Origin of the sequence: Mesorhizobium sp. M0437, from assembly GCF_040321335.1 — a bacterium.
In the GTDB taxonomy this organism is placed as follows: Bacteria; Pseudomonadota; Alphaproteobacteria; order Rhizobiales; family Rhizobiaceae; genus Mesorhizobium.
This window is the reverse complement of sequence record NZ_JAMYRK010000040.1, coordinates 1-56,673: the sequence shown is the minus strand read 5'-3', so window position 1 is coordinate 56,673 and position 56,673 is coordinate 1. Positions and strand designations below refer to the sequence as shown.

Genomic DNA, 56,673 nt, shown 5'->3' with positions numbered 1-56,673 from the left:
ATACCGGTGGTTCGGTGCGCATTCCGGCATCGCTGAATGGCGTCGTCGGTTTCAAGCCGACTGCGCGGCGCGTGCCGCTTGCGGGTGCGTTTCCGCTGTCAGCCACGCTGGACTCGATCGGTCCGCTGGCCCGCACCGTCGCCGAATGTGCGGCGGCCGATGCAGTGATGTCGGGCGAAAACCTGGCGGCACTGTTGCCGCTGCCGCTGGACGGCCTGCGCATCGGTATTGCGCGCGGCGTGCTGTTCGATGATACGCACGAAGAGGTCGCGACGACGTTCGACCGGTGTCTGCGCAAGATGGAGCTTAGCGGCGCACGGCTTGTGGAGCTGTCGATCGACGACCTGCTTGCCGATCTGCGCGTGGCAACCCAACGCGCGTCTATCGCGGCGATGGAAGGGGCGGAGATCCATGCCGACTGGCTGGCGGCGGGAGCGACGAGGCCGGTCGATCCGCGGGTAAGCGGGCCATTGTCGCGCGCCGCCGCCATTCCGGCCACGGTCTATATCAGGGCAATGCGCCGCCGCACGGCGCTGGCCGCCGCGATGGATGACCGGCTGGCGTCGGTCGACGTGCTGGCCCTGCCGACCACACCGGTGACGGCGCCGACGATCGTGTCGATGACCAGCGACGAGGCGCTGTGCAACAGGATGGAAGGCCTTCTGCTGCGCAACACGCAGGTCGCCAACCAGTTCGATCTATCAGCCATCTCGCTGCCGATGCCGGGAATGACGCGTCCGGCCGGGCTGATGCTGGTGGCGCGCAATGGCCATGACCACCACCTGCTGCGCATCGCAGCCGGCGTGGAGGGGCTGCTTGCAAATTGATCGCACAGCGCGTGTCAGCGCGACGAGCAGTGGCCGCGTTCGCTGTCCTTGGCGGCGCGTTCGATGCTGGTGGCGACCAGCCAAGGCAGGGTGTACCGCTTGCCGTTGAAGGTCCGGGTACGGTTCTCGATCGAGCCGACAACAACGACCTTGCCGGCATAGAGCTTGTCTGAAAGATCGAGCGCCTTGTCTTGTTGCGGCAGGCGATCGATGTCGATTGAAACGCCTTTGATGAGCTTCCCAGCAGCAAGGTCGAGTGCGCTGTTCGATGGACAGGGCGCCGCCAGGCAGCGTATGCCGTTGTCGCAGAACACGTAGCTACCCTGTTCGTTGGCGAAGGCTTGCGCCGTCGCCACGCAGAAGCCGGCGGTCAGCAGGAATTTTGTGACGCTTGCCATGCCGGCACCATCGCCGGCGAATTCGGGAAAATTGGGGCGCTTTCAGAAATCGGCAGGGAACCGCCGCCGGTAGTGCTCGACCACTTCGGGGTTGCGCAGATTGACCGGCAATCTGTTGGCCAGCACCAGCAAGGCTTCGCCAGCCGCGCCGACGCCCATGCGCATCATCGACTGCTCGGTAATCCCAGCCATGTGCGGGGTGACGATGACGTTGTCGAAGCCAAAATAAGGATGGTTGGGCGGTAGCGGTTGTGTAGCAAAAACATCGAGCGCAGCGCCGCCGATGCGCCCCTTCTGCAAGGCCTCGATCAGCGCGTCGTCATCGATCACCGGCCCGCGCGAAACATTGATCAGCAGCGCATCCGGCTTCATCCGCTCAATGCGCTCGCGGCTGATCAGCCCCCGTGTTTCGGGCGTCAGCGGGCAGCACAGAACGATGATGTCGCTCTGCTCGATGAGTGCATCGATCGACAGGAAGCCGACCCTGTCCGGCGCCGGCCGCATGCTGCGCGTCGTCGCCACCACATTCAGATCGAACCCATGGGCGGCGATGTGGCCAACCGCCTGACCGATCGCGCCGAGGCCGACAATGCCGATCATCTTGCCCGCGAGCTCGCTGGCTACCACCGTGTGTTCGCGGCCCGCCAGCCAGCCCTTCGCACGCAAGTCGCGGTCCAACACACGGAAGCGCCTAAGCAGCGCCAGCGCCGCGAACATCACATATTCGGCGACAGATCGCGCGTTCACCCCCGGCACATTCGCCACCAGCACGCCGGCCGCATTGGCCGCTTCCATCGGTACCATGTCCAGCCCGGCGCCGTGGCGGATCGCGGCCCTGAGCTTCTTCGCGCCTTCGAAAAGCGCCGCAGGCAAGGGAGCGCGAACGATGATGACATCGGCGTTCCTTGCCTCGGCGGCCAGCGTGGCCGCATCGAGGGCGGAAGCAACGACGAGTTCGCCGGCCCCGGTCAGCATGGAAGCGGCACGAGGGTGCAGTCTGTGTGTTGACAGGATCTTGGGCATTTCAGGCCTTTTCGAGCGCAGGGCTTTCCGGTTCCGCCCCACGCCCCTCGATCAGCCCCTTCCAGTAGCTTTCCGCGCCTTGCAGGTGGGCGCTCATCAGCGCCTGGGCGAGATTGCCGTCGCGGCGCAGCAGCGCCTCGTAGATCTGGATATGCTCGGCATGGGAGCGCACGCTGCGTTCGGGATCGTTGAAATAGATCGGCAGGCGCAGTTCACCCATCATGTAGTAGACGCTGCAGATATTGTGGAAGACGCTGTTCTTGGTCGCCCGCACGATCTCGAGGTGGAACTCGCGGTCTTCCCGGGCAAGCCCTTCACCGGCGGCGATGCGATCCTCGGAGGCCTTCAGGATCTCGCGCAGCCGCTCGAAATTCTCCTCGGTGGCGCGTGAACAGGCAAGTTCGGCGGCCTTGATCTCGTGGATCTTGCGCAACTCGACCGTCTCGTAGATCTGGACGGGATCGAGCGGCAGGCCGGCGCGGGCGAACAGCGCCATCGCCTCGACGCTCGCCTGCTTCGTATCGATGTAGATGCCGGATTTCGCCCGTCGCTCGACGATGCGCATGGCCTCGAGAATGGCCAGCGCCTCGCGGATCTGGCCGCGGCTGACGCTGAAATGCTCTGCCAGTTCGCGCTCCGACGGCGTGCGGCCCGTCTCCTTGTCCGAATGGGAGAACAGATAGGCGGCGAGTTCCGCGAGAAGGTTCTTTTCTTTCATGTCAGCCGTGTTGCGCGTGCGCCTCCAGGAACCGCTCCGAAATGGTGAATCCCAGCCCGGGTCTATCAGGGATCGCTACCATACCGTCCTTTGCTTCGACAGTCTCTTCGATCAGATCGTGGATCATCGGGTTGGCGCCGAGCGAATATTCGACGGTGAAGCTCGCCGGCGAAGCGGCGCAGACATGCAGCCCGGCAAAGAAGCAGGGCGCGCCGGCCCAAAGATGCGGCGCAAAGCGCAGATTGAAGGCGCTGGCGATGGTGCCGATCTTCATCGCCTCGCTGATGCCACCGCAAAAGGCCGGATCCGGCTGGAAGATATCGGCGGATTTGAGCACGGCGAGGTCGCGGAAGGCATAGCGCGTCGCCTCGCTTTCGCCGGTGGCGATCGGGATCGAACCGCAGGCGCGCACCTCGGCCATGCCGGGCTTGTCGTCGGCGATCACCGGCTCCTCGAACCAGGCGAGATCGAGGTCGCCGGCGAGATGGATAAAGCGCTTGGCTTCGGCCACCGTGTAGGTGCCGTGCGCGTCGACCATCAGGTCGATATCGGGACCGAGCGCCCGTCTGGCGGCACGGACGCGAGCGGCCGAGATATGTGGGGCGCCGTCCATGGCGCCGACGCGCATCTTCAGCGCCTTGAAACCGCCCTTGGCGATGTAGGACTGCAGCTGGTCGCCGATGGCTTCCGCAGTGGCCCAGCCGCCGGAAGCATAGGCCGGCATGCGGTCCAGCTTGCGGCCGCCGAGCAGCCGCCAGACCGGAACGCCGAGCGATTTGCCAAGAATGTCCCACAATGCGATGTCGACGGCGCTGATAGCCGCGATGCTCATGCCGCGTCGCGCCAATTGCGGCATGGCGTGGCCGGCGCGAGCGGCGCTGTCGTGGCGCGTGCCATTATAGAGCATCTCCCAGATGACGCCGATGTCAGCCGGGTCGCGGCCGACCAGCTGCGGGCCGACCTCGTAGTTCAGCAAATGGACAAGGGCGCCGTAGCTGCCGGCGCTGCCGGCGGCATTCTTGCCCTCGCCCCAGCCGACCAGCCCGTCGTCGGTCTCGATGCGCAGGATGGCGGCGTCGAACGTCGCCACCTGACCGAAGTCGCTGCGGTGCTGCTTCGCGGCTTCGATCGGTATGCGGACCCACCAGGCTTGGACCGTCTTGATGCGCATGTTCATCCTCGGCCCGGCCGCGGTGAGGCGGAAGGGCTCTTTCCAAACGGCTCGGCTACTTGATCAGCGGCAGCAGCGTTTCCGCGTTGATGCGCATCTGGTCGGTGTAGAATTTCTCCGTGAGCACGCTGGAGCCGTGGTCCTGAATGAATTTCAGCTGCTCCGGCGAGATGTCGACGGGGTTGCGTTCGACCATGTCGGGATAGGGGGCAGCCGGCGTGCGGTCGACGGGGGCGACGAATTCATTGGTCAGCGCGCCGTCATAGCCGATCTCCTTCAGCGTGCCGACGATCTTCGGCCAGTCGATCTGCCCGAGGCCGGCGGCGAAGCGGTTGTTGTCGGCGACATGGAAGTCGTACAGGCGCTTGCCTACCTGCCGGATGGCGTCGTAGACGTTAAATTCTTCCATGTGGATGTGGTAGGCGTCGAGGCAGACGCCGCATTCGGGGCTGACCGCATCGGCCAGCGCCAGTGCCTGGGCGCCGCGGTTGAACAGATAGGTCTCGAAGCGGTTGAGTGGCTCGACCGCGATCTTGACGCCGACCTTCTTGGCGTGGGTGAAGCATTCCCGGGTGGCGTCGACCACCCATTTCCACTCCTCTTCCTCGGTGCCGTCCGGCACCACCTTGCCGACGGTGGCCGGAACCAGCGTGATGATCTCGCCATCAAGTTCGCTGACCATGGTCAGCACGTCCTTGACATACTGCACCGAGCGCTCGCGTTGGCCCTGGTCCTTGGCGGCGAGATTTCGCTCGCCCAGCATCAGCGTCACCGCTCCCCAGCAGCGAATGCCGTACTCGTTCAACAGTGCGCGCGTCTCCTTGGGCTTGTACTGATCGGGTTCGCCGGAGATCTCGATCGACTCGTAGCCGAATTTCTTGATGCGCTTGAGCGTCGTTTCCAGCGGCTCCGCCCGCATCCAATTGTGCGTCGAAAGATGCATGGTCTATCCTTCCCAGAATCGCCTGTACCAGTTCGCCTGCGGCGCACTCTGCCGAAGCGTGCCGCATGATTCTTCCCCAAGGCGTCCCAGCATTTTTTGCAAACTGGTTCGACCAATTGGGCCTGATGGGAGGTCTACAGTAATTTCATCTGGACGGCAAGAAGTGCTGCCATCAAGCGTTGGCTCCTGTCTATGCTATTGATTATACTTAAACATGTGGCCTAACTCGGCATGGTTGCAGGACCGCGGCAGCGCGTCAAATGGCTTGACCGGATTTCGGCATTTGGTAATACCAGAATAGCGGCGCTGAGCGCGCTGTGCAAAGAGACCAAAGACGCTGGCCCTGTTTTCAATCGGCGCTATGCTTGGTCGTGAAACATAGGGAGATGCCGATGCCGACGACGATGAAGGGGCCTGGTCTGTTCCTGGCGCAGTTTGCGGGCGACGCCGCGCCGTTCAATTCGCTGGCCTCGATCACCAAATGGGCGGCTGGTCTGGGCTACAAGGGCGTGCAGATCCCGACATGGGACGCCCGATTGTTCGATCTCGAGAAGGCAGCCTCCTCCAAGGCCTATTGCGACGAGGTGAAGGGCATCTGCGCCGATGCCGGCGTCGAGATCACCGAACTGTCGACGCATCTGCAGGGGCAACTGGTGGCGGTGCATCCCGCCTATGACGCGCAGTTCGACGGCTTCGCGCCGGCTGCGGTGCACAACAATCCAAAAGCAAGGCAGCAATGGGCGGTCGAACAGATGAAGTTCGCCGCCAAGGCGTCGAAGAATCTCGGGCTCAAGGCGTCGGTGTCGTTTTGCGGCGCGTTGGCCTTCCCATACCTCTACCCCTGGCCGCAGCGGCCGGCGGGATTGATCGAGGAAGCGTTTGCCGAACTCGGCAAGCGCTGGAAGCCGATTCTCGACGTTTATGACGAGAACGGCGTCGATGTCGGCTACGAAATTCATCCGGGCGAGGACGTGTTCGACGGCGCGACATTCGAGATGTTCCTCGATGCGGTCGGCGGCCATAAGCGCTGCAACATCAACTACGACCCGTCGCACTTCCTGCTGCAGCAGCTCGATTATCTCGAATTCATCGACATCTACCACGAGCGGATCAAGGCGTTCCACGTCAAGGATGCCGAGTTCAATCCGACCGGGCGGCAAGGTGTCTATTCCGGTTACCAGAGCTGGACCAACCGTGCCGGGCGTTTCCGCTCGCTCGGCGACGGGCAGGTGGATTTCGGCGGCATCTTCTCCAAGCTCACTCAATACAATTACGATTCATGGGCGGTGCTGGAATGGGAATGCTGCCTCAAGCACCCGGAGGATGGTGCGGCCGAAGGCGCTCCCTTCATCCAGCACCACATCATCAGGGTGACGGAAAAAGCATTCGACGACTTCGCCGGCGGCACGACCGATAAAAAGATGCTGCGCGGCATGATGGGGATCTAGCACAGATATCCCTCCCCCTCGAAGGGAGGGTCGATCCACGCAGCGGATCGGGGTGGGGTCGCCGGGCGTAGAGCTCGGCATGAACCAACCCCACCCGGCCGTGCGGGCCACCTTCCCCTCAGCGGAGGGGTATTTCAGTGACGAGGGAGAAAATCATGGTTGGCGCATCGAAGACGGAAACGGGAGGCGGTCCGATCCGCTACGGCATGGTTGGCGGCGGACAAGGCGCCTTTATCGGCGCGGTGCACCGCATCGCGGCGCGCATTGATAACGAGTTCGTGCTGGTTGCCGGGGCCCTCTCGTCGAATCCGGAGCGCGCCAAGGCCTCGGCGGCCGAGCTTGGGCTCGATCCGGCACGCAGCTACGGCTCCTATGCCGAGATGGCCAAGGCGGAGGCCAAGCGGCCGGATGGCATCGAGGCGGTGGCCATCGTCACGCCGAACAATGTGCACGTGCCGGCAGCCAAGGCTTTTCTCGAGGCCGGCATCCATGTCATCTGCGACAAGCCGCTGGCGACGTCGCTGGCCGAGGCGAAGAGGTTGGCCGCGCTGGTCGAGAAGACCGGCAAGGTGTTCGTGCTGACGCATAACTACACCGCCTATCCGATGGTGCGGCAGGCACGCGAGATGGTGGCCAAGGGACAGCTCGGCGATATCCGTATCGTGCAGTCGGAATATCCGCAGGACTGGCTGACCGAAGACCTGGCCGCCACCGGCCAGAAGCAGGCTGCGTGGCGCTCTGACCCGAAGCAGGCGGGTGCCGGCGGTGCGCTGGGCGATATCGGCACGCATGCCTACAACCTTGCCCGTTTCGTCTCCGGGCTGGAGCTCGATTCGTTGTCGGCCGATCTCGATGCCTTCGTGCCGGGGAGGCTGCTCGACGACAACATCAATGTGCTGCTGCGCTTCAAGCCGGTCGGCGGGTCGCACCCGGCGAAGGGAATGATCTGGGCAAGCCAGGTGGCGCCCGGCCACGAGAACGGGTTGAAATTGCGCATCTACGGCTCGAAGGGCGGCCTCGAATGGGTGCAGGCCGACCCGAACTATCTCTGGTACACGCCGTTCGGCCAGCCGAAGCAGTTGATTACCCGTAATGGCGCCGGCGCGCTCCCCGTCGCCGGGCGCGTCAGCCGCGTTCCGCCAGGGCATCCGGAAGGCTATCTCGAAGGTTTCGCCAACATCTATCAGGAAGCCGCGCGGGCTATTCGTGCAGCGCGCCGGAAGGGCGGGAAGCCGGCCAAGGATGTCGTCTTCCCGACCGTGCAGGACGGCGTCGAGGGCATGGCCTTCATCGAGGCCTGCGTGAAGTCGTCGAAGAAGAACGGAGCGTGGACGAAGCTTTAATCGCTGCGCCCGGTTAATGGGAAGTCCCCGTCACCCGGATTGCCAGCCGAATTGCAAGGCAATTCGGGGCAATCCGACCTTTCCTCGTGGGGAGAGGAGATCGTTGGCGCTGGCGTTCACCTCTTTTCCCCGGCGGGGAGAAGGTGGCCACGAAGCGGCCGGATGAGGGGGCTTGTGGCGAAGTCGCCGGAGGAGCAAGCCCGGCCGTAAAAAGGGGAGGGGCGTCGATGAAAATCGGCATGTGCATGTTGTTGTGGACGACCAGTGTCTCAAAAAAACACGAGCCGTTGTTGAGGGACATCAAGGCGACCGGCTTCGACGGCGTCGAGATACCGGTCTTCTCCGGCACGCCGGACAACTACAGGAAACTCGGCGAGCTGCTCGACCGTATCGGGCTGCAACGCACCGCCGTCTCGGCGATGGGCGATCCGGCGATGAATTTGATCTCGCCGGATGCCTCGACGCGCAAGGCCGGTATCGACTACATGAAATCGACGATCGACTGCGCTCAGGCGCTTGGCGCGAACACGTTGAGCGGCCCGCTCCATTCGACACTCGGGGTCTTCTCCGGCAGCGGGCCGACGGCGGCCGAGAAAAAACGTTCGGTCGCTTCGCAGCGCGTCATCGGTGACCATGCCGGCAACAAGGGTGTCACCATCGGGCTGGAGGCGCTCAACCGCTTCGAATGCTATCTGCTCAACACGATGGACGATTTGTCGGCGCATATCGACGCGATCGACCGGCCGCACATCAAGGCGATGTACGACACGTTCCATGCCAACATCGAAGAGGCTGACCCGATCGGGGCCTATACGCGCAACCGCAAGAACATCGTCCATATCCACATTTCGGAGAACGATCGCGGCGTGCCGGGCCGCGGCCACGTCCCTTGGAAAGAGACGTTCTCTGCCATCCGCAAGAGCGGTTATGACGATTGGCTGACGATCGAGGCGTTCGGCCGCTCGCTGAAGGATCTGGCCGCGGCCACCAAGGTGTGGCGCGACTTTTCCGAAGGCCCGGAAGCCGTCTACCGCGACGGCTACAGGCATATCAGGAATGGATGGAGGAAGGCGCCCTAACCGCACGCCTGCGCAACGCCTCTGTCAGCCCTGGCCGGCCTGGATCCGGTTGTAGTCGTGGATCGTCCTGCTCAAGCGGCGGCGCAGGAAATTGGAAATGTTGTCGAAGATGAAAACGACGAGCAGGACCAAGAGCACCATGTAGAAGACATTGGCCCAGTTGGAATTGGTGCGCATCGCCTCCCAGAGCTTCAGGCCGATGCCACCGGCACCGACGGCGCCGATGATCGTCGCGCCCCTGGTGTTGGATTCCCACTGATAGAGTGTCTGGCTGATGAAGACCGGGATCACTTCCGGCAGCACGCCATAGCGCTGCACCAGCAAGCCGTTGGCGCCGGTCGACTGGATGCCCTCGCGTGGCTTGTCGTCGATGTTCTCGAGGCCCTCCGAATAGACTTTGCCGAGCGTGCCGATCTCGGTGAAGAAAATCGCGGCGCTGCCGGCAAGCGGGCCCGGGCCGAAGGCGCGGGTGAAGAACAGCGCCCAGATCAGCATGTCGACCGAACGCATGAAATCGAAGAACCGCTTTAGCACCTGGCTAAGCAGGCCGCTCGGGGTGATGTTGCGGGCGGCGAAGAAGGCGAGCGGGAAGGCAACGATGCCGCCGAGCAAGGTGCCGAGAAACGCCATGACGATGGTCTGGAACAGCTTCGTCCAGACGTCGCCATGCTGCCATTGGGCGTTGTTCCAGATATTGTCGGCGGCCAGCGCAATGTTTGATGTGCCCGGCTTGAGCTGGGGTCCGGACATCAGCAACGAGACCACCTCGCCGGGCGACTTGCCGAAGAAGGGCGAGCGTGTGTCGAAGACGAAATTCGCCCAGCCGAGGAAGCGTTTGCGGACCTTGACGCGATCGACGGTTATGCGGACCTCGCCGGCAAAGCCCATCCTGGCGACGATCTCATCGTCATGCGCGGTGATCCACTCCGGCACCGGGCCGGATATTACCGGTTTGCCGCTGGTCAACGACATCGGCACCGCCTGGCCATTGGCGACAAGCGTCGCTTCGGCCTTGTCGAAGGTGACCGATTTGGCCCGGCCGTCGATCAGGACGGTGTAGGAGCCGTTGGCGTTGGTGATGACCCAATCGGGATGCGGGTCTTCGCCGAGCGCCGAAAAACGCGGATATCTGGGTGTGATCTGAGGCTGGTCGAGACGGAATTCCGGCTGCAGATCGTAGCTGATCCATTGCGTCAGGAAGAGCGGCAGGCGCTCCCAGTGCGATTCCCTCAGCACTTGCGGCAGGCTGAAGAACCACAAGGCGTAGAGGAGATAGAGCAGGATGCCGGTGAACAGGACCAGCGGGCCGAAGCGTTTGTACAAGGGCCGCCGGAACACTTGGGGGAAGCGCTCCTCGATCGACCGCATCTCATCGGCGGTCATTGCGGCCATGGGCAGTCTTCTTGTTGATTTGCCATGATCTTTTCCAAAAACGGGAATCCACTTTTTGGGATCATGGTCAGGCACCCATCATGAATGCCTGCTCGCCGACGAGCTTGCGGCGTAGCCAGGCGGAAAACTGGTCGACGAGGAAGATCGTCGTGAACAGCAGCAGCACCAATGCCAGCGTCTTGGCGCCGAAGCCGCGCGAGATGGAGAGCTTCAGTTCCTCGCCGATGCCGCCACCGCCGACCGCGCCGATAATGGTCGAGATACGCACATTGATCTCGATCCTGAGCAGCGTGTAGGACATGAAATTGGGCAGCACTTGCGGCAGGCCGGCAAAGCGCACGCGCTCGAACCAGTTGGCGCCGACCGCGCGCAGGCCTTCTTCGGCGCGCATGTCGATGTTTTCGTTGATCTCGTAGAAGAGCTTGCCGAGAGCGCCGATGGAATGCAGGCCGATGGCGATGATGGCTGCGACCGGGCCGGTCGAGAGGATGGCTGCGAACAGGCCGGCAATGACGATCTCGGGGAAGGCGCGAAGCAGTTCCATGAAGCGCTTGACGACGAGCCTGAGCACCGGACTGGGCGTCAAGTTGCGCGCGGCGATGAAGGAAAAGGGCACCGCAAAGACAAAGCCGATGAAAGTGGAAACCAGCGCCACGTTAAGCGTGGTGAGCATCAGCTCGAAATATTCGGGTAGATAAAAACCGCCCCAGAGATAGACGCGGCCAAGCGGGAAGTTGAACTCTTGGCTGCCCTTGTCGTGCGGCGATGCGATGTCGAACAGCGCCCGCCAGACGTCGTTCCAGTCCTTGGGAACAAGCCAACTAAGGAAATCCAGTATGTGCGGCAGCCGATCGAAGAAATGTCCGGCATTGGCCTCGTCGGCGAACCACATGGCTGTGCACATGGCGACAAGCAGTGAGCCGATGCCGAGCGCCGTGTAGAACCGGCGCAAGGACGTCTGGCGTCGCCAGGCGTCTGCTGCCTGCCGGACCGCGTCTGAACGAATTGTAGCGGCGAAGGTCATACGGGGTCACGAGCGGACACGCAAAAAGGGCGGCGCTGAAGGACGCCGCCCTTTCCGCAATTGTCGTCAGCCGCCGATCGCGGCTTTGCGGGCTTCGACGATGACGCTGTAGAAGTCCGGCTTCACCGGAACGTAGCCGGTGAAATCGCCGCCTTCGATGGCCTCGAAGCAAGGCTTGTCCTTGGCCGGCAGGCTGGTGAAGAAGTTGGCGAGCTTGGCGCTCATGTCGCCGCCGAGTGCGGTGCGCACGACCAGCGGGCCGTTCGGGATCAAGCCGGAGCGCCAGACTTCAACGAAATCGTTGGGGTCCACGGCGCCCTTGGCGACTTCCTTGTGGAAGGTGCCGGAGGTGTAGCCGTTCTTGAAGTCGCCGATGCCCGAGGAGTCGTCAACCGCAACATCGACCTTGCCGTCGCGAACCGCGAGAAGGTTGTTCTCGTGGCCGCCATTGAACTGGGTCGAGGCGAAGAAGGTTTCGTTCGAAGCGCCGGTGTCCTTCGGGATCTGGGTCAGCGGGATCAGGTAGCCGGAGGTCGAATCCGGGTCGGCATAGCCGAGCTTCTTGCCCTTGGCCGACTTGATGTCGGTGATGCCGGACGACTTCAGCGCAAGGCCGATCGAATAATAGCCGGTCGCGCTGTCGGTCTGCTGGGTGGTGAGGATCGGGGTCACGGCGTTCGGATCCTTGAGGTAGACGCTGGCATAGCCCGACGCGCCAAGCTCTGCGAAATCGAGCGTGCCGCCGAGCAGGCCCTGGATAACGCCGTCATAGTCGGCGGCCGGGAACAGCGAGACCTTCTCGAAGCCGAATTCGGACTTCAGGTGATCGGCGAGGCACTGAAAGTTGCGCAGCCGGTCCGCTTCGTTTTCACCGCCAAGGATGCCGATGCGGAATTCCTTGATATCCTGGGCGTGAGCGGCGCTTGCCGCGATGGCGAGCAATGAAACGGCGCCAAAAACCATCTTCCTGAACATTATCTCTCTCCTGTTGGTCCCGGCCTCGCGCCGGTAGCGTTAGAATTTTTTGACAGGTGCCTTTGACGCGGGCGGGCGATCAGGCCGTTCTCAATATCCCGGGAATGCGGGCTCGAGCGGTCCGGCGGATGCAGCGATTTTCTGTTTGATGGCGACACTGGTGGAGGTGATGGCCTCGGAGATTTCGCCGCCATTGCTGTCGGTGCCGTAGACCATTGCACGGCCTCGCGGTTGAGGGCTTCGGGCGAGCCGTCGAAGACGACCTTGCCGGCGGCCATGCCGATGATGCGGTTGCAGTAGGTGCGGGCCGTATCCAGCGTATGCAGATTTGTGATGACGGTGATGCCCTCGCGCAAATTGATGTCCTGCAGCGAATCCATCACCACCTTGGCGTTGAGCGGATCGAGCGAGGCAATCGGCTCATCCGCCAGCAACACCTTCGGCTGCTGCATCATGGCGCGCGCAATCGCAACGCGCTGCTGCTGGCCGCCGGAAAGCGTGCCGGCCGGCTGCAGGGCGGTGCGGGCGATGTCGAGGCGCTCGAGGGCTGCAACCGCCTCGGCGCATTCACCGCGGGAGAACATGCCAAATAGGTTGGACAGCGTCGAGCGGTGGTTGAGCCGGCCGAGCAGCACATTGGTCAGCACATCGAGGCGCGGCACGAGATTGAACTGCTGGAAGATCATGGCGCAGTCGCGCTGCCATCGCCGGAGCGGCGAGCCGCGCAACCCGGAGACCTCGACGCCGTTGAACAGGATGGATCCCTGGCTGGGATCGATGAGGCGGTTGATCATGCGCAGAAGCGTTGATTTGCCGGCGCCTGAACGGCCGATGATGCCGACCATCTGGCCCTGCGGAATCGCGATGTGAACATTGCTGACGGCGGTGTTCTTGCCGAACCGGCGGGTGACGCCGCGGATTTCGAGCGTAGCTGACATGGTGCAGGCTCCAGTCCAATCGCAATTGAAGGTCTGTTAACCCTGGCTAGCGCAGCCGCATGAACCTGCGGTGTCGGAACGATGTCAGTTTTGTTACTGCCCACAGCCTGGAGCGGGGCGGGATCAACTCGGCGCGAGAAGCTCGAATGGTGAATGGTGATAAGAACGGCTTCCCTGAGTCTCGAAACCTGTCCGCTGCCCCCATTCACATTCACCGTTCACCATTCACGATCCCTTAGCCGCCATATTTCTCCAGAAACGCCTCCGCCGACAGCTCCCGAAAATCGTCGAGCGCGGCGCGCAGCCTTGCATGATCCCAGTCCCACCAGGCGAGCGCCTGGTAGCGTTCCGCGGTGCGGCGGTCGAAGCGTTCGCGGATCGGCTTGGCCGGTACGCCGGCGACGATGGTGTAGGGCGCGACGTCCTTCGACACCACCGCACCGGCACCGACCGCCGCGCCATCGCCGACGATGACGCCGGGCAGGATGGTCGAGCCGTGGCCGAGCCAGGTGTCGTGGCCGATGGTGACGCGTTTGGCGCGGCGCTTGGCGAAGAATTCGCTCTCGTGCTCGGCGTCGTCCCAATAATCCGAGGCGCGATAGGTGAAATGGTGCAGCGTCGGCCGCCAGGTCGGATGGTTGGTAGCGTTGATGCGCACGCTTGCGGCGATGTTGGCGAATTTGCCGATCGTTGCGCACCAGACGCCGCAGTCCTGCATCATGTAGGAATAGTCGCCGAGCGTGCTTTCGGAAACCCGGCAGCGCTCGGTGATCTCGGTCCAGCGGCCAAGCGTCGAGTTCTCGACTTGCGCCGTCTCGTGGATCACCGGCGCCTCCGACAGTTTCCTTGTCATGCGGCAATTTTTCCGGCGGCGAAGGCGGTCACGTCGATGATACGGTCGGCCACCGCCTCACGCACGTCGTGGTCGTGGAAGATGCCGAGCAAAGCGACGCCCGCCGCCTTCTTGGCGGCGATCAGGGAAATCACCACGTCGCGGTTCCTGGCGTCGAGCGAAGCGGTCGGCTCGTCGAGCAGCAGGATCGGGTGCTCGGTGATGAAGCCGCGCGCGATGTTGACGCGCTGCTGTTCACCGCCGGAGAACGTCGCCGGCGGCAGCGCCCAGAGCTTTTCCGGCAGGTTGAGCTGCGCCAGCAAGGCACGTGCCTTGCCGTGCGCGACCTCGCGCTCCTCGCCGCGCTCGACCAGCGGTTCGGCCACGACATCGAGCGCAGAGACACGCGGCACGGTGCGCAGGAACTGGCTGACATAGCCGATGGTAAGCCGGCGCACGGCAAGCACGGTGCGCGGGCTGGCCGAGGCGAGATCGATGAGCCCGCCCTCGTGCTGGACGATGATCTGGCCTTCATCGGCGGCATAATTTCCGTAGAGCATTTTCAGGATCGAGCTCTTGCCGGCGCCGGACGGGCCGCCGAGCACGGCGCATTCGCCGGCCCTGATCGCGAACGAGACACCGGCGACCACCGGCAGTTTGATGCCGTCGCGCAGATGCATGGTGAAGCTCTTCGCGACATCGGAGACAACGAGCGGGGTTGCCATCAGAGCGTTCTCCAATCGTCATTCGTCTGCGGGCCAACACCCCCCTCTGGCCTGCCGGCCATCTCCCCCTCAGGGGGGGAGATTGGCTGTCGCATTCGGTTTCGCCATTCTCCTGTGTCGCAGAACGGGCGGGACATAAAAGCTGCTGATCTCCCCCCTTGAGGGGGAGATGGCCGGCAGGCCAGAGGGGGGTACGCCGGAGCAATCATCGTCACACCTGCAGAATCGAGGAGACAAGCAACTGGGTATAAGGCGCGCGCGGATCGTCGAGGACGCGGTCGGTGAGGCCGCTTTCGACGACGCGGCCGTCCTTCATCACCATCATGCGCTGCGACAGCAGACGTGCCACTGCAAGGTCGTGGGTGACGACGATGGCCGCCAGGCCGAGATCGGTGACCAGGCCGCGCAACAGATCGAGCAGGCGCGCCTGCACCGAGACGTCGAGGCCGCCGGTTGGCTCGTCCATGAACACCAGCCGCGGCCCGGTGACGAGGTTGCGGGCGATCTGCAGGCGCTGGCGCATGCCTCCGGAAAAGGCGCGCGGCTCGTCGTCGATGCGGTCTTCGTCGATCTCGACACGCGACAACCAGTCGACCGCGGTGGCGCGGATTTTTCCATAGTGGCGGTCGCCGACCGCCATCAGCCGCTCGCCGACATTGGCGCCGGCCGACACCGTCATGCGCAGCCCGTCGGCCGGGTTCTGATGGACAAAACCCCAATCGGTGCGCATCAGGAAGCGGCGCTCGGCCTCGCTCATGCGGTAAAGTTCGCGAAACTGGCCGCCGCGCATCCGGTAGCTGGCGGTGCCGGAGCTGGGCAGCAGTCGAGTTGACAGGCAGTTGAGCAAAGTCGTCTTGCCGGAACCGGATTCGCCGACCACCGCCAGCACTTCGCCCGACCAGAGGTCGAATGTGACGTTCTCGCAGCCGACGCGCGAGCCGTAGAATTTGGACAGCGCCGAAACGCGCAGCAGCGGTTCGTCTGTCATTGCGCCGGCTCCGTTTTTCCTGGGGCAAGATGGGTCTCGGGCGCGAGATGGCCGCAGTGGCCTTCCGCGCGCCGCCTCTCGCAATGATCGGTATCGGAGCAGACGAACATGTGGCCGCCATGGTCGTCGAGGATGACCTCGTCGAGATAGACGTTCTCGGCCGCGCACAGCGCGCAGGGCTGGTCGAAGGTCTGCACCTCGAACGGATGGTCCTCGAAATCGAGGCTGACCACATCGGTGAAGGGCGGCAGCGCGTAGATGCGCTTTTCGCGGCCGGCGCCGAACAATTGCAAAGCCGGCGAACGGTGCATCTTCGGATTGTCGAATTTCGGCGTCGGCGAGGGATCCATCACATAGCGGCCCTCAACCTTGACCGGGTAGGCGTAGGTGGTGGCGATGCGGCCATGCCTGGCGATGTCTTCGTAGAGTTTTACATGCATCAGACCGTATTCCTCCAGCGCATGCATCTTGCGCGTCTCCGTCTCGCGTGGTTCGAGGAAGCGCAGCGGTTCGGGGATGGGCACCTGATAGACCAGCACCTGGCCGGCACTCAGCGGATATTCGGGAATGCGGTGGCGCGTCTGGATGATGGTCGCCTTGGCCGTCTCGGTGGTGACGGCGACATTGGCGACCTTCTTGAAGAAGGCGCGGATCGAAACCGCATTGGTGGTGTCGTCGGCGCCCTGGTCGATGACCTTGAGCACATCGTCCGGGCCAATGATCGAAGCGGTGACCTGCACGCCGCCGGTGCCCCAGCCATAGGGCATCGGCATTTCGCGCGAGGCAAACGGCACCTGGTAGCCGGGGATGGCAATGCCCTTGAGGATGGCGCGGCGGATCATCCGCTTGGTCTGCTCGTCAAGATAGGCGAAGTTGTAGGTGGCGATGTCCGCTGGTTGTGCACTCATTCCGCTGCCTCCCTCTTTTCTTCGGCCTTGCCGGCATTTTCGCGGGCATCATGCTCGGCGCGCATGCGGCGCACGAGGTCGAGCTCGGCCTGGAAGTCGACATAATGCGGCAGCTTCAGATGCTCGACGAAGCCGGTCGCCTGGACATTGTCGGAATGCGAGATGACGAACTCCTCGTCCTGCGCTGCGGCGATGACATCCTCACCCAACTCCGAGGCGCGCAGCGCGCGGTCGCATAGCGCCATGGCCATGGCCTTGCGCTCGCTCTGGCCGAAGACGAGGCCATAGCCGCGGGTGAATTGCGGCGGCGCCTTGGCCGAGCCCTTGAACTGGTTGACCATCTGGCATTCGGTGACGCGGATGCTGCCGAGCGGCACGGCAAAGGGCAGTTCCGGCACGTCCAGTTCCAGTTCGACCTCGCCGATGCGAACCTCGCCGACGAAGGGATGGTTGCGCGCGTAGCCGCGCTGGGTGGAATAGCCGAGCGCCAGCAGAAACCCCTCGTCGCCGCGCGACAGCGCCTGCAGGCGGATGTCGCGCGCCATCGGGAATTCGAGCGGCTCGCGGGTGATGTCGCCGAGGGTATGATCCCCAGGCATGTCGCCGTCGGGCTCGATCAGGCCTTCGCGGGCGAGGATGGCCGAGACGCGCGGCATGGCTTCCGCCTCGCCTGCGCGCTGCTCCGGTTCGGCGACATCGCCGCCGGCGGCGAGCTCGGGATCGAGCAGGCGGTGGGTGTAGTCGAAAGTCGGGCCGAGCAGCTGGCCGCCGGGCAGGTCCTTGTAGGTCGCCGACACCCGTCGCTCGACCAGCATCGTGCCGGTGTCGATCGCCCTTGTGTAGCCGAAACGCGGCAGCGTCGTGCGATAGGCGCGAACCAGGAAGATCGCCTCGATCATGTCGCCGCGCGCCTGGACGATGGCGAGTGCCGCCAATTCCCGGTCGTAGAGCGAACCTTCGCTCATCACCCGGTCGACGCCGAGCGCCAGCTGCTCGACGATCTGGTCGAGGCGAAGTGCGGGCACCGAGCGGTCGCCGCGCCGGCGGTCGGCGAGCAGTTTGTGGGCGTTGCGAATGGCCGCTTCGCCACCCTTTACCGCGACATACATCCTATGCCTCCATCGTCTTGATGCGCGTCGTGCGCGGCAGGCAGGCAATTGCTTCGGACGTGGCGAGGATGATGTCGACGCCACGCGGAAAACGCTGGTTGTTCTGCTTCCATTGCTCGACGAAATGGCGCGGCATTTGCGCCGGCGCGATCGTCGCCGTCTTCTCGATGCCCGGGCCTTCGAGCAGCAGCGGAGCGCCGGAGACAAGATCGCTGACCTCGAGGATCAGCGTCGTGGAGCGATCGGGATAATCCTGGGTGCCTTGCGAAAACCCGTCGAGCGCCATCATCTCGGCCGGCGTGGCGATCAGCGCGAAATGCGCGTCGGCCGGGGTGTTGGCCAGCGGCGCGCCGGTATGAAAGCCAAGCCAGGATTTCACCGTCGCTGAAGCCTGCAAGGCGTGGTCGAGCCAGAGCGGCGTGTCGTTATCGCACAGCGCCAGCGCAACGGCCCCGGCGGTGGCCGACAGCGGCACCGGGGGGTGGGCGAGGGCCGGCAGCGGCTGCACACTGCCTGGCCGCGCCATCGCGTCCATCACGGCACGGAATACGGTCTGGGCATTGAATACCGGATCGGCGAAGCCGCCTTCAATGGATTGAGTGGCGATATCCATCAGTCTTCTCCGCGCACCATGGTGAAGAAATCGACCTTGGTCGCCGCCGTCTCGGCGCGGCGCTGTTCACGCGCCTTGGCCAGTGCCGCCTGCAATGGCGCAACGATCCTGATCTCGACCTCATTGCGGTGGGCCGGGTCCTGCCACAGCGCATCGGCGATCGCCGCCAGCCTTGCCTTCTGCTTGTCGCGACCAAGTGCGTAGCAGTGGCCGACATGGCCGGACGCAAGCCGCACCGTGGCACGGGTGACCGTCGCCTCGCCGACATTGAAAGGGGCACCACCGCCGCCGATGCGGCCGCGTACCGTAACCAGGCCGGTTTCGGGGCCACGCAGAAGTTCCGCTTCGCAAGGCAGGCCGGTTTCGTCCCACAGGCGGACGATGTCTTCGCCGGCCGATTGCGCCAGCGTCGCCATCACGGCCTTGCGCTCGGCCTGCTCTCGCGCTTCCCGTCCTCGCATGGCCGTACTCCTCGTTTGCGTGAATTTGTCTATTGATATAGACAACTATACAAATTATACTCGTTATCTAGCGCGTGTCCATGACGGGCACGTGACACCGGCCAAAAGATCGGCGCAAAGAATTGGGGCGGGAGATGATCGGACAAGCCAACCGCATCGAGCGGCGCAGCGGTGTCGCGCTGTGGCGGCAGATCGCCGACCAGATACTGCATTCGATCGCCGTCGGCGATTTTCCCGAGAATGCCGCGCTGCCGCCGGAGATCGCGTTGGCCGGACGCTATGGCGTCAACCGCCATACGGTGCGTAGCGCTATCGCAGCGCTGGTGCAGGAGGGCGTGCTCAGGGCGGAGCAGGGGCGCGGCACCTTCGTGCTGTCGCGCAAGCGGCTGTCTTATCCGATCGGCGCTCGCACCCGCTTTTCCGAGGGATTGCAAGGACAGGCGTCCGAGCGGCATATCACCTTACTCGCGTCATCGGTCGAGCCGGCCAACCGTCGTGTCGCAGAGGGCTTAGGCCTTGCGACGGGCGCCGATGTGATACGCCTGGAAACGCGCGGCGAAGCCGATGGAATGCCGGTGTCCCGCGCTGCCGGCTGGTTCGATGCCAAGCGCTTTGCCGGCATCGATGCCGCCATGGCGGAAACCGGTTCGATCACCGCATCGCTGGCACGTTTCGGCATCGACGACTATCTCAGGCAATCGACCGTGCTGTCGGCGCGCCATGCCGATGCCGCCGACCTTGCTGACCTCGAGCTGCAGCCCGGCGCCATCGTGCTAGTGACGGTCGCCGTCAACGTCACGCCCGACGGTCAGCCGATACAGTTTTCGGAGTCGCGCTTCCCGGCCGAGCGGATCGAGCTCAAATTGTCGGCGCTCTGAGATGCGGCAGCCCTGGCATCATCCGACTTGAATGACGGCCTTGATCAGGCCGGACTTCTCATGCGCCCAGCGGGCGAGGTCGTGCGGCGTCTCGCCAAGCGTGGTGCGGTGGGTGACCAGCTTTGCCAGCGGCAGCGCGCCGTTGCGGATCGAGGCGGCGACATGGTCGAAATCGGCACGCAGGGCGTTGCGGCTGCCGATCAGCATCATCTCGCGCTTGTGGAATTCGGGATCGGAAAAGGCGATGTCGTCCTTGACGACGCTGACCAGGACCAGCGCCCCGCCGTGCGCGACATGGGCGAAGGCCGACTGCACCGACCGGGTGTTGCCGGTGGCATCGAAAACCACGTCGAAGCCGTCGCCGCCGGTTGCTTCCCGCACCAGGTCGGCAGCAGCGCCCCGCGAGCCGTCGAGGGTCGCGAAGCCGAGTTCGCTTTCGGCGAAACCCAGCCTCTCCGCACTCATGTCGAGCAGCATCACGTCTAGCCCGGCGATGCGGGCGAACAGCGCCGTGCCGAGCCCGATCGGGCCTGCACCGATGACCAGTGTGCGCGCACCTGGATCAGCGAGCGAGCGCCGCACGGCATGGGCGCCGATCGCCAGGAATTCGACGGCGGCAGCATCGGCCAGCGACAGGCCGTGTGCCGGATAAAGATTTTGCGCCGGCACCAGGATCTGCTCGCACATGGCGCCGTCGCGGTGGACGCCGAGCACCTCGATCATGACACAGCAATTCGGCTTGCCTTGCCGGCAGGCGATGCATTTGCCGCAGGCGAGATAGGGATTGACGTTCACCGCTTCGCCGACGGCGAGATCGACGTCCTCGCCAACCTCGATCACGGTGCCAGAAACCTCGTGGCCCATGATGCGGGGATAGGCGAGGAACGGGTGCTTGCCTTCGAAGATGTGATAGTCGGTGCCGCAGATGCCGACATGGCTGACGGCGACCAGCGCCCAGCCGGCGGGGGGCGCGCCAGGCGCCGGACGATCTTCGAGGACAAGTTCGCCGGGCGAGCGGCAGACGACGGCTTTCATGCTTCAATCCAGTCGGTTCATGGCACCGCCGGCCCTGCTGTCGCGAGGCCGGCGGTTGTTGGGAGGCAGTCTATTTGCCGCGGCGGCGCAGCCCGTCGAAATAGACGATGACGATGATCAGCACGCCGGTGATGATGCGCTGCCAGAAGGCGTTGACGTTGAGCAGATTGGCGCCGTTGTTGATGGTGGCAAGGATGAAGGCGCCGAGCAGCGGTCCGTGCACGGAGCCGACAGCGCCGAACAGCGAGGTGCCGCCGATCACCGAGGAGGCGATCGCCTGCAATTCCCAGCCCTCGGCCTGCGTCGGATTGCCGATGCCGATGCGCGAGGCAAGCAGCACGCCGACGAAGGCCGCACACAGCCCCGACAGCGTGTAGGCCATGTAGATGGTGCGCTGGACGTTGACGCCTGACAGGCGCGACGCCTCGGCGTTGGAGCCGACCGAGAACAGATAGCGGCCCCAGCGGCTGTGGTGCAGGAAGATGTAGGCTGGGATGCCGACCAGGATCACCATCCAGAACAGATTGGGGACGCCGGCGAAGGAACTGCGCGAGAACGTCTGGAAGGCGTCGTTGTTGATCGAGATCGAGTTGCCATTGGTCATCAACAGACCGATGCCGCGCAGCGAGGTCAGCGTTGCCAGGGTGATGATGAAGGGCGGCAGGCCCATCTTGACGATGCCGAACCCATGGAACATGCCGATGGCGACGCCGACCAGTAAGGTGATCAGGATGGCGAGGAAAACCGGTGTGCCGGCGTTGATCAGCATCGCGACGATGACGGTGGCGAAGCCGACCACGGCGCCGACGGAAAGGTCGATGCCGCCGGTGATGATGACGAAGGTCTGGCCGACCGCCAGGATGGCGATCATCGACCCTTGCCGCAACAGGTTGGAGATGTTGTTGGCGGAGGCGAAGCTCGGCGTCGCCACCGACAGGATGATCCATAAAAGAACCAGCAGCGCCAGCAGTGTCAGCCCGAACAGGGCGTTGTAGTTGCGTTTCGGCCTTTCGGCAGCGATCGCCTCGGTGCTCATATCTTCCCTCCCGGTCTTTCTTGTTTCTCGGCCAGCGCCTGGGTGAGGATCTCCTCGTGATCAGCGGTACGAAAGCCGTGCGTGGCCACCAGCTTGCCGCGCCGGAACACGTGCAGCGTGTCCGCGAGTTCATAGACCTCGGGCAGGTAGGACGAGATCAGGATGATGCCGGCTCCCTTGGACAACAGCGCGCCGAACAGGCGGTAGATCTCGGCCTTGGTGCTGACGTCGACGCCGACAGTCGGCTCGTCGAAGATGAATAGCTTGGCGCCATGGGCGAGCCATTTGCCGATGACGATCTTCTGCTGGTTACCGCCGGACAGGCTGGAGGCCAGCGCGCCGCGCGTCGGCGTCTTGATGCGCAGGTCGGCGATCTGGCGATCGGCTTGCGCCTTTTCCTGCGCGCGGGAGATCAGCAGATTGCTCGAGATGCGCTTGTAGATCGGCAGATTGAGGTTGAGTCCGACCGGCAGGTTGAGGCAGAGGCCCTGGTCGCGGCGGCTTTCCGGGGCCAGCGCCATGCCGAGCCTGATCGCGTCATGTTCGGAATTGACCTTGACCTCCTTGCCCTCCCAGAGGATCTGGCCGGCCGATTTGCGGTGCCGGCCATAGAGCGTGGTGACGAACTCGCTGCGCCCGGCGCCGATCAGGCCGTAGAGGCCGACGATCTCGCCGGCGCGGACGGACATCGAGACATTTTCGAAACCCTTGCCGGACAGGTTCCTGGTTTCGACGATGGTCGCGCCGGGGGTGAAATGCTCCTTGTGGTAGACCTGCTCGATCGAGCGGTTGATCATCATCTTGACCAACTCGGCGTCATTGGTCTCGGCAATGTCCCTGGTGCCGACCAGCGTGCCGTCGCGCAGCACCGAGACGCGGTCGGCGAGCTCGAACACTTCTTCCATGCGATGGCTGATGTAGATGATGGTGACGCCTTCGCCCTTCAGCCGGCGGATCAGCGTGAACAGCTGGTCGGCCTCCTTGCGGGTAAGATAGGCGGTCGGCTCGTCGAAGATCAGGAATGTGGTGCCGCGCACTGTGGCGCGGGCGGCGGCGATCAGCTGCTGCTGGCCGATGGTCAGGTCACCCAGCATGACATGGGCCGGCAGGTCGAAGCCGAGATCGTCGATGATCTTCTGCGCCTGCCTGACCATCGCCCGCTGCTGCAGGATGCCGAAGCGGGAATCCTCCTCGCCGAGGAACATGTTGGCGGCGACGGTGAGATGGCGGCACAGGACGACTTCCTGATGCACGGCATTGATGCCGAGCGCCATCGCCTCATGCGGCGTTGCCAATGCGGCAGGCTTGCCCTCCCAGATGACGTCGCCGGAGGTGCGCGGCATGACGCCGGTCAGAAGCTTGATCAGGGTGGATTTGCCGGCGCCGTTCTCGCCGACGATGGCGTGGATCTCGCCGGCCTTGAAGGCGAGATCGACCGGCTTCAGCGCATGGGTGCCGGGATAGCGCTTTTCCAGCCCGCGGAGTTCGAGGATGGTCCTGCCCGGTTCCAGCGTTGGGGCCGGATGGAGTTCCTGCGCCGTCGACATCATGACAATCCTCCCAGATTGGCCCCCAAAGATTGGCCTCGCGATTGGCACGAGTGGGATGTTTCCGGGGCGAAAAGGCCCCGGAAACAGTTCACTTGCGGCTATGCTCAGTCGAGCTTCGGGTTGAGCAGCGCGTCGATCTTCGGATCCTTCATGTTGGCCTTGGTGACCAAATTGGCGCCCGTGTCGACATTGGCCTCGACCTTCTCGCCCTTCGAGGCGGCAAGCGCCGTCTTGATGCCGTCATAGCCCATCCGGTACGGATCCTGGACGACGAGCGCCGAAATGACGCCGTCATTGAGGAACTTGATCAGCTTCTCGTCGCTGTCGAAGCCGACCAGCCCGACCTTGCCTGAGAGGCTGTTCTCGGCGATCGCCTGACCGACGCCCTGCGCCATGATCAGGTTGGAGGCGAAGATGCCCTTGAGATTGGGGTTGGCGGTGATCAGGTCGGTGGCAATGTTGAGGCCGGTGGTGGCCTGGCCGTCGGCGTATTTGTCGGCGACCAGCTTGAGGCCGGGATATTTGGCGGCGAGCTGTTCCTTGAAACCCTGGGCGCGCTGTTCGAGCGAGCCGGCGCCCGGAAGCGCGGTGATCAGGGCGACGTCGCCCTCGACCTTGCCGCCATTGGCTTCGCCGATGGCTGCGGCAAGGCCGTCAGCGGCAACGCGGCCGCCCTGGATGTTGTCGGTGGTCAGGAACGACGTGAAGGCCTTGGAGTCGGCACCGGAGTCGATACCGATGATCTTGACCTTGGTGGCGGCCTCGTCGATCGGCTTGCCGAGCGCCTTGGCTTCGGTCGGCGCGATGACGACGGCGGCCGGGTTGCCGGCGACGGCATTTTCGAGGATCGAGATCTGGCCGTTGACGTCGGTCTCTGCCTGGGCGCCGAGTTCCGGCACGTTGACGCCGAGGTCCTTGCCAGCCTTGCGGGCACCGGCCAGAACGATCTGCCAGTAGAAGGACGTGGTGTCCTTGACGATGATCGGAATGGTCACGTCGGCCGCGGATGCCGGGGCCGAATGCATCACGCCGGCAAGCATCGAGGCGGCTGCGAGTGCCACGAAGGCGCGGCGATTGAGAATGCTGGTCACGAATTTCATTAGGAGTCCTCCCTAAGTCGCCCGGTGAATGTTACGGAAGCTCCATTCGGATGGCGCGGCCCAAACGGAACTTTATCAATAAAAAACATTTACCGCATTTTGATAGTGTATCATCTCGGTCGGCGCAAGCGCTGTTTGATGGCCGCTTCGAATGGCTGGACGGAAGAGTTTTTTCTGTCGGAACTCCGCTGCCAATCTCCTCCAATATGCTGCATGGAATATTAATTCCATCATCCAGTCAATATGGAATGTTCATTCTTTTTCGGGAGCGTTGGAACTGTGACACCTGGCGATCACGTCAGGTGTTCGCGACTGTTGCGCATGGTCCGGCTTAGAGCGTCGCTCCGAGGTGCCACGGCACGAACTCGTTGTCGCCGTAGCCGAACTCTTCGCTCTTGGTCTTGCGGCCCGAAGCCGTCTCGACGATCAGTTCGAAGATCTCGCGGCCCATGCCGGCGATGGTCTTTTCGCCCGAGGCGATGACGCCGCAATTCACGTCCATGTCCTCTTCCATCGTGTGATACATGGTCGAGTTGCTGGCGACCTTGATCGACGGCGTCGGCCGGCAGCCGAAGCAGGAGCCGCGGCCTGTGGTGAAGACGATGACGTTGGCGCCGCCCGCCACCTGGCCGGTGGCCGAGACCGGGTCGTAGCCGGGCGTGTCCATGAACACCAGCCCGTGCCCGGTGACCTTTTCGGCATAGCCGAAGACGCCGTTGAGCGGCGTCTGGCCGCCCTTGGCGACCGCGCCGAGCGACTTTTCCAGGATGGTGGTCAGGCCGCCGCGCTTGTTACCCGGTGAGGGATTGTTGTCGATCGATGCGCCATGCTTGGCGACGTGGTCTTCCCACCATTTCACATAACCGTCAAGCTTGGCGGCGATCTCGGGGGTTGCGGCGCGATAGGCGAGCAGGTGCTCGGCGCCATAGATCTCCGTCGTCTCGGAAAGGATGCCGATGCCGCCGACGCCGGCCAGGATGTCGACCGCGGCACCCAGCGCCGGATTGGCGGTGATGCCGGACATGCCGTCGGAGCCGCCGCATTGCAGGCCGACGACGATCTCGCTGACCGGGATCGGCTCACGCTGAAGCTTGCCGACCTCCTCGGCGATCTCGGCCAGCACGATCAACGCCTTCTCGACCGATTTGCGCGAGCCGCCGGCTTCCTGGATGTTGAAATGACGTTTTCCCGCGGCAACGCCCTTCTGGCCGTAGAGGGTGAGCTGGTTGACCTCGCAGCCGAGCCCGACCATCAGCACGCCGCCGAAATTCGGGTGACGGGCGTAGCCGGCCAGCGTGCGGTGTAGCACCATCATGCCGTCGCCGGTGGCGCTCATGCCGCAGCCCTGGCCGTGGACGATCGGGACGAAGCCGTCGATGCCGGGATATTGCGGCAGAAGGGTGCGGTTCGCGGCGTCGGCGATGGCATGGCAGACGGTGGCCGAGCAATTGACGCTGGCGAGAATGCCGACGAAGTTGCGCGTGCCGGCGCGGCCGTCGGCGCGGCGGTAGCCCATGAAGGTGCGGGCGCGGTCGGCCTCGGTCGCATGCACTGCCTCGCTCGGCGGCACCACCGGCAAACGCCCGCTTTCGAAGACCAGATTGTGCGAATGGACATGCTCGCCGGGCGCGATGTTTTGCGTGGCGCGGCCGATCGCCTGGGCGTATTTGACCACGGCCTCGCCGGCCGCAATCGGCTTGATCGCCACTTTGTGGCCCGGCTCGATCACTGCGGCGGCGACGGCGCCGCCCGGCAGCACGGTGCCGATCTCGATGCGGCCATTGGCGACCGCGACATTGTCGGCGGGAGACAGAAGAATGCTGTTTGCGGCGTTCACGGGAGCTTCCTGGGTGTGTTCCTGGGTGCGCGAGCGGATTGACACGCGGCTCTTAACATATAATGTCTTTTATCGTGAAAAAACATTTTTGCGTCAATTGTTTTTTCGCCAGAGCGCGACGCGTCTTTTGGATGCGAGAAGTAGGCTCTACAACCAAAACTAGCGTTGCGCATGATGTTTTCCGAAAAGGTACCGGTTTCATGCGCGAGAAACGCTTCACACTGGCCGCAAACGCCGATGCGCCACGGGGCAGGGGATGTCGAAGAGCAACAACGTTTACAAGGACGCCTATAATCGCGGTCTGAGGCTGCTCGACGAAACCAGGAGCCTGCCTTCGGAGCCGGAGCTGGGTACGCTGCTCGGCGTCAGCCGCACGACGGTCCGCACTATCCTTGCGCGCATGGAAGAAACCGGGCTGATCGATTGGAACAAGCGCAGCAAGACGGTCCTGCGCGAACCGCGACCGGACGATTTCTTCCCCGAGGAAGAAACCGACACGCTGGCCGAGATCATCGAGCGCTCCTTCATGCGGCGGCTGCTTGCCAGCGGTGCCGAAGCCGGCATGCAGATCAACGAGCTCGAACTGGCGCGTGAGATCGGCGTCGGCACCACCAGCGTGCGCGAATTCCTGATCCGCTTCTCGCGCTTTGGGCTGATCGAGAAGCGCCGCAACAGTCACTGGGTGCTGAAAGGCTTTACCCGCGCCTTCGCGCTGGAGTTGACCGAAATCCGCGAGATGTTCGAACTGCGCTCGGCCGCAGCCTTTGCCGCTCTGCCCGAGGACAGCCCGGTGTGGGCCGACCTCGACCGCCTGGAAGACGAGCATCACCGGCTGGAGCGCGAGATCGCCGTGCGCTTCAACGAATTCTCCGAGCTTGACGAGCGCTTTCACCGGCTGATCCATCGGGCGTCGCACAACCGCTTCATCGTCGATTTCTACGACGTCATCGCCATGATCTTCCACTACCACTACCAGTGGAACAAGGCGCAGGAGCGCGAGCGCAACGAAGTCGCGGTCCAGGAGCATCTCGCCTATATCGCCGCGCTCAAATCGCGCGATCTCGCCAAGGTCGACGCCGCCTGCCGCAAGCACCTGAAATCGGCCCGCCACACGCTGCTGACGTCGATTCCCGAGGGCAGGCAGCCGCAACGCGCGTGATTGTGTTGCGTTGCCGCAGCAACGTTTTGGCGATTTTCCGGCCGCCGGCTCCGTGCTAGAGAGCTGACGTTGCTGCGTGAAGAGGCTGGTTCTTGACCATACGCCGGAGACGATGGAGCATGCCGGTCGCGTTCGCCGCGGCCTGGCTTTTCATGCTCCAGTCGATGTTCGGCGCGTTTGCGTCCGGCGTCGCGCCGAACGCCTCGCAATTCGATGCTTTCGGCAACACGATCTGCACCCATGACGGTGCGGCGCAACTCCCCGCCGGCGATCCGCATCAGCAGCACATGCCGGCTTGCTGCATGCTTGGCTGCAACCTCGTTTCGGCGGTCTACGCGCCACCCGATGCCGCCGGGAGCCTGGCTCGCAGCCTTTCCGTCGAAACCATCGCCTTTATCCTGCCGGCCTTCCGGCATCGCGATTTCGCCCGCGCCCGCACTCCATCCAATCCGCGTGCACCACCGGCGACGGCCTGATCCGTTCTGGTTCGCGCCGCGCAACGCTTTGCCGGCGCGTTTATTGACATCGTTCGCGACCGGCCATCGGCGCGATCCCCCTTAAAGTCCACGGAGCAATCATGTCTCACTCTTTTCGCGCTGCCGCATCCAGCCGCAGGCGCTTCGCACTGGGTCGTTTCGAGCAGCGTCTCGGCATCGCCCTTTGCGTTCTTGCCGTCCTGTTCGCCAGCGCCCAGACGGTGTTGGCACACGAGTTCAAGCTTGGCGATCTCGAGATCGGGCACCCCTGGTCGCGCGCCACGCCAGCCGGCGCCAAGGTGGCCGGCGGCTACTTCACCATCACCAACACCGGCAGTGCGGCGGATCGCCTGCTGTCGATCACCTCCGACATTTCGGCCAAGGCCGAACTGCACGAGATGGGCGTCAGCAATGGCGTCATGACCATGCGGCCGGTCACCGGCGGCCTCGAAATCCCGGCTGGCGGCAAGGTCGCGCTGGCGCCTAACGGCTATCATTTGATGTTCATGGATTTGAAGCGGCAGCCCAAGGAGGGCGAAACGTTCTCCGCCACGCTGACCTTCGAAAAAGCCGGGCCCCTGCAGATTGAATTCGCCGTGCAAGGCATCGGCAGCGCGGCGCCCCAGGACGACGACTGACTTGGCCGCTTCGAGAGGTAGCATCATGAAGAAATCTCTTTTGCCCGGCTGCGTGCTTCTTGTCCTCGGGACCAGCGCGGCCTTTGCCCACATCACGCTCGAAACGCCGGAGGCGGCGGTGGGCTCGACCTACAAGGCGGTTCTTCGGGTGCCGCATGGTTGCGAGGGCAAGGCGACGACCGCCGTGCGCGTGCAGATCCCGGAAGGGGTGCTTTCGGTCAAACCGATGCCGAAGCCGGGTTGGACACTGCAGGTCAAGAACGGCAAATACGAAAAGTCCTACCAGCTCTACGGCCAGGCAGTGACCAGCGGCGTCAAGGAGGTCGACTGGAGCGCCGGCAGCCTGCCGGACGAATTCTACGACGAATTCGTCTTTCGCGCGACACTGGCGTCCGACCTGCCGGCAGGCCAGATGCTGCATTTCCCGGTGGTGCAGGAATGTGACGGCATTGCAGATCGCTGGATCGAGGTTCCGGCGGCCGGGCAGGCTGAGGACGCGCTGGAATTTCCGGCGCCCGGCCTCAAGCTGCTGCCGAAGAAGTGATCCTTACGCGGCGCGCTCTATCCGAAAGAGCGCGCCGCTGTCTTTGTGGCGGTGACATGAGCGCGGCATCCATCGTGCGAACGGCCTGCACAACCGGCCGGCTTGCCATCGGCCTGCTGGCCGCGATTGTGCTGCTTGCCACCATTGCCGCGCCAAACGCAGCCTTCGCCCATGCGGCGCTGATCAAGGCCGAGCCGGCTGACGGTGCGGTGCTGGCGCAGAGCCCGTCGCAAATGTCGCTGACCTTCAGCGAGCCGGTTTCGCCGCTGGTGCTGACGCTGGTGCGGCCCGACGGCACGGCGGTCCCGCTGAGCTCTTTCCGGCTCAGCGGCCAGACCGTCGAGATCGACAATCCGCAGGCGCTGAAATCCGGCTCGCATGTGCTGAGCTGGCGGGTAATCTCCGCCGACGGGCATCCGGTCGGCGGCTCGGTGCTGTTCTCGGTCGGTGCACCGAGTGCTGCGCCGGCCGCCTCCGAAGCTGTCGACCGGGCGCTTCGAACGGCGATCTGGATCGGCAAGGTTTTTCTATACATCGGCCTGTTTTTCGGTGTCGGCGGTGCCTTTGCGCTAGGCTGGCTGGCGCAAGGCGGTCGATCCGGCCGGAACATGATCGTCGCTGCGATCCTGTGCGGGTTGGCGGCGGCACCGCTGTCGCTCGGTTTCCAGGGGCTGGATGCGCTCGGTGCGCCGCTTGCCCGGCTGGCGCAGCCGGTCATCTGGCAGACCGGGCTTGGCACCAGCTTCGGCTGGACGGTGCTGATCGCGCTGATGGCGCTCGGCCTGAGCCTATTATCGCTGGTCGTGCCGCCCGCCGACGCAAAGCCGCTGGCCTTGGCCGGACTGGTTGGCGTTGGCGCAGCACTTGCCGCCAGCGGGCATGCCAGTGCCGCCGAGCCGCAATGGCTGACCCGGCCGATGGTGTTTCTGCACGCCACTGGTATCGCGATTTGGTCCGGGGCGCTGGCGCCGCTCGGTCTTGCCTTGAAACGGCAGCCGGACAAAGCCGGGCCGTTGCTGCGCCGGTTTTCACGAGCGATCCTGTTCGTCGTGGCGGTGCTTGCGGCAGCCGGCATCGTGCTCGCCGTCATCCAGGTGCAAACGCCGTCGGCGCTGGTCCATACCGCTTACGGCAGGCTGCTGCTGCTCAAGCTGGTGCTGCTCGTCTTTCTGTTCACGCTCGCCGCCGTCAATCGCTTCAAGCTTACGGCCCCGGCTGAGGCGGGCGAAACGGAAGTCCAGCGGCGGCTGGCCCGCTCGATCGCCATCGAGGTGCTGGTTGTGCTGGCGATCTTCGGCGTTGCCGCCGGCTGGCGCTTCACGCCGCCGCCGCGGGCGCTGGCGATCGCCGCGGCACAGCCGGCATCGGTGCATATCCACACGCTGCAAGCGATGGCCGACCTCAGCATTGCGCCCGGGCACACCGGACCTGTTGCCGCTTCGATCTTCATCATGACCGGCGATTTCGGCCCGCTCGACGCCAAGCAGGTAACGCTGGTGCTGTCAAAGCCCGATTCCGGCATCGAACCCATCAAGCGCCCGGCGACGAATCCCGGCGACGGCACCTGGCGCGTTGACGATCTCGACATTCCGGTCGCCGGCCGGTGGACGGCGCGGCTCGATATCCTGGTCTCGGATTTCGAGATGGTGAAGATAGAGGCGCCGATCGACATCAGGCCGGAGTGACGTGCTGATATTCAGGTGGTGCCGGCCTGCAAATGGCGGTATCCTGCGCTTCCGGTGATCACGTACTTAAGTACGCTCCGCTCCGGTTCTCGGAAACCACCTGTTTGGTCGCTTACGCGCCCGTCTTCGACCCCGGCTCGGCCTGACCTGCATCTCAACACGCCCCGGCTGCAAGACAATTCGGCGAGGCGGTTGACGCGGCCGCGAACCCCCGTCAATCATCGCCATCAAGAATGGGCGTCCAACCCAATCGCGGGCTCAAACCAACAAGATCCGAAAGCAGGGAAGAAACGATGGAAAAAGCCGAAATAGGCCTGATCGGCCTTGGCACGATGGGCTCCAATCTGGCGCTCAACATCGCCGAGAAGGGGCACCGCATCGCCGTCTTCAATCGCACCGCGGCGCGCACCGATGCCTTTGTCGAAAATGCCGGCGCGCTTCGGGATAGGGTGGTGCCCTGCTACAGCCTCGAAGAACTGGCCGCCGCGATCCGGCCGCCGCGGCCGATCATCATCATGGTGCTGGCCGGCAAGCCGGTCGACGAGCAGATCGCGGCATTGCGCGGCGTGCTGTCGGCCAACGACATCGTCATCGACGCCGGCAATGCCAATTTCCGCGATACGATGCGGCGCTTCTCCGAGCTTACCGATTCGGGCCTGACCTTCATCGGCATGGGCGTGTCCGGCGGCGAGGAGGGCGCACGCCACGGTCCCTCGATCATGGTCGGCGGCACCGAAGAGTCCTGGAAGCGCGTCGAAAAGGTGCTGACCGCGATCTCGGCCAAGTTCAAGGGCGAGCCTTGCGCGGCGTGGCTTGGCACCGACGGCGCCGGCCATTTCGTCAAGACCATCCACAACGGCATCGAATATGCCGACATGCAGATGATCGCCGAGATCTACGGCATCTTGCGCGACGGGCTCGGCATGGGGCCGAAAGAGATCGCTGAGGTGTTTTCCCAGTGGAACACGGGCAGGCTCAATTCGTACCTGATCGAGATCACCGCCAAGGTGCTGGCCGCCGACGATCCCAAGACCGGCAAACCGGTGGTCGACATCATCCTCGACCGCGCCGGCCAGAAAGGCACCGGCAAATGGTCGGTGATCGAGGCGCAGCAGCTCGGCATCCCGGCCACCGCGATCGAGGCGGCTGTGGCGGCACGCGTACTGTCGTCGATCAAGGACGAGCGGCTTGCCGCCGAAAAGGTCTATGGCGGCGGTGTTAGCAAGATTTCCCGAGACAGGGACGCCGTGCTCGCCGATCTCGAGCTGGCTCTGTTTGCCGGCAAGATCGCCGCCTACGCGCAAGGCTTCGCGGTGATGAGCGGCGCGTCGAAGGAATTCAACTGGAACCTGCCGATGCCGGTCATCGCCAAGATCTGGCGGGCCGGCTGCATCATCCGCTCGCAATTGCTGGATACGATGGCGGAGGCCTTCGGCGGCGGCGGCGCAGCCACCAACCTGTTGATGGCGCCGGCTTTCGTCTCATTGATGCAGGAGGCGCATCCGTCGCTTCGCCGTGTCGTCGCAAGGGCGGCCGAAGCCGGCTCGCCGGTGCCGGCCCTGTCATCTGCACTTGCCTATTTCGACAGTTACCGGCAGGGCCGCGGCACTTCGAACCTGATCCAGGCGCAGCGCGATTTCTTCGGCGCGCACGGCTTCGAGCGCATCGATGGGCAGGGTGCTTTCCATGGCCCGTGGGGGAGCGGAGCGGCGGGTTAGCGCCCTCATTCTGGACGCCAACGCTGATGTCCAATATCACAAAACAGCCGTTTGTTCATCATTGCCCGAAGCCTGTTTGAACCATTTTTTGTGTCTTACCGGCAGGCATCATCCTTAAGCACTTGACCTTCAGACGGGCTCCCGTCAACTTCGTCTTTAGGGGTGGGAGTCTTGGCAAAGTCCGCAGTATCTTCAGTATCGGATGCATCGCGTCCGCAACTCTTCGGCCAACTCGGCCCGGACGTCTTTACGGTGTTCTCTGGCGGGAACCGGCTGCTCTATGAGCGGGCAATCCTTGCCGTCTACGACGGCCTCTACCGGTTGGACCTGCTGTTCCCGACCGAGGCGGAGGTGGTCGGCGTGATCTACGACTGTGTCTCGCGGGAGCCCGGCCTTTGGGCTGAGGACGAAGCTGCCGTCGACCTAGACCGTCTCATCACGCGAACCGGCCGACGGGTTAGACGTCGCCGCGTCGCAGGCGTTGATGATGAGGCCACCGGGAGCGCGATTAGCCGCTCTCGCCATATCTATAACCGGATGTTGCAGACGGGCTGGCTGGACGAGGCGAGCTATGGGCTTAAGACGACCGTAGAGATGCCGTCCGGCGCGATGCGTCTCGCCGAATTCCTGTGCTCCCTGAAGGAGGGCGGCGCCGAGCAACTCGGCGGCCTAGTGGTGGAGGTGAGGAACGCGATCCGCGCGGTACGCGAGAAGCCAGCCGAGAACGCTCTGGGCCTCAACAAGGCCGCCCAAGACTCGGCACGTTTCGGACGGTACCTAAGAAGCGTGCTCGCGGCCCTGCGGGAAGTTGACCGGCAGGTGCTCTCCTCGGACACGCTTGCCGAGCGGCTGCGGCACTACTTCGAGGACTTCGTCGAGCGGGTGCTACTGCGCGACTACACGTCCATCTCGACCACGGCGCATCCCTATCGGCATCGGCGGACCATTATCGCCTCCCTCGATGAGTTGGAGGATTCCGAGATTGATCTGGCAGCAATCGCAGACGCGTACCTTGAGGCCAGGCTGGTTCCTGATGGGCAAGCGGCGCGCGACCTCGTGCAGGAGGACGTGTTCCGGATCCGCCGCGTGTTCGAGCGCATCGAGGAATCCTTCGAGGCGATCCAGCAACACCGGTCCAGGCTCGAGACGCGGCTGCGCAACGTGGTCAGATATGCCGGGCGCCGAACCAACTTCGTTCAGCGCAGCGAGCATGCGATCCAGGGCCTCGATGACGCTCTTTCGCGGGGCGTTGACGATCTTACGGTCCGAGGATTGATTGAGCCTCGGTTGACTGTGGTCGCTCCCGAGCTCCTCGCGAAGCCACGCGGGGCGCGGCCAGAGATCGCCGACGCAGACCTAGCTCTTCCGGCGCCCGATCCGATACGCGAATTCAGACGTCAACTCGAGCGGGCATACTTGGATCGCCTGACCATCACGCCGGCAAAGGTTAGCCGTTTCCTCGAAAGGCGGGTCCCGCCCTTTGGCGAAACTACGGCCGCCTCCATGTGGATCGAAACCGTAGACGACTTCCTCGCCTTCGAAGCCGTCCGAATGATGGTTGCAGGTGGCCTCGGTGCTGACGCCGGCTCGCGACTCGCGAAAGTGCTTGAGGGCAGGTTCGAGCTCGCGGCGTTCGACGAGGCGGTGTCAAACGAGTGGCTAGACTGCGGCGGCTTTCACGTGAAGCGCCTCGATGACAGCATCACTTTCGAGGTCGAGTATGCTGCTTGAGTTCAACGCCCTCGAAAATTCGAATCCCCGTGGCTTCCTACGGGTCACGCAGTTCATTGCGCATCTAATGCGGAACCAGTTCGTCCACGTTGAGGACCGTGGGGCCGCAACGTTGCTCGAAACGCTTTACCGTCCTGAGCTCGCGAAGCTCGTCGAGGCTTATTTTGAAGTAGCCGGCTATCGTCTCGTCCACCGGGAGACTGAAGGCTGGGCGGGGATCCTACCCGATCCGGAGCGCACGTCGCTGCCGAGGATGCGCATTGATGAGACGATTGCCCTACTCCTCATGCGACGGCTCTGGGAAGAGGCACTCCAACTCGGCGAAATCTACACCAACGGCACCGTCCGCACGACGCTTAACGAGGCTTATGTGGCCTATCAGGGCATAGTCGCCGGAAGTCGGCGCGCGGCCCTTGCGCCAAACGAGTTCCGGGATGTGCTTCGGATGGCTCGAACGGAAGGCGATTGTTTGCCTCGGTGAGTTCGACGCAGACGCGCAGGATATGAATCTCGACATTCGCGCGCTCGTTACGAGCATCGCCGGCGACGACTTCGTCGCGTCGCTCGAGCAGATCCTGTCGCGCCCGACTGCCCCGAACCCGGACGCGGACGATCAGCCCACGGTGGGAGGCGAGGCATGATAGAACTGCGGCGCATCGTCCTCGTTAACTGGCACATGATGGTAAGGGCCGACCTCGATCTGGCCGGCGATGCGGCCATCCTCGGCCAGAACCGATCCGGCAAGTCTACGATCATCGATCTGATACAGGCGATCATGGCGGGCGGTTCGTCTCGTCTGTACCGGTTCAACCGATCGGCGGGCGAGAGCAGCGGCCGTTCAGACCGCACCCTCGGGGGCTACTGCCTCGGCCAACTCAATGAGGACACTTTCCTCAGGAACCAGGCAAGGAGCTACATCGCGCTTGTCTTCGAGGATTCGGAAAGGCGGCGGATGCCTGTGAGCCTCGGGCTGTGTGTTGAGGCCGCACGCGGACAACAGACAGAGGTAGTGGGACGGTTTGTAGCCGAGGGGATCAGCGTCGACACCTCGATGCTGCTGGATATCGGCCAAGACGGATCCCGGCCAACCGTCTGGCCCGTAGTCCGCCGTCGACTCGATCAGGCCTGCGGCGAAGCGGGCGGTCAGTTGCACACGCCGGACGATGCCAAGACATTCATCCGTGAGTACATGCGCGCGTTGTTCACGGGGCGCCGGGCGTCAGATCCCGAGCGGTTCGTTCGCACTTTCGTGGCCGCGCTCTCCTTCACAGACATCTCGTCTGTCGAACAGTTCGTGCACCGCTATCTGCTCGAGCCCAAGCCGATCGACATCGCCGAGCTACGCGATTCTATCCGCCGCTACCGTGAGATCCAAAAGACCATTGCCGACCTCAACCGAAGACTAGAAGCACTTCGCGCAATCCGCGCCCAAATAGTGGAGTTCGACCGACTTCTCGCCGAGGAGCTCACCTGCCGCGCGATCGAGAAGACCGCCATGCTGATCGAAGGATTCGCCAGGCTGTTGACGAACATCCGTGAACAAAAGTCGAAGTCGCACGAGTTGCATGTAGTCATGGAGGAGTTCGCGCGGGTGGAGGAGGAGATTGAGCGCGAGACCGAGGTGCTCGCGTCCGTTCAGCGACAGCTTGCCGCGACCGGCGCGCAGGGACAGCGCGCCATCGTCGAACAGGAGATTAGGGGGCTGGAGCGAGACCGTGCTGACATCATGGAGCGTCTGTCAGCTCGACACCTCCGCGCTGCGCGCGCGATCCAGCTCCTGGGGCTGCGCGACAAGCTGAGCGTCATAAACCCGGGCGAACTGCTCCGCGCGCTCGAACGCGTCGAGGAGGACAGCCGCGGGCTCGCACCGCCCGATTGGCCACGCGATCCGGCGAAGATGGATGAGCTGCTGGACGCGGTTTCTGAAGCGGCGATCGCCCGGACAGAAAAGGCGACCGACCAGCGAGACGACGCCATCGTATGGGTCAAGCAGCTTGAGGCCGAGACAGCCGAGGACAGCAAACAGCTCGCCAACGCCAAACGGGGACAGATTACCCTTAGCACCGCAACGTCGAAACTTATGGAGGCTCTGCGCCGCGAAGGCATGAAGCCGCGCACACTCTGCGAGGTCGCCGAGGTAATCGACGAACGTTGGCGCAATGCACTTGAGGCGCTACTCACCCGCGACCGCGAGGCCATAATTGTCGATCCGGAGCACGCCTACCGTGCAACCGAGATCCTGCGGCATGGACGGGACACCTATCCGGGATGCCGCGTAGCCAACACCCGCAAGCTGCAGTCGAGGCCGACCGTGGCCGAGGGCGGCACACTAGCTTCGATGATCGGCAGTGACGACAAGCTGGCCATGGCGTTCGTAGTCTTCAGAATAGGCAATGTACGACTTGCGGAGAACCAAGATGAGCTTCTATCCAGCGGCCGCGCCGTTATGGCTGACGGTGCATATTACGACGGCCTGATTACCGAGATACGCCGGCCGGATGGCCTCAAGATTGGGCGGGCTGCGGCACCACTAATGGAGTCCACACTACGGGAGCGGATAGAACAGCGGGCGCAGCTTTTGAGGATTCATCTTGAGAAGAAGCGCTTCTTCGAGGACACGATCCGACGCCTCGAAGATTGCAGTAGACCGGTCGGCGAAAAGGACAAGTTCGAAGCGCTCGCATTCGCACAGGGGGATTTGGCCGACAGGCTGGCCGATGCGCGGCGACGACTTGATCGGATATCGGCCCAGGTCGACCCTGAACTACTTGACGCAGAGAAGCGGTCGCAGACCTTGTTGAGCAGTCTCAGGGCAGATCGCGATGAACTAATCGACAATCGCGCGTCGCTCAGATCGAAGATTGAGGAGGTCAAGACAAGACTAGGCGCGGGCGAGCAGAGTGTCGGCTCTTATCTGTGCCTCGGCCATCGCCGTCGACAATTCCGTAGTGTCGTGACCTCCGCGGCACAAATTCGATCGCTCCGCGAGCGATATAAAGGCCATCCCGCTAGAAACCCGGCTCGGATTGCTTCCGATATGGAGAAGGCAGCGGACGACGCGAAGCAGGGATATCGGGAGCTCGGTCACGAGATCAGGGCGGCTCTAGGAAGGTATGCGATTGACTTCCCCGACGCACTCGAGGGCTACGCGGACGTGCCGATCATCGGCACGGTGAAGCCATGGGTGTCGACTGGCATAGCGATGCTCGAAGGAAATGAGCTCATTCGGTACCGCGAGCAAGCGGACGAGGCGGCAGATCGGATTTCGCGTCTCTTCAAGACGACCTTCATTCATGAGCTGAACAGCCGTTTCGGGCAGCTTCATTCAGAGATGGAGAAGCTATCAGCGGCGCTCCGTACACGTCCCCTTCACGGCGAGATCTATCGTTTGGCGGAGCTCGTCAAACCGGAGTTCGACGACCTCTATCATCTCGCCAAGGACAGCGAGACCGACGAGCGCGTGCTCGATGCCCTGTTCGACCGGGCCGCGCCTCGCGACGAGCGGCACGCGCGAGCGCTGAGACAGATAGAGCAGCTCCTCGCCGACGAATCCTTCGACTTTACAGTCTTTCAAGATTACCGCAGCTATTTCACCTATGATCTCAGGATGCGCGACGTCGCGACCGGACGGACAACGAGCTTCGACCGCCGACGCGGCGTGGCCAGCGGTGCTGAACGCCAGGTGCCATTCTACGTCGTCATCGGAGCGGCCCTCGCCAGCTCCTATCACGGCGTCCGCCAGGCGACTTCTCCAAGTGATCTCGGAATGGGCCTTGCCGTATTCGACGAGGCCTTCAGCAAGATGGATGGCCCCAACCAGCGGACACTGCTGGACTTCTACCGCGCGATCGGCCTCCAGGTAGTCATCGCCGCGCCGACCGAGAAACGTGCGGTCGTCTACGAGAATCTAAACTATATCATCGACGTATTCCGCGGCGGTGACATTTCCCTGGCCGAATCCATCCAAATCAAGGACCGTGTCCGCGAGGAGATGCGCGCTGCCAATCCGCAGCACGCGACGGATGAAGAACTCGCGGAACGCCTCGGCCTCAAGGCGAGCGCCGCCGAATGAGCCGGCACGGGTATTCCACCATCAGTTCACTCGTCGACGATCTGCTGACGCGGCACGAACGCAATCCGGCCGCGAGAAACCTGATTGCCTCGATCGATAATGACGGGTTCGCCAACATGGACCGGCGGGACACCTTCGACGAGGAACTCGCAGCGCTGGAGCGAGCAGGCGGGATCGAGCGGGTCCAAACCGGTCCAAAGACGGAACGTCGGGTAACAGGTGCAAGGCTGAAGGATGCCGGGGTACTCTACCGGAAGCTCCAACGGCGGCCGGCTAGCGAGCTAGCATACCAAGCCGCTGCAGAACTCCGGTCGCAACCGGGGCTACCGGTCGGCGCCGCCAGCTTAATCGATGACGCCGTCGCGGCCTGGACGCGGGGCGTGTCCCACATCGGAGTCCGGAATGGGGACGGGCGAACGCTTGCAAACGTGATCGGCCTCGCCATCGCAGTACGCAGTCGCATGTCGGGCGATCCGCAGGAGGAGCAGGACTTCCGGACGTTCTCGCGGCTGACGGTCGGCGACAGTAAGGCGCTGGAGAGGAATGTCCGGCAAGTCGCCGCAGCAATGGCGAAGATCTTCGCGAGCATGGACGAGCAGACTCGGCTCGATCCGGAGGAGCTGCTTGCCAGCGCCGGTATCAGGCGCTTGCCGCAACCAACCCTCATGCACGGTGACGTATCTCTGGACGGGCGGTCGTTTCCGGCGATTCCCTATGTCGGAATACCGACCGACTGCGTTGGCGGAATCAGTCTCCTGACGAAGCCCGACTACGTCCTGACGATCGAGAACTTCACGTCATTCGTCCGGCACATCCGGGAGGTCGCACGGTCCGAACGGGCCCTCGTCATCTATTCCGGTGGCTTCCCCTCGCGGCCGACGCTCGCGACAATCACAAGACTGGCGGCCCAGGCGCAAGCGCCAACGTTTCACTGGGGAGATATGGACACCGGAGGCATCCGCATATTCCGGCACCTCGAAAGACATCTTGCCGACGTCAACATTCCGCTGCGCCCCCATATGATGGACGCCGATCTGCTCCGCCGCTTCGGGAGACCGACGCGGGGCGTGGCCGGTCCTATCGGCGACATGCACGCGAGCGTGATCGCTGGCTTGGCGGATCTCCTCGCCGCTAGTGGTCTCGTGCACGAGCAAGAGGAACTCGATCCGAGAAGTCCGCTTACGATCACAACTGCTACTCCGGAGCCCGGAAAAACTTCTGACGCTTTGGGTGGAGGAACTCCGCGATAGGCTGGAACTGCCGAACGGCGGTTCTTCGGCAAAGTGCCGACAAATCTCAGGTGGCGGAATGGACGATCTCTCATGACAACGCCCTCGGCATTCCGCAATCTGGCATATGCTTGATTACAATGTTCTTGATTTGTTCTTCACGTAGCCCTACCAGTTTTCTACGTCCGCTAATCGCGATTTGGATGCCCGGAACCGCCAGTCGGCAATCGGCCCCAAGGTTGCCAGCCAGCAGCGCGCATTGGAGCCGGAGCCCAGTTCAATTTGAACGTATCCCGCTCTAGTCGGGGCGGCGATAGGCCTGCACTTCGCCCGGCTCGCTCAGGCTCTGCAGGGTGCCGGGTGCGGCGCCGCCGATCCAGCCCAGCACCGAGCGGGCGAGTTCGGCGCCGGCCAGCCGGAAGTTCTCGTTGACGACCAGCAATTCGCTGCGAAACAGGTGCAGAAGCTCCGACGATTGTTTGGACACCACATCGACATCGCGGCCAAGCTTGAGGCCGGCGTCTTCGATGCCGGCGACGATGGCGAGCGTCGCGGCGGCGGCGCTGCTGATGAAACCGTCCGGGCGGCTTTCGCGGCGCATCAGCTGCGCGGTCCGCATTCTGATCTGCTCGATCGAATGATCGATCGAAACGGTGTTGAACGGAATCTCGCTGGCGCCGACCTCGCTCAGCGCATCGGCAAAGCCTGCGAGCGTGTGGCCGTGATAGGTCAGCTCGACCGGCGGCGCCAACAGAGCCAGGCGGCGACGGCCGAGGCCGGCAAGATGGCGCACTGCCTCGGCTGCGAAAGCGTAATTGTCGAAATCATGGTAGGGATGGATCAGCCCCATATCGGTGCGGCCATGCGTGGCAAAGGGGATGCCGCGCTCCAGCATATAACGGGCCCTCGGATCGTTCGGCTGCGTGCGCGAAATGATGACGCCGTCGGCTGAACCGGTTTCCACGAGGTAACGGATCGGGTCGAGCGGATCCTGCGAGCGCGAATAGGGCGTCACGATCAAATGATAGGGCGTGTCGGCGATGACTTCCGAAACGCCGTAGATGATATCCGAGACAAAGCTCATGATCTCGTGCTCGGTGTTGAGCACCAGGCTGATGACATTGGTCTTGCCGGTGCGCAGGCGGACGCCGGCACGGTTGGGCCGATAACCGATCTGCTTGGCGACAAGCTGGACGCGCCGCCTGGTCTCGGCGCCGATCTCGGGCGCATCCTTTAGCGCGCGCGACACGGTGGTGACGCCCAGCCCGGTCATGAAGGCGAGCGTCTTCAGTGTCGGCCGGCCCGGGCCCGACGCTTCGTCGGCCTTCTCTTTTTGATGCCTGTTCATTCATCCCGCCCCGTCAGGCGCATAGCAGTTGCCGGGCAGGCCGGCAATCGGCGGGCCGCGGGTACGCCGCGGGCCTTCACCGAATGAGACCGCTATATACTGAAACGTTACAGATTGTCACTGCCGTGGCGATATCACTGGTGACAGGCGCAAAACGAGCGGCACTCCGGTCGGCGCAAAAAGAGCGACAGAAGGGGCTTTTCCGATTTTTTGGCGTCGCAGCATTCCATTTTGCATTGCAACCCCTCTTGTTGCGATGCGGTAGGCCGACGAGCCGCGCGATTTTATTCGCGCTTCGAAAAAACTTGATGCCACCTTCGCCCGAGGGGTTGCGCGCCTCAAGCAATTGCCGTATCGAAAATCTGTAACGTTTCAGATTCTGGGAGGAACGAAATGCGATACCAACTCATGACTGCTGCGCTGGCTGCGACGGTCGCGCTGCAATTTGCCGGCCCGGCGGCCGCGACGGATCTGGAAGTCACCCATTGGTGGACCTCCGGCGGCGAGGCGGCGGCGGTCGCCGAACTCGCCAAGGCTTTCGACGCAACCGGCAATCACTGGGTTGACGGCGCCATCGCCGGCTCCGGCGGCACGGCGCGGCCGATCATGATCAGCCGCATCACCGGCGGCGACCCGATGGGCGCGACCCAGTTCAATCACGGCCGGCAGGCGGAAGAATTGGTGCAGGCCGGGCTGATGCGCGACCTTACCGATCTCGCCACCAAGGAAAAGTGGACGGAAATCGTGCAGCCGAAGAGCCTGCTCGACGGCTGTACCCTCGACGGCAAGATCTATTGCGTGCCCGTCAATATCCACTCCTGGCAGTGGCTGTGGCTGTCGAACGCGGCCTTCAAAAAGGCCGGCGTGCCGGTGCCGAAGAACTGGAATGAATATGTCGCTGCGGCGCCCGCGCTTGAAAAAGCAGGCATCCAGCCGCTCGCGGTCGGCGGCCAGCCCTGGCAGGCCTCCGGCGCTTTCGACGTGCTGCTTGCGGCGGTCGGCGGCACCGACGCCTTCCTCAAGGTCTACAAGGACAAGGACGCGGAATTCGCCGCCGGGCCCGAGGTCGCCAAGGTCTTCAAGGCCGCGGACGATGCCCGCAAGATGGCCAAGAACACCAATGTGCAGGACTGGAACCAGGCCACCAATCTGGTCATCACCGGCAAGGCGGGCGGCCAGATCATGGGTGACTGGGCGCAGGGCGAGTTCCAGGTTGCCGGTCAGGTCGCCGGCAAGGACTATACTTGCCTTCCGGGCCTCGGTCTCAACGAGATGATCGCCACCGGCGGCGACGCTTTCTACTTCCCGCTGCTGAAGGATCCCGAAAAATCGAAGGCACAGGAAGTGCTGGCCCACACGCTGCTCGATCCCAAGACGCAGGTCGCCTTCAATCTCAAGAAAGGTTCGCTGCCGGTACGCGGCGACGTCGACCTCAAGGCGGCGAACGACTGCATGAAGAAGGGGCTCGAAATTCTCGCCAAGGGCAATGTCATGCCCTGGACCGACCAGCTGCTTTCGCAGGATACCCAGAAGCAGAAGGAGGATCTTTTCTCCGAGTTCTTCGCCAAGCAGGACATGACCGTGGAAGATGCGCAGAAGCGCTTCGCCGCCATTGTCGGTTCGGCCGATTGAGCGATCGACCGACCGCCTCACTCCCGCCCCTGCAAACGCAGGGTCGGGAGCTCGGGTCAAGGCCTCTTGACCCTCCGGCCCTTACCCGATCCAAAGCGGCTGTGCAGATGAGCAAGAGCGAACGCCCTAGCCAACTCTTTCGCAACCTCAATGCGAAGATCGCCTCGATCCCAATGATCCTCACAGCGCTGGTGATCTTTGTCGGCGGCAGCGCGTGGACGGTGCTTTATTCCTTCACCAGTTCGAAGCTCCTGCCACGGCTGAATTTCGTCGGGCTCGACCAGTACTACCGGCTGTGGTCGGTGCCGCGCTGGCTGGTCTCGATCGAGAACCTGCTGATCTACGGCGTGCTGTCGCTGCTGTTCTCGCTGGTGATCGGCTTCCTGCTTGCCGCCCTGCTCGACCAGAAGATCCGGTTCGAGGACACGTTCCGGACCATTTTCCTCTATCCCTTCGCCCTCTCCTTCATCGTCACCGGCCTCGTCTGGCAGTGGTTGCTCAACCCCGAGTTCGGTGTCCAGGGAGTGGTGCGCAGCCTCGGCTGGACGAGCTTCAGCTTCAATCCGCTCTATGATTCCAGCATCGTCATCTACGGCATATTGATCGCCGCTCTCTGGCAGGGCACCGGGCTCATCATGTGCCTGATGCTGGCCGGCCTGCGCGGCATCGACGAGGACATCTGGAAGGCAGCGCGGGTCGACGGGATACCGACCTGGAAGACCTATCTGTTCATCATCATACCGATGATGCGGCCGGTCTTCATCACCACGCTGGTCATCATCGCTGCCGGTATCGTCAAGATCTATGACTTGGTTGTCGCCCAGACCAGCGGCGGGCCCGGCATCGCCTCCGAAGTCCCGGCCAAATATGTCTATGACTACATGTTCTTCGCCCAGAACCTCGGTCAGGGGTTCGCCGCCTCGACCATGATGCTGCTGTCGGTGATCATCGTCATCGTGCCGTGGGCCTATCTCGAGTTTGGAGGCAAGAAGCGTGTCTGACCATACCGTTTCATTGCCGGCCGGCCCCGGCACGCTCGAAGCGTACGGGCCGAGCGGGCCGAAGCCGCGGCATATGTTCTCGCGCCGCAACATCTTCCTCTACGGCACGCTCATCGTGGTGGCGCTCTACTATCTTTTGCCGCTCTATGTGATGGTGGTGACGTCGCTCAAAGGCATGCCCGAGATACGCCTCGGCAACATCTTCTCGCCGCCGATGGAGATCACCTTCGAGCCATGGGTCAAGGCCTGGTCGAGCGCCTGCACCGGGCTCAACTGCGACGGGCTGTCGCGTGGCTTCTGGAATTCCGTGCGCATCACGATCCCGTCGGTGATCCTGTCGATCGCGCTCGCCTCAGTGAACGGCTATGCGCTTGCCAACTGGCGCTTCAAAGGTGCCGACACCTTCTTCATCATCCTGATCGTCGGCGCCTTCATCCCCTATCAGGTGATGATCTATCCGATCGTCATCATCCTGCGCGAAGTCGGCCTCTACGGCAGCCTCAGCGGCCTGGTGATCGTCCATTCCATCTTCGGCATGCCGATCCTCACACTGTTGTTCCGCAACTACTTTACCTCCATGCCGGAGGAGCTGTTCCGGGCAGCGCGTGTCGATGGCGCCGGCTTCTGGGGCATTTATTTCCGCATCATGCTGCCGATGTCGCTGCCGATCTTCGTCGTCGCCATCATCCTGCAGGTGACCGGCATCTGGAACGACTTCCTGTTCGGCGTCGTCTACACCCGCCCCGACACCTATCCGATGACGGTGCAGCTCAACAACATCGTCAACTCGGTGCAAGGCGTGAAGGAATACAACGTCAACATGGCAGCCACCATCCTGACCGGCCTGGTGCCGCTGATCGTCTATTTCCTGTCCGGAAAATTGTTTGTGCGCGGCATCGCCGCCGGCGCGGTGAAAGGATGATGGCGATGAACGCAAACGGCAGCATTGCGGCAAACGGCACCAGCGTCTCGATCCAGAACCTGTCGCTGAATTTCGGTGCGATATCGGTGCTGCAGACGCTCAACCTCGATGTTGCCGAAGGCGAATTCATCGTGCTGCTCGGCCCGTCCGGCTGCGGCAAGTCGACCTTGCTAAACTGCATTGCCGGGCTGCTCGACGTTTCCGAAGGCCGCATCTTCATCAAGGGCAAGAACGTCACCTGGGAAGAGCCCAAGGATCGCGGGATCGGCATGGTGTTCCAGTCCTACGCGCTCTATCCGCAGATGACGGTGGAGAAGAACCTGTCGTTCGGGCTGCGCGTTGCCGGCCTCGCCAAGGAAGAGATCGCCAAGCGCATCGCCCGGGCCGCCGAGATCCTGCAGATCGAACCGCTTTTGCATCGCAAGCCGGCGGCGCTGTCCGGCGGCCAGCGCCAGCGCGTGGCGATCGGGCGCGCACTTGTGCGTGACGTCGATGTCTTTCTGTTCGACGAACCGCTCTCCAATCTCGACGCCAAGCTGCGCGCGGAATTGCGCGTCGAAATCAAGCTGCTGCATCGCAAGCTCGAGAACACCATGATCTATGTCACCCACGACCAGATCGAGGCGATGACGCTGGCCGACCGTATCGCGGTGATGAAGGGCGGCGTCATCCAGCAGCTCGATGCGCCGCAGACCATCTATAACCGGCCGGTCAACCGGTTTGTCGCCGGCTTCCTCGGCTCGCCGGCAATGAACTTCCTCGACGGCAGACTGGAGCAAGCGGCAGGCGACTGGCACTTCGTCGCCGAGGATGTGCGGATACCGCTTGCCACCTATGCTTTCGAGAAGGACCCGGTGCCAGGGCCGGCCGTGTTCGGCATCCGCCCCGAGCACGTGGCGTTCAACAGCGGCACGGGATGGCCGTTCGCAGCCACGGCAAATGTCGAGGTCGTCGAGCCCATGGGTTCCGACACGCTGGTCTGGCTGAAGCTCGCCGGCCAGAATTTCACGGTGCGGGTGACGGCCGAGCGCACGCCAAACAACGCCGAGGCGGTCGGCATCGGTTTTGACCCGATGCGCGCCTCGCTTTTCGACGCCGCCACAGGTAACCGCCTCTAGAGCATGATTTAGCCTCCCAAGACTCTTCCACTCCCGCAAGACTCATCCCCCCAAAACTAACCATCCACAAGAAAACGGACAGAGACGATGAACTGGTCATTCCAACTTTACAGCGCCCGCAATTTCCAGCCCTGGGAGGGCGTGCTCAAGATGCTGGGGGAGCTTGGTTACAGCCAAGTCGAAGGGTTCGGCGGCGTCTATGACGATCCCAAGGCGTTCCGTGCCGAGCTCGACAAGAACGGGCTCGCCATGCCGACCGGGCATTTCTCGATCGACGCGCTCGAGAAGGATTTCGACGGCGTGCGCAGGACGGCCGACGCGCTCGGCATCACGCTGCTCATCTGCCCGTTCCTGAACGCCGAGTTCAGGCCGGCCGACACAGCCGGCTGGCGCGGTTTCGGCGAACGCCTGGCCAAGGTCGGCGAGACGGCCAGGAAAGCCGGCTATGGCTTTGCCTGGCACAACCATGATTTCGAGTTCAAGGCGCTTGCCGACGGCTCGGTGCCGCAGGACCATATCCTGTCCTCCGCGCCCGACATCGGCTGGGAGATGGACGTCGCCTGGGTGGTGCGCGGCGGCGTCGATCCGCTGCCCTGGATCGAGAAGCACGGCAAGCGCATCGTCGCCGTCCATGTCAAGGACTTGGCCAAGCCGGGCGAGGGCCTCGACGAGGACGGCTGGTCCGACGTCGGCCACGGCACCATCGACTGGCCCGGCCTGATCAAGGCGCTACGCGCCAAAAGCGCCGCAAAATACTACGTCATGGAACAGGACAATCCCAACGATATCGAGCGCTTCGCCCGCCGCTCGACCGCAGCCGCCAAGACCTATTAGGAGCACATCAGCATGGCAACAAAACTTGGCATCGGCGTCATCGGCTGCGGCAACATCTCGAAGGCGTATTTCTCGCTGGCGCCGCTGTTTCGCGGCATCGAGATGCGCGCCTGCGCCGACATCAACATGGAAGCGGCGAAAGCGCGGGCAAAAGAGTTCAAGCTGCGCGCCGAGACCGTCGAGGGGCTGCTCAAGGCCGACGATATCGACATCATCGTCAACCTGACCATTCCGGCGGTGCATTACGAGGTGTCGAAGCAGATCCTCGACGCCGGCAAGCACGTCTATTCGGAGAAGCCCTTCGTGCTGTCGGTCAAGGAAGGGCTCGACCTGAAAAAACGGGCGGAAAGCAAGGGGCTGCGCATCGGTTCGGCGCCCGACACCTTCCTCGGCGGCGCGCACCAGCTTGTCCGCGACCTGATCGACACCGGCAGGCTCGGCAGGATCACCAGCGGCACCTGTCATGTGATGAGCCATGGCATGGAGCATTGGCACCCCAATCCGGACTTCTTCTTCCAGCCGGGCGCCGGGCCGGTGCTCGATATCGGACCGTATTACATCACCAACCTGATCCAGCTGATCGGGCCGGTGAAGCAGGTCGCCGCCTTCGCTTCGATCCCGATGACGGAACGCATCATCAGCTCGAAGCCGCGCGCCGGCGAAAAGATCCCGGTCTCCACGCCGACGACGATCCATGGCGTGCTGGAATTCGAGAACGGTGCCGTGGTGACGCTCAACACCAGCTGGGACGTCTGGAGCCACGGCCACGCGCCGATGGAACTCTATGGCGAGGCGGGCACGGTGTTCGTGCCGGATCCGAATTTCTTCGGCGGCGACGTGCGTTTCACCGAGGCCGCCAAGCCGGTGAAGAAGCTGCCGAAATGGCCGCATCCGTTCGGCGTGCCCAACGAGATGCATTCGCAAGGCATGATGGCCAACTACCGCACCGCCGGTTTGGCCGACATGGCGATCGCGATCAGGGAAGGTCGGCCGCACCGCTGCTCGATGGAACTGGCGCTGCATGCCGTCGACGTCATGACCGGACTGTTGCGTTCGGGCGAGACCGGAAAGTTCGTCGCCATGCAGACCAGCTGCGAGCGGCCCGCGGCACTCGGCGTCAAGGCGGCGAAGGAGCTGCTGGCGAAGAAGAAAACCAAGTAGGCGGCGCGCCTCCCAAGCACCGCAAAAAGCCTCTCCCCGTTTGCGCGGGGAGAGGCTAAGGGTGAGGCTGGAGCCGACTTGCCCGTCATCGCGTCGGCAGCCGTCGGGCGCGTTTCGATATGAGATATGAGGATTTCCCATGCCCTATGTCCCCGCCGAGAACCGCTACAAAAAGATGGTCTACAATCGCTGCGGGCGGTCCGGCCTGAAGCTGCCGGCGATCTCGCTTGGGCTGTGGCACAATTTCGGCGACGACACGCCGCATAGAACCAAGCAGGCGATCGCGCGCAGGGCGTTCGATCTCGGCATCACGCATTTCGATCTCGCCAACAATTACGGCCCGCCGCCCGGCTCGGCGGAGCGGGCGTTTGGTGAGATCCTGCGGACGGACTTTGCCGGTTATCGCGACGAGCTGATCATTTCGACCAAGGCCGGCTACGAAATGTGGGCAGGGCCTTATGGCGAGTGGGGCGGCCGCAAATATGTGCTGGCCAGCCTCGACCAGAGCCTGAACCGGATGGGGCTCGACTATGTCGACATCTTCTATTCGCACCGCTTCGACCCCGACACCCCGCTGGAGGAAACGATGGGCGCGCTCGATCACGCGGTGCGCTCGGGCAAGGCGCTCTATGCCGGCATTTCCTCCTATAATTCGCAGCGCACCCGCGAGGCCGCCGACATATTGAAGCAGCTCGGCACGCCTTGCGTGATCCATCAGCCGAGCTATTCGATGCTCAACCGCTGGGTCGAGGATGATGGCCTGCTCGATACGCTGGAGGGGCTTGGTGTCGGCTCGATCGTGTTCTCGCCGCTGGCGCAAGGCATGCTGACCGACAAATATCTCGGCGGCATCCCCGATGGCAGCCGCGCCAGCCAGGGCAAGTCGCTGCGCCCGGCATTCATCAACGACAAGTCGATCGCCAATATCGAGGCGCTGAACGTCATCGCCCGTCGCCGCGGCCAGACGCTGGCGCAGATGGCGCTGGCCTGGGTGCTGCGCAGAGGCAGGGTGACGTCGGCGCTGATCGGCGCCAGCCGGCCGGAACAGGTCGAGGATTGCGTCGGCGCGCTGAAGGCGCTCGACTTCAGCGATGCCGAGCTCGCCGAGATCGACAGCTTTGCCCGCGAGTCGGACATCAATCTCTGGGCGGCATCGGCCGAGCGCAAGGGGCCGCCGAGGAAGTAGGCGACGACGGTCTGCGGTCCGGTTTCATCGAAAAGACGCGGCAGCGCGAACTGGTAGCTGTCTTCGACACGGTGGCCAGCGGCTAACTTTCGGCTGCCTTGAGGTTCCGCGCGGCTTGCTCGAGCGTCGCCCTGTCGTTGCCCAGCCTGTCGATCAGCTCTTGCGCCTGATCACCGGTTATCCCGGTGCGCATCGCCAGTGCCTCGACCGTCAGAACGTCGGAGCTGGCGATCGTTCCCGCCGGACCGTCCGCGTCGTCGAGGCCAAGCTCTTGCTTCGCCTGCTGCCAATGACGCTCATGCGCGCCATCCGGGCGGCCCTCGCGCATCCAGATTTCATAGGCTCGCTGCCGAATCTTTTCATGCCGGTCATTGTCCATGACGGTTCCTCCCTTGTGGCGTTTTCACCAACGCGGGGAGCGCCGGAACGATCCTATGTTCAAGCCGATTTTGCAGGCAGAGCCGCGCTTCCAACGAACAAACACCGGACAGAATCGTTTTGCGGAGGAACCTGCACAGCGGGCACGCCGTTGATCCTCACCTGAGCAAAGGAGATTACCATGGCCGACGAACCAAACGAATCCGCAGCACCCAAGATGACTCAACGCGAAGCTCAGGAAGCCCTGGAGAAGCAGGTCGCGCAGCTGAGGCGCGAGATCAGCAAGATCAATCGGACCTTGGCCGAACGCGCGGAAGAGGCGATCGAAGACGCCGGCGGCTGGTATGACAACGCTGCCGAGCGCGCCTCTCGGACAGCACAAGCCCTGCGCAACAGGGCGCAGACGGTGTCGGGGGTGGTCCAGGAGAATCCCGGCACAATATCGTCGGCATTCATCCTCGGAGCGGCCGTAGGAGCGCTACTCGGCCTCACCCTGGCCGCCACAGATCAGCGCCGCGATCGCTGGTTCTAGTCCCGACCCCAGGTTTTTGGGACAGAACCGGGTTTTGGGACAGAAACAGAGGGACTGCTCCCGCTGTTCATTGGTTCAGCAATGACACCGGTCAGGGCGTGGCGGGCTTCTGCGCCGTGCCGAGGGCTTTGGGCGCTGCGGGCGCCGCCGTCTTCATCTTCTCCTCGATCCAGCCGGTGTAATTGGCCAGCCGCGTGTAGATGCCGTAGGCGTTCTTGTGGCCGCAGGCGGTACCGCCGTCGGCCGGACCTTCGCCCCAGCTGACGACACCGACCTGCACCGGACCATCGGCGCCGGTCACGAACAGCGGTCCGCCGCTGTCGCCATTGCAGGCGTCGCGCTCGCCGCTGGCCGTGCCAGCGCAGATCATGTTGCCGGTCAGCGGATCGGCCATATCGGCCGCAATCGCGTTGGCGGCCGCCTCGATGCCCCTTTCCGAATAACGCATGCGGCGGGCGAGTTCGCCGAGCGCTGCCTTCAAATCATGCGCATAAATCGCCTTGATGCCGCTGTTGCAGGTTGCGTTCGGCTGGAGGTCCAGGTCGGCGACCATCAGTGCGGTGGGAAACGTTCCGTCCTGCATCTTGCCCCAGCCGGTGACCGTCGTCTTGCCGGCGTCTGGTGTCGGCTCACGGGCAATTTTGATGGTCGGGGCATCGGCCGGCGCGGCCAGCCGGATCAAGCCGAGATCGTTGTCCAGCGTCTGCTCGCTGTAGCCCTCGTTGACGATGATCTCCACCGCCTTGTAGCGCTTGCCCTCGCTCAGATCGGTGGCGCCGGTGAGCACGGTGACCACATCAGGCGAAATCGGCTCGCCGTCGTCATTGAGGCAGTGCGCCGCCGTCAGCACCCATTGCGGCGCGATCAGGCTGCCGCCGCAGAACTGCGCATTCGCCTGCGAGGCCGGGCTTTTGTCCAGTTTGCCGGTGGTCAGCAATGCCACCTGGAACGGGTAAGCGCCCTTCTCGGCCTCTTTGCCGCCGTAGACGCGATCGGCGCCGTCGGGGTTCTCCGCCCTGGCCTTGGCCCTGGCCTCGGCCACGCGTTTCATCGGCGAGATCGCCGCCTCCGGCCGAGCGGCCGCGTCCGTGGCATGAACGGATTTGACGGCCGGCAAGGCCGCCGCGATGCCGAGCAGCGCGGCGGCGGCAATCGGTCTGAACCTATGGATGATCTTCACCTCGAACCCCCTGAGACGATGTTCCCGACAGGTCAGTCGCCGACGCATGGTCCACTGAAATGGAACCGGCCGGTGAGATCATGCTCCACGGCGAAGCACGATCCGTCACAAAGCCGAGCACCATTTCTGCTAGTCGTGCTGTCGAGCCGACCCGCCCAAAATCCTATAGCCCCCCACGGGCTATGTGGAAGCAATTTGTCGTTGCCAATGTTGGATTATTTTAGGCAGTATACCGTTGCAGGCATTTTTGGCGGGGACCTAAACTGGCTGCACTGAATAATGGCCCGGTAAAGGCACCGGTAACCAATTTCATTTTTTTGCGCCACCACGATCTCGACAATATTTCTGTATCTTGATCCAGTCCTTGCTGACTTTTGGGAGAGTCTCACCATGACAAAACTGACACATAGCATTATTGCGTCCGCGTTGCTTTCCACCGCAATGTGGGCGGTTCCTGCCTTGGCTGCCGATCCAGGTTCCGCCAATGCCGGCAACGGCGAAAGCATGCGGGATGTAACATCGGGCGATTACAAGCCCGGCCGGGCGAAACCAATCGCCCCGCCGAAACTGACCGACGACGAGGCCAACCGCGCCGCGCCGCTCACCGACGAAGCAACGGCCGTCAAATCCTATGGCATCGTCGGCCGCTCCGCCGATGGCAAGGACATCAAGATTGACCCGAACGAGACGCTGAAGGACCTTGTCATCAAGGACATGAACGCGCCCGCCGACGGGCAGAAGTCCGACAATTCCGGACTGAGCGGAGGCGAAGAGGCTGGCCGTCAGGTGTTCGGCACGGACGACCGCGAGCAGATCAAGAATACCAAAACCTACCCGTTCACCGCGATCGGCTATCTCGAAGGCAAATCGAAGAGCGGCAGCTATGGCAGCTGCTCGGCGACGCTGATCGGCCCGCGCACGGTGCTCACCGCGGCGCACTGCCTCTACAGCCACGAGGACAAGGCCTGGCTCGACGATATCCTGTTCGTGCCGGCTCTCAACGGCAAGACTGCCGACGACGCGCCGTTCGGCGCCTTCACCTATGAAAGCGCTTATGTCATCCAGGGCTTCATCGACAATTACCAGGGCTTTTACGGCTCGGTCGTGCCGTGGGATCTCGGCATCGTCACCCTGAAGCAGGATGTCGGCACCAACCTCGGCTGGCTCGGCTATGCCAATTATGACGACCTCGGCGATTTCACCGCCAACATCATCGGCTATCCCGGCGACAAGCCGATGGGCACGATGTGGAAGGCGACCTGCGAAGTGCACGCCGAAAACATCGCCACCGAGTATTTCCAGTACGACTGCGACACCTATCCCGGGTCGAGCGGCAGCTCGGTCTATGCCTATGACAATGGCTCCAAGCAGCGCGTCATCACCGGCGTGAACGTGGCCGAGAGCCCGGATGCCAATACCGCCGTGCGTCTGAACGCCATCAACGTCCAGTGGATCAACAGCCTGTACAAATAGGCCTGCAGAGTTTCCGCCGCGATCGTCGCGGAAAACCGGCCGGCGGCGGAGCATTTCCGTCGCCGGCTTTCGCATTTTCGGGAATTATCTGGACTGGGCCGAGGGTGGCGCCTGGCGCACATAGTTCTCGATCGGCTGGGCGAAAGTCGGTGAACCGGCCTTGCGCTCCTTATCGATATAGCCGGCAAAATAGCTCCAGAAGGAAGCGGCATAGTCGCGGAAATAGGAGTCGGCGACGTCGCGCGAGCACAGCCTGCCTTCGACGCAGAAGGAAAGGCGGTTGAGGAAATAGACGACGCGGTCGAAATTGTCGCTGAAGTCGGCAAGCGGCATGTCGCCGCCGGTAGCGCTCATCGCTTCGATGCCGATGCGCTGTCTGAACACCTGTTCCTCGGTCGGCGTCGGATTGGCACTGAGCAGATTGCCGTATTTGGCGTTGAGCGCCGCCAGGCGTTGCTTGAGGGCCCGTTGCGCCTGCTGGTAATCCTTGCTTTCCCAGAGCTCGACCAGCGACATCGTCTGCTCGACGCGCTTCTGCTCCTGGTTCGCCAGGAACTGGTAGACCGAAAAGATCAAGGTGAAGATGATCGCCAGGCGCACCAGCAATCCGGACCAGGCATAGACGAGCATGCGCCAGTCGCGATCGGTGAATGGGTTCGCCTCCTTCTTGACCTCGTGATTGCTCACCCACGGCAGGCCTTCGACGGTTTCCGGCAGCGACACCGGCTTCTTTTGCGGTACCGGCGCCGTCACTGCCTGCTGCGTTGCGTTGCCCCCCGCTTTCGTCATCCGCAGCTGTCCAATTCTATGGTGGCGGACGGGTCGAGCACGATGCCCGGGGTCTCCAGCTTCTTCTTCAGGCAATCCAGCTGCGTGCGCGAAACGATGAACTGCAGGTCAGGCTCCACCTGCGCCTTGCCCGGCGACGGCAACGGCTCGACCACGCCGCGCGAGGCGCAGCTGCTGAGATCGACGACAACGGCGGTGTTGCCGGTTTTGGCGATCCGGTCGTACTGGTCGAGAAAGCAGCTCGCCAGTTCGGAATTGATGACGACCTCCTTGGCGCAGAGGCCGCAAGCCTCGTCCGCCGAAGCATTGGCGGCCAGCAACAGCTCGGCGACAAGGCCGGCGGTTGTTGCGCGCCACGAAAATACGATCCTGTTCACGAACGCCCTCACCCGTTCCGTTCGGCCGCCGACAGCGGTGGTCGAAGAATGTTCATTATCAGCCGATTAGGCAAGAGGCCCGGCCGGGCACCTGACCGCGCCTCAGGCGCGCGGCACGGTCTCCATCGGAAAAATCATCACGGCGCCCTTCGACCCCTTGTCGTCGGTCAGCCGCATGGCCGACCGTGTCGCCGGCGCCATGCCGATATCGGCCAGCATGTCGGCGAAGCTTGGCTGTCCCAGTCCGCGCGTTACCGAGACAACGCCCTCTTGCGCCAGGAAGCTCAGATCCTGCTTCTCGCTCTGCGGCGGTGCTTCGGTCAAGACGGCGATCATCCGCTCCATGCCGAAGCCGGTGTCGGTGAATTTGAACAGGCCTTCCTCGAGCACGGCGCCTTCGGTCAGGCGCTCGGCAAGAAAATGCTGGATGGAATAGTCGGAGCCGACGTAGAGCACGTTGATGTCGACCAGGTTGGTCGAACCGTTCCTGGCCAGTACGTGGACCTGATCGTCGGGCGAAACACGCGGCACAGTCGACGCTTCGATCGGCTGCAGCGTGTCGCTGTCAAAACGCTTGATCCGGAACTCGACGCTGACCTCTTCCGGCCGATAATCGGAGGCGGCGGCCAGCCTCGACAGGCCAATGGCGCGGAAGATTTTCGTCAGATTCCCTGCGGCGGCCTCGATCAACTTTTCGCGGCCGTCCGGATGAATGACGATCAACGGCGGCTTGCTGCCGCCCTTGAGCGTCATGTCGCCCGAAGCCGGCAGGAACCACAGCGCCGGCGCGTCGGTGGCATCTTCTGCGGCGCCGGCAATGGCGTTCTCGCGCAGCACTGCGAGACGCAGATCTGCGCTCTTGCCCGGCTCGACCAGCGCGATGTGAAACCCTGAGCTCTTCCTGGCCGCCAGTTCGTCGAGAACCGAGTTCGCCAGCGCGGCCTCTTTCTCGAGGCCTTTGGCCGCAGCCGGCCGCGCGACCACGAGCTTGTAGTCGACGGCGAGCTCGGCCAGCCGTGCATAGGCATTGGCGGGGATATCGGCCAGCTTGAGCGCCGGCTTGCCGCCGAACTCGACCGGCTTGACCCGGCTTTCCAGGTTTTTCGCCGACTGAACCTGGAGATAGCCAAGCGCCTCGGACAGCGGCGACAGCGCCGACGGCAATATTGCGAGCCTGCTGCCGGGGGTGAGGCGTTGCAGCAACCCGGCGCTGATCGTGGCTTTGTCGTTCTCGATGACGATCGGCCATTGCATGACCGCGTCTGTCTTGTCGGTGCCGAAGACGCGTGCGTCGAGTTCCCCTTCGAACAGCGGCGTCGGCCGGGTGCGGCCGTCCGCCGAATATTGCTGCAGCACGGCCTGGCCGAGCTGGCGATAGGTGATGTTGGGGTTCTCGGCCAGTTTCGACAGGATGGTGAAGGTGAACAGGCCGAAACGCGGTGCATCGGCCGTGCCCTTGGGCAGCGGCATCTCGGGCGTCGTCTCCACCGTCTGCGCCGCGTAGAAGGCGACCAATTTGCCCTTGGTGGTCGGCTCGGCGCCGGTCGGCGTCAGCTTGAAGGCCGGCTTGCGCTGCCCGTCGTCGTCAAAGCCGCGCGGCGCGGCCGACGCAATCTCGTCATAGGCTCTCACCGCAGCCGCCCTGGCAGCGTCGTCGCCGCCGACCAGATCGGCGAACTCGACCTTGCGTTCCAGCTCGTCGTCGCCCTCGGCGGCGCGCGTCGCCGTGCCGGAATGGCAGCAGTCGAACACGGCCCAGACAAAGGCGCCCTTGTCGCGGATAACGTCGAGCGCGGTGCCGATCTCGTTGTCGACCAGCGCATTGGGCACGCCCTTTTCGCGGTTGACCCATTTGTCGATGTCGGACGGCAAGAAAATCTCGTCGAGGCCGTCCGTCTCGTCGCCCTTGTTCGCTGCCGGCTGCTGCGCGCCGTGACCGGACAAATGCAGGTAGACGAAATCGTCGCGCTGGACCTTGGCGGCAAGATCGGCCAACGCCGCCTTGATCGCCGCATGTGTCGGCGGTCCGTTGGCGCCTTCGACATCCTTGGCGAGCAGCGTGATGTTTTCGGCCAGGAATTTTACCGGCGCGGGCGTGTTCCCCAGGAGGTAATCGCGCACCAGGCCGGCATCGTTTTTCGGTCCGATCAGCCAGTTTTTCTTCGGCAGGTTCGGGTAATCGGTGCAGGCAACAAGCAGCGCATGGTAGGTGCGCGCCGCTGCGAATGCCCGAAACGGTACCAGGCCGGCAGCGGCCAGCGCGGACGTGCCGGCAAGCAGCGTCCGCCGCGTCACTTTGATCATGATTGCTTCCCCAAGCCCGATCGAATTTCCAAGCACGGCCAGCCTGGCCGAGGATTTTGTCAGTATTTTGAATATGGCGTCGCCGGCCAGCCGACCACCGGCTGCGAATACAAACAGTAGCAAAAAAGGCAGTTCGTCGCTATCTCAGTGGCAGAGGCCGGTTTGTATGCCTAATGGCAGCGATCGGCACGGAGCGGCTTGGAACGGGATCATGGCGGCAAGGGATGTACTGACGAAGAACCAGCTTTGCGTGCTCGAGAAACTCGAGGCCGCCAGCGGCCCGCTCAGCGCCTATACGTTGCTCGACCAATTGCGCGAGCGCGGTTTTCGCGCGCCGCTGCAGGTCTACCGGGCGCTCGACACGCTGGTGAAGTCCGGCTTCGTGCACAGACTCGAAAGCCTCAATTCCTTCGTCGCCTGTGCCGAGCCGCACGACCACAGCCATTCGATGACGGCGTTTGCTATCTGCGACACCTGCGGCCAGGTGACCGAGTTCTCCGACCATGATGTCGGCCACCGGCTCGACGAATGGGTACGCTCGACCGGCTTCGCCGCCAAGAAGGCGGTGATCGAGTTTCGTGGGACATGTGCGAAGTGTTTGGCCGAGGCGGCTTGAGGGGCCTGCCAATGGTTCCGCTGCGGGGCTTGAACTATCGCAATCTTTTGAGATTGGCTGATACCCACCAAGCTTCGTCATCCCAGGGCGGGAGCAGGAGCGAAGCGACGTCGCGGAGACCCTGGGATCCATATGTGGACGGCGCCCTGCCTGCAACGGTTGTTTTGCGTCGTTTTCGATCGCTTGCGTCCATATGTCCGGCCTTTGAGCACGGTCCTT

The 56,673-nt window shown here is 63.3% G+C and carries 52 protein-coding genes and 1 pseudogene (1 of these 53 only partly in view); 26 read left to right on the top strand and 27 right to left on the bottom strand.

Annotation, left to right across the window (positions count from 1 at the left end):
• On the top strand, positions 1-827 hold the 3' portion of the coding sequence (locus tag NKI72_RS22765) for an amidase (RefSeq protein WP_352474071.1). 469 nt of this gene lie to the left of the window's left edge; only the last 827 of its 1,296 coding nucleotides appear in the window; the start codon falls outside the window, past its left edge; its stop codon occupies positions 825-827.
• A 14-nt stretch (positions 828-841) separates the two neighbouring features.
• Here the strand turns inward: NKI72_RS22765 and NKI72_RS22760 are convergent, their stop codons facing one another.
• The 5 genes from NKI72_RS22760 to NKI72_RS22740 are packed head-to-tail and all read right to left on the bottom strand — an operon-like array spanning position 842 to position 5,080.
• Positions 842-1,225, bottom strand: coding sequence for a hypothetical protein (locus NKI72_RS22760; RefSeq protein WP_352474072.1), 384 nt, complete (start codon positions 1,223-1,225; stop codon positions 842-844).
• A gap of 42 nt (positions 1,226-1,267) precedes the next feature.
• Complete coding sequence (locus NKI72_RS22755) at positions 1,268-2,248, bottom strand: hydroxyacid dehydrogenase (RefSeq protein ID WP_352474074.1); 981 nt, start codon at positions 2,246-2,248, stop codon at positions 1,268-1,270.
• A gap of 1 nt (position 2,249) precedes the next feature.
• Positions 2,250-2,966 carry a FadR/GntR family transcriptional regulator gene (locus NKI72_RS22750; RefSeq protein ID WP_292661187.1) on the bottom strand — a complete coding sequence of 239 codons (717 nt, stop codon included), beginning with the start codon at positions 2,964-2,966 and terminating at the stop codon, positions 2,250-2,252.
• Between the two features lies 1 nt (position 2,967).
• Positions 2,968-4,137, bottom strand: a complete 1,170-nt coding sequence (locus NKI72_RS22745; RefSeq protein ID WP_352474076.1) for a mandelate racemase/muconate lactonizing enzyme family protein — start codon at positions 4,135-4,137, stop codon at positions 2,968-2,970.
• 55 nt (positions 4,138-4,192) lie between these two features.
• Complete coding sequence (locus tag NKI72_RS22740; protein ID WP_352448392.1) at positions 4,193-5,080, bottom strand: sugar phosphate isomerase/epimerase family protein; 888 nt, start codon at positions 5,078-5,080, stop codon at positions 4,193-4,195.
• A 392-nt stretch (positions 5,081-5,472) separates the two neighbouring features.
• Between NKI72_RS22740 and NKI72_RS22735 the strand changes: the two genes are divergently transcribed.
• The 3 genes from NKI72_RS22735 (at position 5,473) to NKI72_RS22725 (ending at position 8,950) form a co-directional block, all read left to right on the top strand.
• A complete protein-coding gene (locus tag NKI72_RS22735; RefSeq protein WP_352823336.1) occupies positions 5,473-6,528 on the top strand; it encodes a sugar phosphate isomerase/epimerase family protein in 1,056 nt (351 codons plus the stop codon).
• Between the two features lie 155 nt (positions 6,529-6,683).
• Positions 6,684-7,871 (top strand): Gfo/Idh/MocA family protein, encoded by a 1,188-nt coding sequence (locus tag NKI72_RS22730; protein WP_352814567.1) that lies wholly within the window; start codon positions 6,684-6,686, stop codon positions 7,869-7,871.
• A gap of 227 nt (positions 7,872-8,098) precedes the next feature.
• Positions 8,099-8,950: a sugar phosphate isomerase/epimerase family protein gene (locus NKI72_RS22725; protein ID WP_352823333.1), complete on the top strand. Its 852-nt coding sequence runs from the start codon at positions 8,099-8,101 to the stop codon at positions 8,948-8,950.
• A 24-nt stretch (positions 8,951-8,974) separates the two neighbouring features.
• On the opposite strand, the gene phnE (NKI72_RS22720) is transcribed toward NKI72_RS22725, so the two are convergent.
• From phnE (NKI72_RS22720) to phnG, 11 genes and pseudogenes are all read right to left on the bottom strand, one after another.
• Complete coding sequence (gene phnE, locus NKI72_RS22720) at positions 8,975-10,342, bottom strand: phosphonate ABC transporter, permease protein PhnE (RefSeq protein WP_352613131.1); 1,368 nt, start codon at positions 10,340-10,342, stop codon at positions 8,975-8,977.
• A 67-nt stretch (positions 10,343-10,409) separates the two neighbouring features.
• Entirely contained in the window at positions 10,410-11,366 is a 957-nt protein-coding gene (gene phnE, locus NKI72_RS22715) for a phosphonate ABC transporter, permease protein PhnE (RefSeq protein ID WP_023675195.1), read from the bottom strand.
• Between the two features lie 66 nt (positions 11,367-11,432).
• Entirely contained in the window at positions 11,433-12,341 is a 909-nt protein-coding gene (gene phnD, locus NKI72_RS22710; RefSeq protein ID WP_352834308.1) for a phosphonate ABC transporter substrate-binding protein, read from the bottom strand.
• 90 nt (positions 12,342-12,431) lie between these two features.
• Positions 12,432-13,279 (bottom strand): annotated as a pseudogene (phnC, locus tag NKI72_RS22705) (phosphonate ABC transporter ATP-binding protein).
• Positions 13,280-13,514: 235 nt separating this feature from the next.
• A complete protein-coding gene (locus tag NKI72_RS22700; protein WP_352823326.1) occupies positions 13,515-14,132 on the bottom strand; it encodes a DapH/DapD/GlmU-related protein in 618 nt (205 codons plus the stop codon).
• Positions 14,129-14,836, bottom strand: coding sequence for a phosphonate C-P lyase system protein PhnL (gene phnL / locus NKI72_RS22695; protein WP_352539450.1), 708 nt, complete (start codon positions 14,834-14,836; stop codon positions 14,129-14,131). The genes NKI72_RS22700 and phnL overlap by 4 nt, the downstream gene beginning before the upstream one ends.
• Before the next feature lie 211 nt (positions 14,837-15,047).
• Positions 15,048-15,824: a phosphonate C-P lyase system protein PhnK gene (gene phnK / locus NKI72_RS22690; protein ID WP_352818408.1), complete on the bottom strand. Its 777-nt coding sequence runs from the start codon at positions 15,822-15,824 to the stop codon at positions 15,048-15,050.
• Positions 15,821-16,732 (bottom strand): alpha-D-ribose 1-methylphosphonate 5-phosphate C-P-lyase PhnJ, encoded by a 912-nt coding sequence (locus NKI72_RS22685; protein WP_352834312.1) that lies wholly within the window; start codon positions 16,730-16,732, stop codon positions 15,821-15,823. The genes phnK and NKI72_RS22685 overlap by 4 nt, the downstream gene beginning before the upstream one ends.
• Positions 16,729-17,841, bottom strand: coding sequence for a carbon-phosphorus lyase complex subunit (locus tag NKI72_RS22680; protein WP_352818401.1), 1,113 nt, complete (start codon positions 17,839-17,841; stop codon positions 16,729-16,731). The genes NKI72_RS22685 and NKI72_RS22680 overlap by 4 nt, the downstream gene beginning before the upstream one ends.
• Before the next feature lies 1 nt (position 17,842).
• A complete protein-coding gene (gene phnH, locus NKI72_RS22675) occupies positions 17,843-18,454 on the bottom strand; it encodes a phosphonate C-P lyase system protein PhnH (protein ID WP_352502612.1) in 612 nt (203 codons plus the stop codon).
• Positions 18,454-18,915: a phosphonate C-P lyase system protein PhnG gene (gene phnG, locus NKI72_RS22670; RefSeq protein ID WP_352539446.1), complete on the bottom strand. Its 462-nt coding sequence runs from the start codon at positions 18,913-18,915 to the stop codon at positions 18,454-18,456. Before phnG ends, phnH begins: the two co-directional genes overlap by 1 nt.
• 134 nt (positions 18,916-19,049) lie before the next feature.
• Between phnG and phnF the strand changes: the two genes are divergently transcribed.
• Positions 19,050-19,793, top strand: coding sequence for a phosphonate metabolism transcriptional regulator PhnF (phnF, locus tag NKI72_RS22665; RefSeq protein ID WP_352834316.1), 744 nt, complete (start codon positions 19,050-19,052; stop codon positions 19,791-19,793).
• Positions 19,794-19,811: 18 nt separating this feature from the next.
• Here phnF and NKI72_RS22660 read toward each other — a convergent pair whose 3' ends face one another.
• From NKI72_RS22660 to NKI72_RS22640, 5 genes are all read right to left on the bottom strand, one after another.
• Positions 19,812-20,828 carry a zinc-binding alcohol dehydrogenase family protein gene (locus tag NKI72_RS22660; protein WP_352834317.1) on the bottom strand — a complete coding sequence of 339 codons (1,017 nt, stop codon included), beginning with the start codon at positions 20,826-20,828 and terminating at the stop codon, positions 19,812-19,814.
• A gap of 70 nt (positions 20,829-20,898) precedes the next feature.
• The gene (locus NKI72_RS22655; protein ID WP_352448376.1) at positions 20,899-21,864 is read right to left on the bottom strand and encodes an ABC transporter permease; all 966 of its coding nucleotides are present in this window, start codon (positions 21,862-21,864) and stop codon (positions 20,899-20,901) included.
• Entirely contained in the window at positions 21,861-23,414 is a 1,554-nt protein-coding gene (locus NKI72_RS22650) for a sugar ABC transporter ATP-binding protein (protein WP_352834319.1), read from the bottom strand. Before NKI72_RS22650 ends, NKI72_RS22655 begins: the two co-directional genes overlap by 4 nt.
• Before the next feature lie 104 nt (positions 23,415-23,518).
• Positions 23,519-24,514 carry an ABC transporter substrate-binding protein gene (locus NKI72_RS22645; protein WP_352491760.1) on the bottom strand — a complete coding sequence of 332 codons (996 nt, stop codon included), beginning with the start codon at positions 24,512-24,514 and terminating at the stop codon, positions 23,519-23,521.
• Positions 24,515-24,845: 331 nt separating this feature from the next.
• Positions 24,846-26,351 carry a UxaA family hydrolase gene (locus NKI72_RS22640; protein WP_352743024.1) on the bottom strand — a complete coding sequence of 502 codons (1,506 nt, stop codon included), beginning with the start codon at positions 26,349-26,351 and terminating at the stop codon, positions 24,846-24,848.
• 256 nt (positions 26,352-26,607) lie between these two features.
• On the opposite strand from NKI72_RS22640, the gene NKI72_RS22635 reads away from it, so the two are divergent.
• The 11 genes from NKI72_RS22635 to NKI72_RS22585 all read left to right on the top strand — a co-directional run bounded on the left by NKI72_RS22635 (position 26,608) and on the right by NKI72_RS22585 (position 39,624).
• Positions 26,608-27,510 (top strand): GntR family transcriptional regulator, encoded by a 903-nt coding sequence (locus NKI72_RS22635; RefSeq protein ID WP_352448373.1) that lies wholly within the window; start codon positions 26,608-26,610, stop codon positions 27,508-27,510.
• A gap of 119 nt (positions 27,511-27,629) precedes the next feature.
• Positions 27,630-27,986 (top strand): DUF2946 family protein, encoded by a 357-nt coding sequence (locus NKI72_RS22630; protein WP_352766986.1) that lies wholly within the window; start codon positions 27,630-27,632, stop codon positions 27,984-27,986.
• Positions 27,987-28,087: 101 nt separating this feature from the next.
• The gene (locus NKI72_RS22625; protein ID WP_352834322.1) at positions 28,088-28,624 is read left to right on the top strand and encodes a copper chaperone PCu(A)C; all 537 of its coding nucleotides are present in this window, start codon (positions 28,088-28,090) and stop codon (positions 28,622-28,624) included.
• 25 nt (positions 28,625-28,649) lie between these two features.
• Positions 28,650-29,168: a YcnI family copper-binding membrane protein gene (locus NKI72_RS22620; RefSeq protein WP_352834325.1), complete on the top strand. Its 519-nt coding sequence runs from the start codon at positions 28,650-28,652 to the stop codon at positions 29,166-29,168.
• Positions 29,169-29,224: 56 nt separating this feature from the next.
• Positions 29,225-30,853 carry a copper resistance CopC/CopD family protein gene (locus NKI72_RS22615; protein WP_352850953.1) on the top strand — a complete coding sequence of 543 codons (1,629 nt, stop codon included), beginning with the start codon at positions 29,225-29,227 and terminating at the stop codon, positions 30,851-30,853.
• A gap of 293 nt (positions 30,854-31,146) precedes the next feature.
• Positions 31,147-32,571, top strand: a complete 1,425-nt coding sequence (gene gnd / locus NKI72_RS22610; protein ID WP_352834331.1) for an NADP-dependent phosphogluconate dehydrogenase — start codon at positions 31,147-31,149, stop codon at positions 32,569-32,571.
• 171 nt (positions 32,572-32,742) lie between these two features.
• The gene (locus tag NKI72_RS22605; RefSeq protein WP_352850951.1) at positions 32,743-34,302 is read left to right on the top strand and encodes a Wadjet anti-phage system protein JetA family protein; all 1,560 of its coding nucleotides are present in this window, start codon (positions 32,743-32,745) and stop codon (positions 34,300-34,302) included.
• A complete protein-coding gene (locus NKI72_RS22600) occupies positions 34,292-34,783 on the top strand; it encodes a DUF4194 domain-containing protein (RefSeq protein WP_352850949.1) in 492 nt (163 codons plus the stop codon). The genes NKI72_RS22605 and NKI72_RS22600 overlap by 11 nt, the downstream gene beginning before the upstream one ends.
• Before the next feature lie 22 nt (positions 34,784-34,805).
• Positions 34,806-34,943, top strand: coding sequence for a hypothetical protein (locus tag NKI72_RS22595; RefSeq protein WP_352850948.1), 138 nt, complete (start codon positions 34,806-34,808; stop codon positions 34,941-34,943).
• Positions 34,940-38,374, top strand: coding sequence for an SbcC/MukB-like Walker B domain-containing protein (locus NKI72_RS22590; protein ID WP_352834339.1), 3,435 nt, complete (start codon positions 34,940-34,942; stop codon positions 38,372-38,374). The genes NKI72_RS22595 and NKI72_RS22590 overlap by 4 nt, the downstream gene beginning before the upstream one ends.
• On the top strand, positions 38,371-39,624 hold the full coding sequence (locus NKI72_RS22585; RefSeq protein ID WP_352834342.1) for a Wadjet anti-phage system protein JetD domain-containing protein: 1,254 nt from the start codon (positions 38,371-38,373) through the stop codon (positions 39,622-39,624). Before NKI72_RS22590 ends, NKI72_RS22585 begins: the two co-directional genes overlap by 4 nt.
• Before the next feature lie 277 nt (positions 39,625-39,901).
• Here NKI72_RS22585 and NKI72_RS22580 read toward each other — a convergent pair whose 3' ends face one another.
• A complete protein-coding gene (locus NKI72_RS22580; RefSeq protein ID WP_352767839.1) occupies positions 39,902-40,951 on the bottom strand; it encodes a LacI family transcriptional regulator in 1,050 nt (349 codons plus the stop codon).
• 393 nt (positions 40,952-41,344) lie between these two features.
• On the opposite strand from NKI72_RS22580, the gene NKI72_RS22575 reads away from it, so the two are divergent.
• From NKI72_RS22575 to mgrA, 7 genes are all read left to right on the top strand, one after another.
• Complete coding sequence (locus NKI72_RS22575; RefSeq protein ID WP_352448364.1) at positions 41,345-42,583, top strand: ABC transporter substrate-binding protein; 1,239 nt, start codon at positions 41,345-41,347, stop codon at positions 42,581-42,583.
• A 107-nt stretch (positions 42,584-42,690) separates the two neighbouring features.
• Complete coding sequence (locus NKI72_RS22570; protein WP_352474879.1) at positions 42,691-43,584, top strand: carbohydrate ABC transporter permease; 894 nt, start codon at positions 42,691-42,693, stop codon at positions 43,582-43,584.
• Positions 43,577-44,506 carry a carbohydrate ABC transporter permease gene (locus NKI72_RS22565; protein WP_023675222.1) on the top strand — a complete coding sequence of 310 codons (930 nt, stop codon included), beginning with the start codon at positions 43,577-43,579 and terminating at the stop codon, positions 44,504-44,506. Before NKI72_RS22570 ends, NKI72_RS22565 begins: the two co-directional genes overlap by 8 nt.
• 5 nt (positions 44,507-44,511) lie before the next feature.
• Positions 44,512-45,624, top strand: a complete 1,113-nt coding sequence (locus NKI72_RS22560; RefSeq protein ID WP_352834346.1) for an ABC transporter ATP-binding protein — start codon at positions 44,512-44,514, stop codon at positions 45,622-45,624.
• Positions 45,625-45,711: 87 nt separating this feature from the next.
• Positions 45,712-46,458, top strand: a complete 747-nt coding sequence (locus tag NKI72_RS22555; RefSeq protein WP_352850947.1) for a sugar phosphate isomerase/epimerase family protein — start codon at positions 45,712-45,714, stop codon at positions 46,456-46,458.
• 12 nt (positions 46,459-46,470) lie between these two features.
• Complete coding sequence (locus NKI72_RS22550) at positions 46,471-47,619, top strand: Gfo/Idh/MocA family protein (protein WP_352834348.1); 1,149 nt, start codon at positions 46,471-46,473, stop codon at positions 47,617-47,619.
• Between the two features lie 139 nt (positions 47,620-47,758).
• Positions 47,759-48,805: an L-glyceraldehyde 3-phosphate reductase gene (gene mgrA / locus NKI72_RS22545; protein WP_352834351.1), complete on the top strand. Its 1,047-nt coding sequence runs from the start codon at positions 47,759-47,761 to the stop codon at positions 48,803-48,805.
• Between the two features lie 82 nt (positions 48,806-48,887).
• Here mgrA and NKI72_RS22540 read toward each other — a convergent pair whose 3' ends face one another.
• Positions 48,888-49,184, bottom strand: coding sequence for a DUF2934 domain-containing protein (locus NKI72_RS22540; protein WP_352502631.1), 297 nt, complete (start codon positions 49,182-49,184; stop codon positions 48,888-48,890).
• Between the two features lie 180 nt (positions 49,185-49,364).
• Here NKI72_RS22540 and NKI72_RS22535 point away from each other — a divergent pair, with 180 nt between their 5' ends.
• Positions 49,365-49,715: a hypothetical protein gene (locus tag NKI72_RS22535; protein WP_352502632.1), complete on the top strand. Its 351-nt coding sequence runs from the start codon at positions 49,365-49,367 to the stop codon at positions 49,713-49,715.
• A 91-nt stretch (positions 49,716-49,806) separates the two neighbouring features.
• Here the strand turns inward: NKI72_RS22535 and NKI72_RS22530 are convergent, their stop codons facing one another.
• The gene (locus tag NKI72_RS22530; RefSeq protein ID WP_352474873.1) at positions 49,807-50,895 is read right to left on the bottom strand and encodes a S1 family serine peptidase; all 1,089 of its coding nucleotides are present in this window, start codon (positions 50,893-50,895) and stop codon (positions 49,807-49,809) included.
• Between the two features lie 390 nt (positions 50,896-51,285).
• Here NKI72_RS22530 and NKI72_RS22525 point away from each other — a divergent pair, with 390 nt between their 5' ends.
• A complete protein-coding gene (locus tag NKI72_RS22525; RefSeq protein ID WP_352474872.1) occupies positions 51,286-52,368 on the top strand; it encodes a trypsin-like serine peptidase in 1,083 nt (360 codons plus the stop codon).
• 84 nt (positions 52,369-52,452) lie between these two features.
• Here the strand turns inward: NKI72_RS22525 and NKI72_RS22520 are convergent, their stop codons facing one another.
• The 3 genes from NKI72_RS22520 to NKI72_RS22510 all read right to left on the bottom strand — a co-directional run bounded on the left by NKI72_RS22520 (position 52,453) and on the right by NKI72_RS22510 (position 55,838).
• A complete protein-coding gene (locus tag NKI72_RS22520; RefSeq protein ID WP_352814526.1) occupies positions 52,453-53,157 on the bottom strand; it encodes a DUF4760 domain-containing protein in 705 nt (234 codons plus the stop codon).
• Positions 53,154-53,534, bottom strand: coding sequence for a hypothetical protein (locus NKI72_RS22515; protein WP_352818345.1), 381 nt, complete (start codon positions 53,532-53,534; stop codon positions 53,154-53,156). The genes NKI72_RS22520 and NKI72_RS22515 overlap by 4 nt, the downstream gene beginning before the upstream one ends.
• A 102-nt stretch (positions 53,535-53,636) precedes the next feature.
• Positions 53,637-55,838: a caspase family protein gene (locus NKI72_RS22510; protein WP_352850946.1), complete on the bottom strand. Its 2,202-nt coding sequence runs from the start codon at positions 55,836-55,838 to the stop codon at positions 53,637-53,639.
• 211 nt (positions 55,839-56,049) lie between these two features.
• On the opposite strand from NKI72_RS22510, the gene NKI72_RS22505 reads away from it, so the two are divergent.
• Positions 56,050-56,454 (top strand): Fur family transcriptional regulator, encoded by a 405-nt coding sequence (locus NKI72_RS22505; protein WP_023675234.1) that lies wholly within the window; start codon positions 56,050-56,052, stop codon positions 56,452-56,454.
• Positions 56,455-56,673: the final 219 nt, after the last annotated feature.

Coding starts and splice junctions, on each gene's coding strand:
- NKI72_RS22760 (WP_352474072.1), bottom strand. CDS start 1,225: ATGGCAAGCGTCACAAAATTCCTGCTGACCGCCGGCTTCTGCGTGGCG.
- NKI72_RS22755 (WP_352474074.1), bottom strand. CDS start 2,248: ATGCCCAAGATCCTGTCAACACACAGACTGCACCCTCGTGCCGCTTCC.
- NKI72_RS22750 (WP_292661187.1), bottom strand. CDS start 2,966: ATGAAAGAAAAGAACCTTCTCGCGGAACTCGCCGCCTATCTGTTCTCC.
- NKI72_RS22745 (WP_352474076.1), bottom strand. CDS start 4,137: ATGCGCATCAAGACGGTCCAAGCCTGGTGGGTCCGCATACCGATCGAA.
- NKI72_RS22740 (WP_352448392.1), bottom strand. CDS start 5,080: ATGCATCTTTCGACGCACAATTGGATGCGGGCGGAGCCGCTGGAAACG.
- NKI72_RS22735 (WP_352823336.1), top strand. CDS start 5,473: ATGCCGACGACGATGAAGGGGCCTGGTCTGTTCCTGGCGCAGTTTGCG.
- NKI72_RS22730 (WP_352814567.1), top strand. CDS start 6,684: ATGGTTGGCGCATCGAAGACGGAAACGGGAGGCGGTCCGATCCGCTAC.
- NKI72_RS22725 (WP_352823333.1), top strand. CDS start 8,099: ATGAAAATCGGCATGTGCATGTTGTTGTGGACGACCAGTGTCTCAAAA.
- phnE (WP_352613131.1), bottom strand. CDS start 10,342: ATGGCCGCAATGACCGCCGATGAGATGCGGTCGATCGAGGAGCGCTTC.
- phnE (WP_023675195.1), bottom strand. CDS start 11,366: ATGACCTTCGCCGCTACAATTCGTTCAGACGCGGTCCGGCAGGCAGCA.
- phnD (WP_352834308.1), bottom strand. CDS start 12,341: ATGTTCAGGAAGATGGTTTTTGGCGCCGTTTCATTGCTCGCCATCGCG.
- NKI72_RS22700 (WP_352823326.1), bottom strand. CDS start 14,132: ATGACAAGGAAACTGTCGGAGGCGCCGGTGATCCACGAGACGGCGCAA.
- phnL (WP_352539450.1), bottom strand. CDS start 14,836: ATGGCAACCCCGCTCGTTGTCTCCGATGTCGCGAAGAGCTTCACCATG.
- phnK (WP_352818408.1), bottom strand. CDS start 15,824: ATGACAGACGAACCGCTGCTGCGCGTTTCGGCGCTGTCCAAATTCTAC.
- NKI72_RS22685 (WP_352834312.1), bottom strand. CDS start 16,732: ATGAGTGCACAACCAGCGGACATCGCCACCTACAACTTCGCCTATCTT.
- NKI72_RS22680 (WP_352818401.1), bottom strand. CDS start 17,841: ATGTATGTCGCGGTAAAGGGTGGCGAAGCGGCCATTCGCAACGCCCAC.
- phnH (WP_352502612.1), bottom strand. CDS start 18,454: ATGGATATCGCCACTCAATCCATTGAAGGCGGCTTCGCCGATCCGGTA.
- phnG (WP_352539446.1), bottom strand. CDS start 18,915: ATGCGAGGACGGGAAGCGCGAGAGCAGGCCGAGCGCAAGGCCGTGATG.
- phnF (WP_352834316.1), top strand. CDS start 19,050: ATGATCGGACAAGCCAACCGCATCGAGCGGCGCAGCGGTGTCGCGCTG.
- NKI72_RS22660 (WP_352834317.1), bottom strand. CDS start 20,828: ATGAAAGCCGTCGTCTGCCGCTCGCCCGGCGAACTTGTCCTCGAAGAT.
- NKI72_RS22655 (WP_352448376.1), bottom strand. CDS start 21,864: ATGAGCACCGAGGCGATCGCTGCCGAAAGGCCGAAACGCAACTACAAC.
- NKI72_RS22650 (WP_352834319.1), bottom strand. CDS start 23,414: ATGATGTCGACGGCGCAGGAACTCCATCCGGCCCCAACGCTGGAACCG.
- NKI72_RS22645 (WP_352491760.1), bottom strand. CDS start 24,514: ATGAAATTCGTGACCAGCATTCTCAATCGCCGCGCCTTCGTGGCACTC.
- NKI72_RS22635 (WP_352448373.1), top strand. CDS start 26,608: ATGTCGAAGAGCAACAACGTTTACAAGGACGCCTATAATCGCGGTCTG.
- NKI72_RS22630 (WP_352766986.1), top strand. CDS start 27,630: ATGCCGGTCGCGTTCGCCGCGGCCTGGCTTTTCATGCTCCAGTCGATG.
- NKI72_RS22625 (WP_352834322.1), top strand. CDS start 28,088: ATGTCTCACTCTTTTCGCGCTGCCGCATCCAGCCGCAGGCGCTTCGCA.
- NKI72_RS22620 (WP_352834325.1), top strand. CDS start 28,650: ATGAAGAAATCTCTTTTGCCCGGCTGCGTGCTTCTTGTCCTCGGGACC.
- NKI72_RS22615 (WP_352850953.1), top strand. CDS start 29,225: ATGAGCGCGGCATCCATCGTGCGAACGGCCTGCACAACCGGCCGGCTT.
- gnd (WP_352834331.1), top strand. CDS start 31,147: ATGGAAAAAGCCGAAATAGGCCTGATCGGCCTTGGCACGATGGGCTCC.
- NKI72_RS22600 (WP_352850949.1), top strand. CDS start 34,292: ATGCTGCTTGAGTTCAACGCCCTCGAAAATTCGAATCCCCGTGGCTTC.
- NKI72_RS22595 (WP_352850948.1), top strand. CDS start 34,806: ATGAATCTCGACATTCGCGCGCTCGTTACGAGCATCGCCGGCGACGAC.
- NKI72_RS22590 (WP_352834339.1), top strand. CDS start 34,940: ATGATAGAACTGCGGCGCATCGTCCTCGTTAACTGGCACATGATGGTA.
- NKI72_RS22585 (WP_352834342.1), top strand. CDS start 38,371: ATGAGCCGGCACGGGTATTCCACCATCAGTTCACTCGTCGACGATCTG.
- NKI72_RS22580 (WP_352767839.1), bottom strand. CDS start 40,951: ATGAACAGGCATCAAAAAGAGAAGGCCGACGAAGCGTCGGGCCCGGGC.
- NKI72_RS22575 (WP_352448364.1), top strand. CDS start 41,345: ATGCGATACCAACTCATGACTGCTGCGCTGGCTGCGACGGTCGCGCTG.
- NKI72_RS22570 (WP_352474879.1), top strand. CDS start 42,691: ATGAGCAAGAGCGAACGCCCTAGCCAACTCTTTCGCAACCTCAATGCG.
- NKI72_RS22560 (WP_352834346.1), top strand. CDS start 44,512: ATGAACGCAAACGGCAGCATTGCGGCAAACGGCACCAGCGTCTCGATC.
- NKI72_RS22555 (WP_352850947.1), top strand. CDS start 45,712: ATGAACTGGTCATTCCAACTTTACAGCGCCCGCAATTTCCAGCCCTGG.
- NKI72_RS22550 (WP_352834348.1), top strand. CDS start 46,471: ATGGCAACAAAACTTGGCATCGGCGTCATCGGCTGCGGCAACATCTCG.
- mgrA (WP_352834351.1), top strand. CDS start 47,759: ATGCCCTATGTCCCCGCCGAGAACCGCTACAAAAAGATGGTCTACAAT.
- NKI72_RS22540 (WP_352502631.1), bottom strand. CDS start 49,184: ATGGACAATGACCGGCATGAAAAGATTCGGCAGCGAGCCTATGAAATC.
- NKI72_RS22535 (WP_352502632.1), top strand. CDS start 49,365: ATGGCCGACGAACCAAACGAATCCGCAGCACCCAAGATGACTCAACGC.
- NKI72_RS22525 (WP_352474872.1), top strand. CDS start 51,286: ATGACAAAACTGACACATAGCATTATTGCGTCCGCGTTGCTTTCCACC.
- NKI72_RS22520 (WP_352814526.1), bottom strand. CDS start 53,157: ATGACGAAAGCGGGGGGCAACGCAACGCAGCAGGCAGTGACGGCGCCG.
- NKI72_RS22510 (WP_352850946.1), bottom strand. CDS start 55,838: ATGATCAAAGTGACGCGGCGGACGCTGCTTGCCGGCACGTCCGCGCTG.
- NKI72_RS22505 (WP_023675234.1), top strand. CDS start 56,050: ATGGCGGCAAGGGATGTACTGACGAAGAACCAGCTTTGCGTGCTCGAG.